At 68.8% G+C, this 56,723-nt stretch carries 55 protein-coding genes (2 of these 55 running past the window's edge); 22 read left to right on the top strand and 33 right to left on the bottom strand.

The annotated features are described in order from the left end of the window. A protein-coding gene (locus ACGFIF_RS34745; protein WP_393160339.1) for a DUF3152 domain-containing protein crosses the window boundary here: on the bottom strand, nucleotides 1-616 show its 5' portion. Its footprint begins 188 nt before the window's first position; the window shows 616 of its 804 coding nt (coding positions 1-616); it begins with the start codon at nucleotides 614-616; the stop codon falls past the left edge of the window. A gap of 119 nt (nucleotides 617-735) precedes the next feature. Continuing rightward, a complete protein-coding gene (locus ACGFIF_RS34750; protein ID WP_393160340.1) occupies nucleotides 736-1,215 on the bottom strand; it encodes a GNAT family N-acetyltransferase in 480 nt (159 codons plus the stop codon). Nucleotides 1,216-1,334: 119 nt separating this feature from the next. Between ACGFIF_RS34750 and ACGFIF_RS34755 the strand changes: the two genes are divergently transcribed. Beyond that, the gene (locus tag ACGFIF_RS34755; protein WP_393160341.1) at nucleotides 1,335-2,852 is read left to right on the top strand and encodes an LCP family protein; all 1,518 of its coding nucleotides are present in this window, start codon (nucleotides 1,335-1,337) and stop codon (nucleotides 2,850-2,852) included. A 9-nt stretch (nucleotides 2,853-2,861) separates the two neighbouring features. On the opposite strand, the gene ACGFIF_RS34760 is transcribed toward ACGFIF_RS34755, so the two are convergent. Then, nucleotides 2,862-3,629, bottom strand: a complete 768-nt coding sequence (locus ACGFIF_RS34760) for an SDR family NAD(P)-dependent oxidoreductase (protein WP_393160342.1) — start codon at nucleotides 3,627-3,629, stop codon at nucleotides 2,862-2,864. A gap of 15 nt (nucleotides 3,630-3,644) precedes the next feature. Next, nucleotides 3,645-4,247: a TetR/AcrR family transcriptional regulator gene (locus tag ACGFIF_RS34765; protein ID WP_393160343.1), complete on the bottom strand. Its 603-nt coding sequence runs from the start codon at nucleotides 4,245-4,247 to the stop codon at nucleotides 3,645-3,647. Between the two features lie 103 nt (nucleotides 4,248-4,350). Between ACGFIF_RS34765 and ACGFIF_RS34770 the strand changes: the two genes are divergently transcribed. The 5 genes from ACGFIF_RS34770 (at nucleotide 4,351) to ACGFIF_RS34790 (ending at nucleotide 9,575) form a co-directional block, all read left to right on the top strand. Next, complete coding sequence (locus ACGFIF_RS34770) at nucleotides 4,351-5,913, top strand: ABC-F family ATP-binding cassette domain-containing protein (protein WP_393160344.1); 1,563 nt, start codon at nucleotides 4,351-4,353, stop codon at nucleotides 5,911-5,913. Next, nucleotides 5,900-6,730 (top strand): virginiamycin B lyase, encoded by an 831-nt coding sequence (locus ACGFIF_RS34775; RefSeq protein WP_393160345.1) that lies wholly within the window; start codon nucleotides 5,900-5,902, stop codon nucleotides 6,728-6,730. The genes ACGFIF_RS34770 and ACGFIF_RS34775 overlap by 14 nt, the downstream gene beginning before the upstream one ends. 63 nt (nucleotides 6,731-6,793) lie before the next feature. Continuing rightward, a complete protein-coding gene (locus ACGFIF_RS34780) occupies nucleotides 6,794-7,702 on the top strand; it encodes a UbiA prenyltransferase family protein (RefSeq protein WP_393160346.1) in 909 nt (302 codons plus the stop codon). Between the two features lie 57 nt (nucleotides 7,703-7,759). After that, nucleotides 7,760-8,719 carry a prolyl aminopeptidase gene (pip, locus tag ACGFIF_RS34785; RefSeq protein WP_393160347.1) on the top strand — a complete coding sequence of 320 codons (960 nt, stop codon included), beginning with the start codon at nucleotides 7,760-7,762 and terminating at the stop codon, nucleotides 8,717-8,719. 46 nt (nucleotides 8,720-8,765) lie between these two features. Next, the gene (locus ACGFIF_RS34790; protein ID WP_393160348.1) at nucleotides 8,766-9,575 is read left to right on the top strand and encodes a phytanoyl-CoA dioxygenase family protein; all 810 of its coding nucleotides are present in this window, start codon (nucleotides 8,766-8,768) and stop codon (nucleotides 9,573-9,575) included. Here ACGFIF_RS34790 and ACGFIF_RS34795 read toward each other — a convergent pair whose 3' ends face one another. Then, a complete protein-coding gene (locus ACGFIF_RS34795; RefSeq protein ID WP_393160349.1) occupies nucleotides 9,576-10,160 on the bottom strand; it encodes a YdeI family protein in 585 nt (194 codons plus the stop codon). Continuing rightward, on the bottom strand, nucleotides 10,157-11,125 hold the full coding sequence (locus ACGFIF_RS34800) for a helix-turn-helix transcriptional regulator (RefSeq protein WP_393160350.1): 969 nt from the start codon (nucleotides 11,123-11,125) through the stop codon (nucleotides 10,157-10,159). Before ACGFIF_RS34800 ends, ACGFIF_RS34795 begins: the two co-directional genes overlap by 4 nt. Before the next feature lie 88 nt (nucleotides 11,126-11,213). Here ACGFIF_RS34800 and ACGFIF_RS34805 point away from each other — a divergent pair, with 88 nt between their 5' ends. From ACGFIF_RS34805 to ACGFIF_RS34815, 3 genes are all read left to right on the top strand, one after another. Continuing rightward, nucleotides 11,214-12,185, top strand: a complete 972-nt coding sequence (locus ACGFIF_RS34805) for an ATP-binding cassette domain-containing protein (RefSeq protein ID WP_393160351.1) — start codon at nucleotides 11,214-11,216, stop codon at nucleotides 12,183-12,185. Next, nucleotides 12,185-13,003, top strand: coding sequence for an ABC transporter permease (locus ACGFIF_RS34810; RefSeq protein ID WP_393160352.1), 819 nt, complete (start codon nucleotides 12,185-12,187; stop codon nucleotides 13,001-13,003). Before ACGFIF_RS34805 ends, ACGFIF_RS34810 begins: the two co-directional genes overlap by 1 nt. Nucleotides 13,004-13,096: 93 nt before the next feature. Next, a complete protein-coding gene (locus tag ACGFIF_RS34815) occupies nucleotides 13,097-14,272 on the top strand; it encodes a hypothetical protein (RefSeq protein WP_393160353.1) in 1,176 nt (391 codons plus the stop codon). A gap of 53 nt (nucleotides 14,273-14,325) precedes the next feature. On the opposite strand, the gene ACGFIF_RS34820 is transcribed toward ACGFIF_RS34815, so the two are convergent. Together ACGFIF_RS34820 and ACGFIF_RS34825 are read right to left on the bottom strand one after the other, a co-directional pair. Continuing rightward, complete coding sequence (locus ACGFIF_RS34820; protein ID WP_393160354.1) at nucleotides 14,326-15,612, bottom strand: erythromycin esterase family protein; 1,287 nt, start codon at nucleotides 15,610-15,612, stop codon at nucleotides 14,326-14,328. Nucleotides 15,613-15,701: 89 nt separating this feature from the next. Then, nucleotides 15,702-16,553: an NAD(P)H-binding protein gene (locus ACGFIF_RS34825; protein ID WP_393160355.1), complete on the bottom strand. Its 852-nt coding sequence runs from the start codon at nucleotides 16,551-16,553 to the stop codon at nucleotides 15,702-15,704. An 89-nt stretch (nucleotides 16,554-16,642) separates the two neighbouring features. Between ACGFIF_RS34825 and ACGFIF_RS34830 the strand changes: the two genes are divergently transcribed. After that, entirely contained in the window at nucleotides 16,643-17,584 is a 942-nt protein-coding gene (locus ACGFIF_RS34830) for a cupin domain-containing protein (RefSeq protein ID WP_393160356.1), read from the top strand. Here ACGFIF_RS34830 and ACGFIF_RS34835 read toward each other — a convergent pair. From ACGFIF_RS34835 to ACGFIF_RS34905, 15 genes are read right to left on the bottom strand one after another with little or no spacing between them, the layout of a single operon-like run. Further along, entirely contained in the window at nucleotides 17,581-18,270 is a 690-nt protein-coding gene (locus ACGFIF_RS34835) for a dienelactone hydrolase family protein (RefSeq protein ID WP_393160357.1), read from the bottom strand. The two genes, ACGFIF_RS34830 and ACGFIF_RS34835, sit on opposite strands and share 4 nt — an antisense overlap. Before the next feature lie 21 nt (nucleotides 18,271-18,291). Further along, on the bottom strand, nucleotides 18,292-19,758 hold the full coding sequence (locus ACGFIF_RS34840; protein WP_393160358.1) for an NAD-dependent succinate-semialdehyde dehydrogenase: 1,467 nt from the start codon (nucleotides 19,756-19,758) through the stop codon (nucleotides 18,292-18,294). After that, on the bottom strand, nucleotides 19,755-20,681 hold the full coding sequence (locus tag ACGFIF_RS34845) for a 2-oxo acid dehydrogenase subunit E2 (RefSeq protein ID WP_393160359.1): 927 nt from the start codon (nucleotides 20,679-20,681) through the stop codon (nucleotides 19,755-19,757). The genes ACGFIF_RS34840 and ACGFIF_RS34845 overlap by 4 nt, the downstream gene beginning before the upstream one ends. Next, nucleotides 20,678-21,655 (bottom strand): alpha-ketoacid dehydrogenase subunit beta, encoded by a 978-nt coding sequence (locus ACGFIF_RS34850; RefSeq protein WP_393160360.1) that lies wholly within the window; start codon nucleotides 21,653-21,655, stop codon nucleotides 20,678-20,680. Before ACGFIF_RS34850 ends, ACGFIF_RS34845 begins: the two co-directional genes overlap by 4 nt. Next, nucleotides 21,643-22,707 (bottom strand): thiamine pyrophosphate-dependent dehydrogenase E1 component subunit alpha, encoded by a 1,065-nt coding sequence (locus ACGFIF_RS34855; protein WP_393160361.1) that lies wholly within the window; start codon nucleotides 22,705-22,707, stop codon nucleotides 21,643-21,645. Before ACGFIF_RS34855 ends, ACGFIF_RS34850 begins: the two co-directional genes overlap by 13 nt. Then, nucleotides 22,704-24,080, bottom strand: a complete 1,377-nt coding sequence (locus ACGFIF_RS34860; protein ID WP_393160362.1) for a M24 family metallopeptidase — start codon at nucleotides 24,078-24,080, stop codon at nucleotides 22,704-22,706. The genes ACGFIF_RS34855 and ACGFIF_RS34860 overlap by 4 nt, the downstream gene beginning before the upstream one ends. Nucleotide 24,081: 1 nt before the next feature. Next, complete coding sequence (locus tag ACGFIF_RS34865; protein ID WP_393160363.1) at nucleotides 24,082-24,984, bottom strand: NAD(P)-dependent oxidoreductase; 903 nt, start codon at nucleotides 24,982-24,984, stop codon at nucleotides 24,082-24,084. Then, on the bottom strand, nucleotides 24,981-26,039 hold the full coding sequence (locus ACGFIF_RS34870) for a zinc-binding dehydrogenase (RefSeq protein WP_393160364.1): 1,059 nt from the start codon (nucleotides 26,037-26,039) through the stop codon (nucleotides 24,981-24,983). The genes ACGFIF_RS34865 and ACGFIF_RS34870 overlap by 4 nt, the downstream gene beginning before the upstream one ends. After that, nucleotides 26,036-27,016, bottom strand: a complete 981-nt coding sequence (locus ACGFIF_RS34875; RefSeq protein WP_393160365.1) for a zinc-binding dehydrogenase — start codon at nucleotides 27,014-27,016, stop codon at nucleotides 26,036-26,038. Before ACGFIF_RS34875 ends, ACGFIF_RS34870 begins: the two co-directional genes overlap by 4 nt. Next, nucleotides 27,013-28,095, bottom strand: coding sequence for an SDR family oxidoreductase (locus ACGFIF_RS34880; protein ID WP_393160366.1), 1,083 nt, complete (start codon nucleotides 28,093-28,095; stop codon nucleotides 27,013-27,015). Before ACGFIF_RS34880 ends, ACGFIF_RS34875 begins: the two co-directional genes overlap by 4 nt. A gap of 13 nt (nucleotides 28,096-28,108) precedes the next feature. Next, nucleotides 28,109-28,555 (bottom strand): VOC family protein, encoded by a 447-nt coding sequence (locus ACGFIF_RS34885; protein WP_393160367.1) that lies wholly within the window; start codon nucleotides 28,553-28,555, stop codon nucleotides 28,109-28,111. A 22-nt stretch (nucleotides 28,556-28,577) separates the two neighbouring features. After that, nucleotides 28,578-29,636 (bottom strand): 2,3-butanediol dehydrogenase, encoded by a 1,059-nt coding sequence (locus ACGFIF_RS34890; RefSeq protein ID WP_393160368.1) that lies wholly within the window; start codon nucleotides 29,634-29,636, stop codon nucleotides 28,578-28,580. Between the two features lie 54 nt (nucleotides 29,637-29,690). Continuing rightward, complete coding sequence (locus ACGFIF_RS34895) at nucleotides 29,691-32,282, bottom strand: ATP-binding cassette domain-containing protein (protein ID WP_393160369.1); 2,592 nt, start codon at nucleotides 32,280-32,282, stop codon at nucleotides 29,691-29,693. Beyond that, entirely contained in the window at nucleotides 32,279-33,388 is a 1,110-nt protein-coding gene (locus ACGFIF_RS34900) for a substrate-binding domain-containing protein (RefSeq protein WP_393160370.1), read from the bottom strand. Before ACGFIF_RS34900 ends, ACGFIF_RS34895 begins: the two co-directional genes overlap by 4 nt. Beyond that, nucleotides 33,385-34,380, bottom strand: coding sequence for an ABC transporter permease (locus tag ACGFIF_RS34905; RefSeq protein ID WP_393160371.1), 996 nt, complete (start codon nucleotides 34,378-34,380; stop codon nucleotides 33,385-33,387). Before ACGFIF_RS34905 ends, ACGFIF_RS34900 begins: the two co-directional genes overlap by 4 nt. Before the next feature lie 199 nt (nucleotides 34,381-34,579). Between ACGFIF_RS34905 and eboE the strand changes: the two genes are divergently transcribed. From eboE to ACGFIF_RS34920, 3 genes are read left to right on the top strand one after another with little or no spacing between them, the layout of a single operon-like run. Beyond that, the gene (gene eboE / locus ACGFIF_RS34910; RefSeq protein ID WP_393160372.1) at nucleotides 34,580-35,803 is read left to right on the top strand and encodes a metabolite traffic protein EboE; all 1,224 of its coding nucleotides are present in this window, start codon (nucleotides 34,580-34,582) and stop codon (nucleotides 35,801-35,803) included. Between the two features lie 26 nt (nucleotides 35,804-35,829). Then, entirely contained in the window at nucleotides 35,830-36,615 is a 786-nt protein-coding gene (locus ACGFIF_RS34915; protein WP_393160373.1) for an SDR family NAD(P)-dependent oxidoreductase, read from the top strand. Nucleotides 36,616-36,659: 44 nt separating this feature from the next. Then, nucleotides 36,660-37,391, top strand: coding sequence for a helix-turn-helix domain-containing protein (locus ACGFIF_RS34920; protein WP_393160374.1), 732 nt, complete (start codon nucleotides 36,660-36,662; stop codon nucleotides 37,389-37,391). Nucleotides 37,392-37,395: 4 nt separating this feature from the next. Here the strand turns inward: ACGFIF_RS34920 and ACGFIF_RS34925 are convergent, their stop codons facing one another. Then, entirely contained in the window at nucleotides 37,396-38,622 is a 1,227-nt protein-coding gene (locus ACGFIF_RS34925) for an MFS transporter (RefSeq protein ID WP_393160375.1), read from the bottom strand. 82 nt (nucleotides 38,623-38,704) lie between these two features. Here ACGFIF_RS34925 and ACGFIF_RS34930 point away from each other — a divergent pair, with 82 nt between their 5' ends. After that, complete coding sequence (locus ACGFIF_RS34930; protein ID WP_393160376.1) at nucleotides 38,705-39,607, top strand: LysR family transcriptional regulator; 903 nt, start codon at nucleotides 38,705-38,707, stop codon at nucleotides 39,605-39,607. Nucleotides 39,608-39,656: 49 nt separating this feature from the next. On the opposite strand, the gene ACGFIF_RS34935 is transcribed toward ACGFIF_RS34930, so the two are convergent. Together ACGFIF_RS34935 and ACGFIF_RS34940 are read right to left on the bottom strand one after the other, a co-directional pair. Further along, complete coding sequence (locus ACGFIF_RS34935; RefSeq protein ID WP_393160377.1) at nucleotides 39,657-40,487, bottom strand: SRPBCC family protein; 831 nt, start codon at nucleotides 40,485-40,487, stop codon at nucleotides 39,657-39,659. Continuing rightward, a complete protein-coding gene (locus tag ACGFIF_RS34940) occupies nucleotides 40,480-41,043 on the bottom strand; it encodes a helix-turn-helix domain-containing protein (RefSeq protein ID WP_393160748.1) in 564 nt (187 codons plus the stop codon). Before ACGFIF_RS34940 ends, ACGFIF_RS34935 begins: the two co-directional genes overlap by 8 nt. Nucleotides 41,044-41,230: 187 nt before the next feature. Here ACGFIF_RS34940 and ACGFIF_RS34945 point away from each other — a divergent pair, with 187 nt between their 5' ends. Continuing rightward, a complete protein-coding gene (locus ACGFIF_RS34945; RefSeq protein WP_393160378.1) occupies nucleotides 41,231-42,307 on the top strand; it encodes an ABC transporter ATP-binding protein in 1,077 nt (358 codons plus the stop codon). A gap of 87 nt (nucleotides 42,308-42,394) precedes the next feature. Then, the gene (locus ACGFIF_RS34950) at nucleotides 42,395-42,790 is read left to right on the top strand and encodes a RidA family protein (RefSeq protein WP_393160379.1); all 396 of its coding nucleotides are present in this window, start codon (nucleotides 42,395-42,397) and stop codon (nucleotides 42,788-42,790) included. Here the strand turns inward: ACGFIF_RS34950 and ACGFIF_RS34955 are convergent. Next, on the bottom strand, nucleotides 42,774-44,066 hold the full coding sequence (locus ACGFIF_RS34955; RefSeq protein WP_393160380.1) for an FAD-binding oxidoreductase: 1,293 nt from the start codon (nucleotides 44,064-44,066) through the stop codon (nucleotides 42,774-42,776). The two genes, ACGFIF_RS34950 and ACGFIF_RS34955, sit on opposite strands and share 17 nt — an antisense overlap. Before the next feature lie 58 nt (nucleotides 44,067-44,124). Between ACGFIF_RS34955 and ACGFIF_RS34960 the strand changes: the two genes are divergently transcribed. Beyond that, nucleotides 44,125-45,117, top strand: coding sequence for a helix-turn-helix transcriptional regulator (locus ACGFIF_RS34960; RefSeq protein WP_393160381.1), 993 nt, complete (start codon nucleotides 44,125-44,127; stop codon nucleotides 45,115-45,117). On the opposite strand, the gene ACGFIF_RS34965 is transcribed toward ACGFIF_RS34960, so the two are convergent. Beyond that, entirely contained in the window at nucleotides 45,114-45,515 is a 402-nt protein-coding gene (locus ACGFIF_RS34965; RefSeq protein ID WP_393160382.1) for a hypothetical protein, read from the bottom strand. The genes ACGFIF_RS34960 and ACGFIF_RS34965 overlap by 4 nt on opposite strands. Before the next feature lie 108 nt (nucleotides 45,516-45,623). On the opposite strand from ACGFIF_RS34965, the gene ACGFIF_RS34970 reads away from it, so the two are divergent. The 3 genes from ACGFIF_RS34970 to ACGFIF_RS34980 all read left to right on the top strand — a co-directional run bounded on the left by ACGFIF_RS34970 (nucleotide 45,624) and on the right by ACGFIF_RS34980 (nucleotide 47,408). Beyond that, entirely contained in the window at nucleotides 45,624-45,686 is a 63-nt protein-coding gene (locus ACGFIF_RS34970) for a hypothetical protein (RefSeq protein ID WP_393160750.1), read from the top strand. Nucleotides 45,687-46,112: 426 nt separating this feature from the next. Continuing rightward, on the top strand, nucleotides 46,113-46,742 hold the full coding sequence (locus ACGFIF_RS34975; RefSeq protein ID WP_393160383.1) for a MerR family transcriptional regulator: 630 nt from the start codon (nucleotides 46,113-46,115) through the stop codon (nucleotides 46,740-46,742). Nucleotides 46,743-46,835: 93 nt separating this feature from the next. Then, nucleotides 46,836-47,408, top strand: a complete 573-nt coding sequence (locus ACGFIF_RS34980; RefSeq protein WP_393160384.1) for a carboxymuconolactone decarboxylase family protein — start codon at nucleotides 46,836-46,838, stop codon at nucleotides 47,406-47,408. 1 nt (nucleotide 47,409) lies between these two features. On the opposite strand, the gene dnaB is transcribed toward ACGFIF_RS34980, so the two are convergent. Then, nucleotides 47,410-49,203, bottom strand: a complete 1,794-nt coding sequence (gene dnaB, locus ACGFIF_RS34985) for a replicative DNA helicase (protein WP_393160752.1) — start codon at nucleotides 49,201-49,203, stop codon at nucleotides 47,410-47,412. Nucleotides 49,204-49,742: 539 nt separating this feature from the next. On the opposite strand from dnaB, the gene ACGFIF_RS34990 reads away from it, so the two are divergent. Beyond that, nucleotides 49,743-51,071 (top strand): MATE family efflux transporter, encoded by a 1,329-nt coding sequence (locus tag ACGFIF_RS34990; RefSeq protein WP_393160385.1) that lies wholly within the window; start codon nucleotides 49,743-49,745, stop codon nucleotides 51,069-51,071. A 41-nt stretch (nucleotides 51,072-51,112) separates the two neighbouring features. Beyond that, nucleotides 51,113-51,817, top strand: coding sequence for a hypothetical protein (locus tag ACGFIF_RS34995; RefSeq protein WP_393160386.1), 705 nt, complete (start codon nucleotides 51,113-51,115; stop codon nucleotides 51,815-51,817). Here ACGFIF_RS34995 and ACGFIF_RS35000 read toward each other — a convergent pair. The 4 genes in view from ACGFIF_RS35000 to ACGFIF_RS35015 are tightly spaced (at most 8 nt apart) and all read right to left on the bottom strand, a layout consistent with a single transcriptional unit that may run on beyond the window. Then, a complete protein-coding gene (locus ACGFIF_RS35000; protein WP_393160387.1) occupies nucleotides 51,814-52,164 on the bottom strand; it encodes a YrdB family protein in 351 nt (116 codons plus the stop codon). The genes ACGFIF_RS34995 and ACGFIF_RS35000 overlap by 4 nt on opposite strands. A gap of 8 nt (nucleotides 52,165-52,172) precedes the next feature. After that, nucleotides 52,173-52,550 carry a DUF4913 domain-containing protein gene (locus ACGFIF_RS35005; RefSeq protein ID WP_393160388.1) on the bottom strand — a complete coding sequence of 126 codons (378 nt, stop codon included), beginning with the start codon at nucleotides 52,548-52,550 and terminating at the stop codon, nucleotides 52,173-52,175. After that, entirely contained in the window at nucleotides 52,540-54,384 is a 1,845-nt protein-coding gene (locus ACGFIF_RS35010) for a type IV secretory system conjugative DNA transfer family protein (RefSeq protein ID WP_393160389.1), read from the bottom strand. Before ACGFIF_RS35010 ends, ACGFIF_RS35005 begins: the two co-directional genes overlap by 11 nt. Continuing rightward, on the bottom strand, nucleotides 54,384-56,723 hold the 3' portion of the coding sequence (locus tag ACGFIF_RS35015; RefSeq protein WP_393160390.1) for an LAGLIDADG family homing endonuclease. It continues 579 nt past the right edge of the window; the window shows 2,340 of its 2,919 coding nt (coding positions 580-2,919); its start codon lies beyond the right edge, outside the window — the gene reads right to left on this strand; the stop codon is at nucleotides 54,384-54,386. Before ACGFIF_RS35015 ends, ACGFIF_RS35010 begins: the two co-directional genes overlap by 1 nt.

The raw sequence follows: 56,723 nt of genomic DNA on the forward strand, positions 1-56,723 counted from the left end.
TCATGTACTGCCGGTACGCCGCCAGCGACGCGCCGTACTTCGGGACGCCGTGCACCCAGCGCGCGATGTTGAGCACGACGCGATCGCCGATCCGGCAACTGGTGTAGCGATCGTATCCGCCGCCGCAGATGGTGTCGCGCGTCGCGGGAGTCACCAGCATCAGAGTGAAGTCCGGGTTCTCCCCCGGACCGACCTGCCGGAAGCGCCACTGCCCGCCGGACGCCCAGCCCTGCGGTGCGCCGTACGTCGCCCGGACGAACTGCGCCAGCGCGATCCGGTCGATGCCGTTGATACCGCCCTCGATCGCGATCTGGAACGTGAGCAGCCGGCCGGACCGGCCGATAACCGCCGGATTCTCCGGCAGAACGGCGTACGAGACGGTGCCGCGGGCCGGGTAGGTGATCACCGGCTGGGGGCGCACCGGCGTCGACGAGGATCGATCGCCGGGATCAACGGGTTTGACCGGCTGCTGGACGGCTTGCCCATCAGTCTCGGCGGCGGCTGCTTTGGTCGAAGGGGCGGGGCGTTCGGGGTAGCCGGTGCGCGCGAACGGACTGGCCGGTAGCTGGTACAACGCACCGATCGCGACCACGACGGCGACCGCCAACCCGGTCATCCTGACAACACTCCAACGGCGCATCTGGCGAGCTCCTCACAGCGCCCCTCTGAGCGCATTCTCACTCCGTTCTTGCCCGAGTGCCCACTAACCCTTCTCCGCCAACCGGTGGAGAAGGATCAGCCCAAGCGCAGACGGAGCGTCGGGTAGCTCGCCTCGATGAACCCGAGCGCGCGGTAGAGGTCGATACCGTCCGGCGTGGCGTGCAGTTCGATCTGGCCGACGGCGGTCTCGTCGCGGAACCAGTCCATCAGCGCGACCACGCAGGCCCGGGCCAGACCACGGCGGCGGAAGCCGGGCTCGGTGCTGACGTTGTACAGGTGGCCGCGGAGCGTGGTGATGTCCTTCGGGCCCGGCGGGTGGACGTAGACGTTGCCCGCCGCGCCCGCGACCACACCGACGGCCGGGTCGTCGACGACGTACGCCGCGAACGTTTCGGGGGAGCTGAGTTGCTCGGCGAACCACTGCCGCGCGATCTCACGCCACGGCGCGTCCGGGCCGCCGATATCGGTGCCCATCGCCGCCAGCATGAGCCCGCGGAGCCGGACCAAGGCGTCCGCATCGTCCGGCTTGGCCCGCCGTACCTGAATGTCGGTCACCACCACATCCTGCCAGGCCGGAAATCCCTGCCGAACTTTTTGTCCGGTCAGTGAATCGAACGAAGGGGACGCGCACCGGGGACGCGTCCACCTGTCTTGCCGCCGACCGATGGAGCGCCGTGTCCCCGAGCAGCAGAGCCCGTCGCGCCGCCCGGCCCGGTCGAGCCCGGCCGTCGAAGTCGCGGCAACGGTCCTCCCTCGGCGCGCTCGCGCTCGCGGTCGTCGGTGTGCTCCTTCCCGGTACGGCGTACCTGCTCGCGCGGCGGTTCCGGCTCGGTGTCCTGGTGACGACGATCAGCCTCGCGCTGTACGGCGCGGCGGCGTACGTCGGTCTGAAGCGCCGGGACGACGTGATCGCGTGGGCACTGGATCCGGACCTGCTGCTGTGGATGGTCGGCGGGCTGAGTGCGGTCGCACTCTGCTGGGTCGTCGTACTCGTCACGTCGTACAAGATGCTGCGGCCGCTGGCGGCGCGGCCGGCGTCGCGGCTGTTCGGGGCGGTGGTGGTCGGGCTGGTGTGCTTCGGTCTGGCCTCGAGTACTGCGCTCGGCGCGCAGACGTTGATGGCGCAGCGCAGTCTGGTGCGGAAGGTGTTCGGGAACGAGAAATCCAAGAGCCAGACCCGGCCGACGATCACCAACACGAAGGACGTGTGGGCGCAGTTCCCGCGGCTGAACCTGCTGCTGCTCGGCGCGGACGACGGCGAAGGCCGGGACGGAACGCGGACCGACACGGTGATGGTCGCGAGTATCGACACCAAGACCGGGGACACCGCGCTGATCTCGCTGACCCGGAACTGGATGCGGATGCCGTTCCCGAAGAACTCGCCGCTGTACAAGATCTACCCGACCGGTTTCTGGGATCCGAACGGTCCGAAGGAGCAGTCGAACTTCTATCTGGACGCGATGTACCGGAAGGTGCCGGAGTTGCATCACGGGATCCTCGGGCCGTCGGACAACGAGGGCGCCGATGTACTGAAGCTGTCGGTCGGGGAGGCGCTCGGGCTGCAGCTGCACTACTACGTGCAGATCAACCTGGCCGGGTTCGAGCAGGTGGTCGAGGCGCTGGGCGGGATCACGGTGAACATCAACTACCCCGTCCCGGTCGGGGGGAACGACGACAAGCAGATCCCGCCGAGCCGCTACCTCGAGCCGGGCCCGAACCGGAAGCTGAACGGCACCGACGCCCTCTGGTTCGCCCGCGGCCGGTACCGGGTCCCGGGTGCCGACGTGGCCCGCCAGGCGCGGCAGCGCTGCACGATCAAGGCGATCGTCGAACGCGCCACCCCGCAGAACGTGCTCGCCAACTACCAGTCCATCGCCAAGGCCGGCGAGCAACTCATCCGCACCGACATCCCGCAGGACCTCCTTCGCCACTTCATCACCCTCGGGGAGAAGGTCAAGTCCGCCAAGATCACCAACATCGACCTGGACAAGGAACGCAACTACCCCAACGGCCGCAACCCCAACTACGCCGCCATGCGCTCCCTCGTCCAGACCGCCCTCAACCCACCCGCCACCAAACCCCGCCCGACCACAACTCCCACCCGCCGCCCCACCACCAAACCCACCAGACCCACAACCACCCCCACCCACCCGGCCGACCTCACCACCGACTGCGCCTACAACCCCAACTGAGCGGGCTGACTACGCGTAGCGGACGCCGAGGCCGCCGTCGACGGACCAGTTGGCGCCGGTGACGAAGGCGGCGGCGGGGGAGGCGAGGAAGCAGACGACTTCGGCGACGTCCTCGGGGGTGCCGATGCGGCCGAGGGGGTGGACGCTGAGGGCCTTCTCGCGTTCGCCGGGGATGGTGTCGAAGAACTCCTCGAGCAGGTCGGTGCCGATGTAACCGGGGCTGACGGCGTTGACGCGGACCTGGTGCGGGGCGACGTCGAGGGCAAGGCTGCGGGTCATCCCGACCAGTCCGGACTTGGCCGCGGCGTAGGGGAACATGCCGGCCGTGGTCAGGCTGGAGTGGATCGAGGCGATGTTGACGATCGAGCCGTGCCGGTTCTCGATCATGGCCGGCAGCACCTGCCGCGCCATCAGCCAGGCGCCCTTCAGGTCCACGTCGAAGACGCTGTCCCACTCCTGCACGGTCATCTTGGTCGCGTCGGCGTACGCGTTCTTGCCGGCGTTGTTGACCAGCACCGTGATCGGCCGGCCGAGGTCGTCGGTCAGCTTCTCGACGGCCTGCCGGACGGAGGTCTCGTCGGTGATGTCGCCGACCGCGGCCGCGACCTTGGCACCGGTCTCCTGGAGTTCGGCGGTCGTCGCGGTGAGCTGATCGGCCAGTACGTCGACCAGCGCGACCGCGGCACCTTCCTCAGCGGCCTTCGCCGCCACCGCCCGCCCGATGCCGCGCGCGGCCCCGGTCACCAGCACGACCTCGTTCGTCAGACGTCCAGTCAAAGCTCTCTCCTCAACTTAGGCGTGACTGGAGCCTATGCCCGCGAGAGCTACCGCGGCGGCCGCTCTCGCGTAGCGGTCAGCCGCGGCCCGGGACAGCGGCTGCCGGAGCAGGACGAGCTGGTGGTAGAGCGGCGCGGTCGCCGCCATCACCACTTGATGCGGATCGGTCGCCGGCTCCACGTCACCCCGTACGACGGCCCGCCGTACGACGACCGCACTCCGGCGATACCGGTCGGCCCAGAACGCGGTCAGCGCCTCCGCGGCCTCCGGTGTACGGAACGACGCCGCGATCACCGCCTGCGTGATCGACGGACGCTCGGTGAGCGCGATGTGCACCTCGCGGTTGAGTTCGACCAGATCCCCTTCGAGCGACCCGGTGTCGGCCGGCTCCCACGAGTCGTCGAGCCCGGCCTGGAGCAGGTCGACGAGCAGCCCGGCGACGGTCTTCCACCGCCGGTACACCGTGGTCCGATGGACACCGGACCGGGCCGCGACCCCGTCGATCGTCAGCCCGTCGTACCCGTGCTCGGCGAGCTCGGCCTCGACCGCCGCCAGGACGTCGGCCCGCACCCGAGCGGTCCGCCCGCCCGGTCTGCTTGCGCGCTCACCCGTCGTCATGGCATCATCTTAACGCAACTGTCGTCGCATTAGTGGAGGTAGCAGTGATCTTCTGACCCCCGGCCGTTCCGCAACGAACCCCGCGCGCGTCAGGAGGATCCCTGTGTCTACCCAGCTGTCCCTGCACGACCTCACCAAGTCCTACGACCACCGTCCGGTCCTCGACCAGATCACCTGCGCCTTCCCACCGGGACAGGTCAGCGGGCTGATCGGTGAGAACGGCTCCGGCAAGTCGACCCTGCTGCGGATCGCGGCCGGCTTCGAGCCGCCCACCGACGGTTCGGTCGTCGCAGCCGGAAGCATCGGCTTCCTTGCCCAGGACAACCCGCTGCAACGCCACCACGACGTGGCCGCACTCGCCGACCACGCCCTGGCCGACCTCCGCCGGATCGAGTCCCGGCTGCGCGAACTCGAGCAACTCCTTGCCGCCGGCAACCTGGGCGTCCTCGACGAGTACGGCGACCTGCAGACCGCCTTCGAAGTCCGTGAGGGGTACGACGCGGACGCCCGGTTCGCCCGAGCCACTCATGGCCTGGGCCTGAGCGACCTCCCCGGCGACCGAGTGCTGTCCACACTCTCCGGCGGCGAACTCGCCCGCCTGCACCTGGCCGCCGTACTGGCGTCCTCCCCCGAGATCCTGCTGCTCGACGAGCCGACGAATCATCTCGACATCTCCGCCGCCATCTGGCTGGAGGATCACCTCCGATCCAGGCGAGGCACGACCGTCGTGGTCTCGCACGACCGGGCGTTCCTGGAGCGGGTGGCATCGACACTGTTCGAGGTCGACGGCGACACACACCGGATCAGCCGCTACGGCAACGGCTACCAGGGCTACCTGACCGAGAAGGCGGCCGAACGCGCCCGGCTCGAGCAGGCCCGCCAACTCTGGGAGGACGAGGTCGCCGCGATGCGCGTCACCGTCCGGACCACTGCCGACCGGGTCTCGCACCGGGGCGCGATGAAGGACAACAACAAGGTCGCGTACGACCGCGCCACCGGTCGCGTCAACGAGGCCGAGCGCAGCAAGATCCGCAACGCGAAGGAACGCCTCCGCCGACTGGAGGATGATCCCCCACCGGTGCCGGCCAAGCCGCTGAAGTTCACCGCATCCCTGCGCACGACGGGATCGCCGGCCGGCCTGGACGCGGTCGGAGTCTCGGTCGCCGACCGGCTGCAGCCGATCTCGTTCGAGGTAAACGGCCGACTCCTGCTCACCGGACCGAACGGTGTCGGCAAGTCCACCCTGCTCGACGTACTCGCCGGCCGGCTCGACCCGGACTCCGGGTACGTCGAACGCCGCGGCCGCATCGGCTACCTCCCACAGGAGAGCACCGAGGCACGACCTGACCACACCCTCCGCGAGGCGCTCAACGGCGCCGCCGACCTGGGCCTCTTCCGGGCGGACCAACTGCAGACCCGGGTCCGCGCACTGTCCACCGGCCAACGCCGCCGACTCGCCTTGGCCCGCCTGCTGTCCACGCCGTACGACGTCCTGCTACTCGACGAACCCACGAACCACCTGTCGCTCGCGCTGGTGGAGGAACTGGAGGCAGCGCTCGACGGGTACGCCGGTGCGCTCGTCGTGGTCAGCCATGACCGCCGGTTCAACTCAGGCTGGCGTGGCGCGGTGCTCGATCTGAAGGAGGCCAGCCTTGTCTGTCACTGAGTTCACTGTCGCCGGACCGAACGAGGGTCCGTACGGCGTTGCCGTCGCCAACGGCGAGGTATGGACGACGCTCGTCCACGCCGGCGTGGTCGCTCGACTGTCCGGGGATCGCTTCGACCTGGGTGCGCCAGATTCTCGGCCGAGTGTGATCGTGCCGGGTCCGGACGATGCCCTGTGGTTCACCCGCAGCGGTGACAACCGGATCGGGCGCTCAGACGGAGCGAGCTTCGATGTGCCCGGGTCGCCGTTTGGGATCTGCGTCGGACCCGATGACGCGTTGTGGTTCACGTTGATGGACACGGATCAGGTCGGACGCGTGACTCTCGACGGCGACGTGTCGACGTACCCGATCGGGACGAGTGGGGCGTTCCCGGCGATGATCACCGCGGCTGACCACCTGTGGTTCACGCTCAACCAGGGCAACGCGATCGGGCGGATGACCACGACCGGCGATGTGACGGCATACCCACTGCCGACCGAGGCGGTCGGGGCGGTCGGGATCAGTGCCGGTGCCGGCGCGGTGTGGTTCGTGGAGATCCTTGCCGCGCAGGCGGGCCGGATCACACCCGACGGCACGATCGAGGAGTTCCCGCTACCGGCCGACTCGAAGCCGCATGCGGTGGTGGCGACGGACGACGGCGGGTGCTGGATCACCTTGTGGGGCGCGGCCGCGGTCGCCCGGTTGGATGCCGCGGGCAACCTGATCGAACAGATCGACCTGGGCGCAGGTTCGGAGCCGCACGGGTTGGTGCTGGACGCCGACGGATCGGTCTGGGTCGCGTTGGAGAAGGGTTCCGTTGCTCACATTCAACCGTGAGAGTGAGGGGGTTCACTCTCCGGAAGGAGGACCGGTCCCGGCCGTCGGGAGCAGAGTGGTGATGTGACCACGACGGTGGGACTTCGGACAGCGACACCACGAGTTCGGGACGTGCTGGCGGTCGGACGGCCCGCCTTCTGGGTCGTGTCGATCGTGCCGTACTACGTCGGCATCCTGCTCGCGACGCGGCAGCTCGTTCCGCCGCTCGAGGAGTGGCCGCGACTGATCGTCGGCGCCGTCGTGATGGGTCCGCTGGTCTGGCTCGCGGTGCTGGCGATCAACGACGCGTACGACCTTCCGAGTGACCGGCTGAATCCCCGCAAGTCGAAGTCCCCACTGCTCGACGGCCGCATCACGCTGCGGGCCGTGAAGCGGCTTGCTTTCGCCGCCGCGGTCGCAGCGGTCGGAATCAGCCTGCACGTCGGGATCGTGTTCGCCTTCGGGGTGCTGCTCGCCGTTCTTCTCGGCTACGCCTACAGCGTGCCGCCGGTGCGGTTGAAGACGCGGGCCGGTTTCGACGTCGCGGTGAACGCGCTGGCGCTCGGCGCGTTCGGACCGCTCGCCGGATGGGCGGCGGTGAATCCCGATCTCAGCGACTTCCCGTGGTTGATGGGCCTGCAGGGCACGCTGGCCGCGGTCGGTCTGTATCTGCCGACGACACTCGCCGATCTCGAGGCCGATCGGGCCGCCGGCTACCAGACCATCGCGGTCCGGTTCGGCGCGCGGACGACGTACCTGATCGGGTTCGGTGCCTGGATCGCGGCGGCGGCGTTGTCAGTGGTCCTGGCCGCGACGGACACGATCATCCCGCGCAGCATGCTGGTGCTCGAGGTGGTGATGGTGCCGGTGCTGATCGCGGCGTACCGGCGGCTGATCGGGCCGGGGCAGACGTTCAAAGGTGTGATCGTGCTGGCCTCGCTGTTCCTCTTCCCCTGCGGCACTTTCGCGCTGACCTATACCGGGGTGCTGTAGACCTAACAGTGCTGTTACTTTGGATATAACAGCACTGTTAGATCAGAGGAGTCGCCCATGTATCCCGAGATCGAGCCGTACGACCACGGCCTGCTCGACGTCGGTGACGGCCACCGCGTCTACTGGGAGGTCTGCGGCACCCCGGACGGCAAGCCGGCCGTGGTGGTCCACGGCGGACCGGGATCCGGGGCCGGTGCCTCGTGGCGGCGGTACTTCGATCCGTCGGTGTACAAGGTGGTGCTGGTCGACCAGCGGAACTGCGGCCGCAGTACGCCGGACGCCGCCGAGCCGGACGTGGACCTGAGCACCAACACCACCGCCCACCTGATCGCGGACTTCGAGCAGATCCGCACCCTGCTCGGTATCGAGAAGTGGCTGCTGCTGGGCGCGTCCCACGGCGCGACCCTCGGACTCGCGTACGCCGAGCAGCATCCGGAGGCGATCTCGGAGATCGTTCTGTTCAGCGTCACCAACACGACCCGGCGTGAGGTCGAGTGGATCACCCGGGACATGGGCCGCATCTTCCCGGAGGAGTGGGCCCGCTTCCGCGACGGCGTACCGGAAGACCAGCGGGAAGGGAATCTGCCGCTCGCCTACAGCCGGCTCCTGCACGACCCGGATCCGGCCGTCCGCGCGAAGGCGGCGCAGGACTGGTGCGATTGGGAGGACACCCATGTCCGGACACATCCGGGCTGGAAGCCGGACTCCCGGTACGACGATCCGGTCTTCCGGCTGCGCTTCGCCCGGCTCGTCACGCACTACTGGGGTCACGCGGCCTGGCTGGACGAAGGTGTCCTGGAACGCGAGGCGCACAAACTGGCGGGGATTCCGGGGGTGCTGATCCACGGCAAGCTGGACATCAGCGGCCCGCCGGACATCGCTTGGCGGATGGCTCAGGTCTGGCCGGATGCGGAGCTGCACCTCGTCGAGCAGGAGGGCCACGGGGCCGGTGGGCGCCGGACGAACGAACTGATCCTGGCGGCACTGAACCGGTTCGCACAAACCGCAAAGATTTGATCACTGATCTTTACATCGATTGGAGGCACCGGAACCCTTGGGAGGCATGACTCTGACCCGCCCGGAGCTCGTGACCGACTACACCCTCAGCCGGTCCGCCGTCGCCCACTTCGCCGAGCACGGATTCGTGAAGCTGAAGAACGTGCTCAGCCCGGAGACCATCGCGGCATACGAGCCCGAGATCACCGGCAAGGTGATCGAGCTGAACACCCAGGACCTGCCGCTGGAGGAGCGCGACACGTACGGGAAGGCGTTCCTGCAGGTGATGAACCTGTGGCAGGACAGTGAGCAGGTGCTCGAGTTCGTGTCGTCGCCGCGACTGGCCCGGATCGCGGCGCAACTGCTGGGTGTGCAGTCGGTGCGGCTGTACCACGACCAGGCGCTCTACAAGGAGTCCGGCGGCGGCGTCACGCCGTGGCACGCGGACCAGTACTACTGGCCGTTCGCGACCGACCGGTGTGTGACGGTGTGGGTGCCGTTGCAGGAGACGCCGATGGAGATGGGTCCGCTGTCGTTCGCCGCGGGCAGCCACGTCTTCGAACACGGACGGGACCTGCCGATCAGCGACGAGTCCGAGCGCGTGCTGCAGGAGGCGCTGGCCGAGCAGGACTTCCCCGAGGTCTCCGAGCCGTACGAACTCGGCGAGGTCAGCTACCACCTCGGCTGGACCTTCCACCACGCACCGCCGAACCAGACCGACGTACCGCGGCGGGTGATGACGATCATCTACGTCGACGCCGCGATGGAGATCTCCCCACCGGCCAACAAGTTCCAGGAAGCCGACCTCGCCACCTGGATGCCCGGGAACCAGCCCGGCGACCAGGTCTCCTCCCCGATGAACCCAGTCCTGTACTGATCAGAGCGTCCGCTTCTGCGGATAGATCGTCTCCCCCCGAGCGAGCTGCTCGACGGCCTGCGCGATCCGCCGCGCCCTGGTCTCTACTCGTTTCGGCGACGTCACCCGGTACAGGACCGCGAACCGGTTCGCGCTGGTCAGGATGTCGAACATCGCCTGCGCCCGCGGTTCGGCGGCGAGTGCCTCGGCCAGGTCGGCCGGAACCTCGATGTCACTGGAGCCGCCGTACGCCGCCTCCCACCGGCCGTCCGCCTTGGCGCGTTCGACCTGTTCGCGGCCGGCGGCCACCATGCGGCCCTCGCGCTCCAGCCGGGCGACGATTCCGACGTTCCGTTTCGACCACAGACTGCGGGCGCGCCGCGGCGTGAACCGCTGCACGAAAGTGCTGTCGTCGCGTCCCTTCCGCTGACCGTCGATCCAGCCGTGACAGAGCGCTTCGTCGAGGGCCTGGTCGTAGGAGAGACTCGTCGGCGTCGTCACGTTCTTCTTGGCGAGCACCAGCCAGATCCCGTCGTTGGCCTGATGATGCTCGCTGAGCCACGTGTGCCAGGCGTGCGCGTCGGCCACGATGACCTCGGAGCTCATGAGGCGGCCGCGGTGTAGCGGTTGGCGAGGTGGGTTGCGGCGTCTTTCAGTTCCTGGGGACCGACGAACTCGAGGTCGCACTCGAACATGCCGAAGTTCGCGGCCAGGCCGGTCCAGGACCAGCCGGACAGGATCAGCCGGCAACTGGTCGGGGTGATCTCTTCGACGATGGCGTCGCGACCGGCCCATTGGGCGATGTCGGAGGCCTTCGCCTGCAGGATCGCCTCGCCCTGGCACGGCCACTGACTCTGGCGGCTGAACTGGTTGGAGATGTACGACGCCACGTCGGGCGCGGGCAGTTCGCGCGGCGTGAAGCGCGGACCGGTGGGTGTCTTCGGCGTCATCCGGTCCACCCGGAATGTGCGCCAATCCTTCCGGTCGAGATCCCAGCCGACCAGGTACCACCGGCCGCCCCATGTCACCAGGTGATGCGGCTCGACCTTCCGCGGCGGCAACCACTCCTCCTCCGACGCCCGCGGTGACGCGTAGTCGAACCGCAGTACCTCCCGGGCCCGGACCGCCATCCCGATCGCGATCAGCTGCTCCGAGTCCACCGTCGTACGACGCCTGTCGGCGTACCGGTCGACCGTCGTCACCTGGAGTGCGTCGACCCGTTGCCGCAGCCGGGCCGGCATCACCTGGCGGACCGTCGCGAGCGCCCGGAGTGCGCCCTCCTCGATGCCGGTGACCGTGGTGGTCGCGGTCTGCAGAGCGACCGCGACCGCGATCGCCTGGTCGTCGTCGAACAGCAGCGGAGGCAGGTCGGCGCCCGCATCGAGGCGGTAGCCGCCGTCCGGTCCCTTGGTCGCGCGCACGGGGTAGCCGAGGTCGCGCAACCGGTCGACGTCACGGCGGACCGTGCGCGGGCTGACCTCGAGGCGTTCGGCCAGCAGCGCACCCGGCCAGTCGCGGCGGGCCTGGAGCAGGGACAGCAGCGAGAGAAGTCGAGCCGAGGTTTCGGACATGAGTTCAGATTGCCACGAGTAACGGCCAGAACCTGTCCTCTACTGCTGGAAATGTCGTCCCCAACGGAACAAGACCGAAGGAGACATCGTGATCAGCACCCGAGAGCTCACCAGGGACTTCGTGGTGAGCCGCACCGAGACCGTGCACGCAGTCCGCGGCATCAGCCTCGACGTCGAACCCGGCGAGCTGGTCGCCGTCCTCGGCCCGAACGGCGCCGGCAAGACCACCACGCTGCGGATGCTCACCACGCTCATCGCGCCCACGTCGGGTACGGCGACGGTCGCCGGGTACGACGTGACCGCGCACCCCAGCCAGGTACGGCGCCGGATCGGGTACGTCGGCCAGGGCAACGGCGCGGGCCACAACCAGCGGGCCGGCGACGAACTGATCGGCCAGGGCGTCATCTACGGACTCGACCGGCGCGCGGCCAAGCGTCGTACCGGCGAACTGATGGAAGCGCTCGAGCTGACCGAGCTCGCCGGTCGCAAGGTGTCCGAGCTGTCCGGCGGTCAGCGTCGCCGGCTGGATGTCGCGATGGGGCTCGTGCACGCGCCGAAACTGCTGTTCCTGGACGAGCCCTCGACCGGACTCGACCCGCAGAACCGGGCGAACCTCTGGGACCACATCCTGCGGATGCGCGAGCAGTACGCGATGACGATCGTGCTGACCACGCACTATCTGGACGAGGCCGACTCTATGGCCGAGCGGGTGGTCGTGGTGGACCACGGCGAGGTGATCGCGGATGACACCGCCGACGCGCTGAAGACCAAGCTGGCCGGCGACCGGCTCGCCGTGACCGTTGCTCCTGGCAACCTGCCGGGGCTCGCCGAGCTGGCCGAGAAGTTGCCCGGGGCCCGCGAGGTGGTTGCCGTCGGCGACGAGCTCAGCGTCCGGGTCGCGGACGGACCGGCGGCCCTTCCTGCCTTGATCACCGCCGCGCAGCAGGGCGGCATTCCGGTCGCGGCGGCGCAGGTGCACCGCCCGACCCTCGACGACGTGTTCCTCAACCTGACCGGCCGCAGCCTGCGCGAGGCCGAGACCAACGGAAAGGCAGCCTGATGACCACCCTCACCGCTTCCGCGTTCGACCTCACCGCCGCGGACGAGTCGCAGGCCCGGCGGAGCCTGGTCCGCGACATCCGGATCGTGATGACGCGGGAACTGAAGCCGGTGCTGCGCGATCCGTTCTCGCTGCTGTTCGGGATGATCCAGCCGCTGGTGTTCCTCGCCCTGTTCGGGCCGTTGCTGTCCGGGTCGATGGGCGGCACCTTCGGCGACGGCGTGTGGCAGTGGTTCGTGCCGTCGATCCTGGTGATGACGACGCTGTTCGGTACGTCGACCACGGGCGCGAACCTGTTGTTCGAGTTCCAGACCGGTGCGCACGAGCGGATGCTGGTGACGCCGTTGTCGCGGTCGTCGCTGCTGGTCGGCCGGGCCCTGAAGGAGATGGTGCCGCTGTTCGGCCAGGCGGTGATCGTGATCGCAGTGATGACGCCGTTCGCGTTCGACCTGCACCTCGGCGGCGCGCTGGTCGGGCTGGCGCTGCTGGCAGTGTTCGGGATCGGGCTCGGTGCGTTCAGTTACGCGCTGGCGATCGCGGTCCGCAAGCAGGACTGGATGTTCTGGGTGGTGCAGCAGACGTTCCTGTTCCCGCTGATGATCCTGTCCGGGATGCTGCTGCCGCTGGAGACCGGCCCGGGCTGGATGAGGGTCGCGGCGAAGTTCAACCCGCTGTCGTACGTCGTCGACGCCGAGCGGACGTTGTTCTCCGGTGACGTGTTCTCCAGCGCCGCGCTGTGGGGCTGGGTCGCCGCGATCGTGACCGCGATCCTCGGCCTGACCGTCGGCATCCGGGCGATGCTGCGCTCGGCCAACTGACCCAATTGGGCCATTGGCTCTGCTGAGCCGCGCAAAGTGAACCAGATCACCTACGGTGGCGGACAGATCACCCACCGCCCACAAGGAGATCTGATGAGGCCCCGCCCTGCCCTGCTCACCATGCTCGGTTCCCTGGCCGCCACCGCGCTCGCCGCCACGAGCGCGGTGGCTGCCGTCCCTCCGTCGGCCGACGAACCGCGAGCCGCAGCCGTCGCCGCCGCACCCCTGGCCACCGATACCGACGGCGACTCGCTGCCCGACACCTGGGAGACCCACGGGTACGACGCCAACGGTGACGGCACCATCGACGTCAACCTGCCCGCGATGGGTGCGTCGCCGACCAAGAAGGACCTGTTCGTCGAGATGGACTACATGTCCGGCCGGCTCACCAGCACCGCCGGGCTGGACCGGATCGTCCAGGTCTTCGCCACCGCACCCGTCAGCAACCCGGACGGCACCACCGGGATCAAGATCCACCTCGACGCCGGCGCGGCGGCCGGCTCGGCGTACAACCTCGGCGGCGGCAACCAGGTCGCGTACGACAACAACCTGCAGCCGTCCGGCACACAGACCACGGCGATCAAGAACGCGAACTTCGCCAGCGCCCGCAAGGCTGTCTTCCACTACATGCTCTGGGCCGACAGCTACGACGGCGGCTGCAGCAGCGGTCAGGCGTTCGCGATCCCGAACGACACGTTCATCGTGACCGTCGGCCCCAAGTGCGGCTGGGCCGGCACCGACGACCAGGAAGTCGGCACCTTCATCCACGAGCTCGGCCACAACCTGGGCCTGCGGCACGGCGGCACCGACCACGGGAACTACAAGCCCAACTACCTGAGCGTGATGAACTACTTCTTCCAGCTCGGCGGTGTGCTGAAGTCGAACGGCACGCTGTACTGGGGCTACTCGAACGTCGCACCGGCGGCCCTGAACGAGACGAGCCTGAAGGAGTCGGTCGGTCTCGGCAGCTCGGCCTCGGCGTTCAAGACCAAATGGAAGTGCCCGAACGGCACCACCCGGACGACCGCCGGTGCGGCCAGCTCGCCGATCGACTGGAACTGCGACGGTGACGCCACCGACACGACCGCGGCGGACATCAACGACGACAACACCAACACGACGCTGACCGCACAGAACAACTGGGCGAACATCGTCTTCGGCGGCGGCGCCGTCGGCCAGGGCGCGAACATCCAGGCCAAGACCGCAGCCTCCGAGCTGCAGGAGATGACGCACTCCGAGTACGTCGAGTTGCAGCACAGCCACCGCTGATCGCTTGCAAGGCCCCCGCACCTTCAGGTGGGTGCGGGGGCCTCTGCGTTCGTTCAGAGCAGGTTCGCCGCGGTGACGCGGTGCAGATGGATCAGGACGTCGTACGACGTGGCGAGGTTCACCGGCGAGTCGGGCCATGGGTAGGCGGTGCCGATGTCACGGGTCGGGCGGGCGACGTTCAGCCAGTCCTTCGTGGACCGGGGCAGCGTGCGGAGGTCGACCAGGTAGTCGCGGTACGGCACCCGGGCGAGGGTGTGCTCGTTGTTGCCGGGCGGTGCCGACGGGACGGTGAACGTGCGCAGCCGCCCCTGCGGGTCTTCGGTGTCGTTCGCGTTGAACGAGCCGCTGTCGAAGCTGAACCCGAGGTTGACGTAGTCCTTGCCGAGCTGGTCACGCAGGAACGCGCCCTGGATCTTGGGGTACTGCGACGGCATCGAGGAGTCGTATCCGATGTGCCCGTTGTGCGCCGACAACAGCGCCTTGTCACCGGTCGTCCGGGTCCACCACGCCGTGTTGTCCGCCATCGCCTGGTCGCGGAACAACATTGCCTTGGGCAACTCCTTGGGATCCTCGACGTCGAAGGAGTACAGCTTGGCGGTCTGCCAGATCGCACGCGCGTGCTGCACCGTCCAGCGATCCTTCGTCGTCTTCTGCACCAGCTCGAGGGCCTGACGCGTCGCCGCCTCGATGGCCTGGCGTTCGCTCAGTGGCTTGGCGAAGTACGTCGTACTCCACTTGCTGTACTCGGCGTCCGATCGGATGCCGGCGTACAGGCGGGTTAGCCTTGGATCCGCCTTGGCGACCCGGTCGACGAGGGCCGGGCCGGCGTAGCCGACGTCGTCGCCGACGAAGCGGAGTTTGCGGGCGTGGGTGCGGTTGTAGTCGCGCATCCACTCGATCAGGTCGAGGTACTCCTGGGCGTTCCAGAACTTGTACGCGTCCTGGAACTCGCGGCGCATGATCTCGCGCGGGTCGCCGACGCCGGTGACGACGTACCGGTCGAGCTCGAGACCGGTGCTCCAGCTCGCCTCCAGGACGAACGCACTGAAACCCTTCTGCTCGACCAGGGTCTGGAAGATCCGGTGCTTGAGGGTGAAGAACTCGTGCGAGCTGTGCGTGGCTTCGCCGACGCCGACGATCTTCGCCGTACCGACCATCCTGGTCAGCGGCTGCAGGTCCCGGGCGTTGCCCGATGGTTCGGTGCTCACGAGTGGGTGGGCGGCGCGGGTCAGTGCGGGGATGGGGCTGACCTGCAGTTGGCTGGGCGGCGCCGCGATCGCCGTGGACGCAGGCAGGGCGACTGCCGCGAGCAGAGCGACAGCGGCCGGGATTCTCGTCATCGAAGCCTCCTTGGTGGTTGCTTCAACCCTGTCCCGGCCGGCTGCCGCTCCCCATCCTGCCGACGCCCTACTTGGGGGTGGAGCCTGCTCTACTGTTCCGTCGACCAGAGGCCGGTTGCGGCGGTTTCGCGGGCCCAGTCGGTGAAGTCGCGCGGGGCGCGGCCGAGGACCTGCTGGACTCCGTCCGAGACGTACTCGGACCGGTGGTTGCGGATCACCGCGAACAGGTCGCGGACGGCCTCGGCGTCCTCGCGGTCGAGGCCCTGCTCGACCAGTTCGGTGACGTGCGCCTGCGGCTCGAGGTCGACGTAGTTGATCGGCCGGCCGGTGGCAACCGACAGTTCGGCGGCGATCTCGGTCATGGTCAGGTAGCGCGGTCCGGAGATCGTGTACGTCGCACCGGTGTGCGCCTCGTCGAGCAGTACGGCGGTCATCACGTCGCCGACGTCGTTCGTGTCGATCCAGGCCTCGCCACCGTCGCCGGCCGAGACGCGGATCTCACCGTCGAGCACGTGGTAGCGCAGAAAGTCCTCGCTGAAGCCCTGCGCGAACCAGGCCGGCTGAACGATCGTCCAGTCGGCGCCGCTGGCCTTGACCGCGTCCTCGAGCGCGAGCTGCTCGTCGTACACGGCGAAGTCGCGCCCCGGGCTGCCGACGCCACGGCCGGAGAGCAGGACGACCCGGCGGAGACCCTCGGAGGCCGCCTGCTTGATGAACCGGCAGGCCTGGGCCAGCCCGGTCGGGCCGACCGGCGGTGCCAGGTACGCCGTGTCGGCGCCGGCGATGGTGGGTGACCAGGTGCTGTCGTCGTACCAGTCGAAGGGCTGCGCACTCGACCGCGAGGCCAGCCGGTACGGCACTCCGCGGGCCTCGAGCTGCTCGACGACGCGGCGGCCGGTCTTGCCTTTACCACTCAGGATCAGAATCGGTGTCGTTGTCATGGCTCAAGTTCATCGTGGTTCGGTGAGACAAACCATGGTTGTTCGGCGCAATTCGATGTTCGAGAAGCTCAATGGCGTACTGTGGCGGTATGGATGTGCTCGACGACTTGCTGGCCGGGACCCGGGCGCGCGGCGGCGTGTTCAACTTGACGATCATGGATCCGCCCTGGGCCCTGGACATCCGCGACGAGGCCGCGCTCTCCCTCGCCACCCTGGTCCGCGGTGCGGCCTGGGTACGACGGGACGGCATCGAGCCGGTGCGGATGGAGCAGGGCGACGTCGCGGTGTTCGTCGGCACGACGCCGTACATCGTGGGTGACGCACTGGAGACCGCGCCGCAGCTCCGCATCCATCCGGGCGGGGTGTGCGAGCCGTTGCCTGGGGCACCTGTCGACTACAGCGCCCGGCTCGGGGTCCGGACGTACGGCGGTCGCGCCGAGGGCGAGGCGATGGTTGTCAGTGGCACCTATCAGTTGGCCGGCGATGTGAGTCAGCGGCTGCTCTCGGCCCTTCCCTCGGTGCTCGTCGTACCGGCCGCCGACGTCGCCGGCTCGGTGATGGACATCGTGCTCGGCGAGATCCAGCGCGACGAACCCGGTCAGCAGAGCGTGCTGGACCGATGGCTGGACCTGGCGCTCATCACCACGCTGCGGGCGTGGTTCGCCCGGCCGGAGTCCCATGCGCCGGGCTGGTATCAAGCGCAAAGCGATCCCGTTGCCGGGCTGGCCTTGCGACTGATCCACGAGAACCCGTCCCATCCGTGGAGCGTCACCGAACTGGCCGCTCGCGTCGGCGTCTCCCGGGCCAGCCTGGCCCGCCGCTTCACCGCCCTGGTCGGCGAGGCCCCGATGACCTACCTGACCGGCTGGCGCATCGCCCTCGCCGCCGACCTCCTCCGAGGTACCCGCGACACCGTGGAAACCATCGCCCGCCGCGTCGGCTACGCCAACGCCTTCGCCCTCAGCGTCGCCTTCAAACGAGTCCGAGGCACCACCCCGACAGCCCACCGCCGCGCGGTGACCGCGGCTTAGTGCGTGGTGGAGCGCATGAACGCGAGTGCTTGCGGCCAGGCGAGGTGGTAGGCCTCGGCGTTGACTGCCGTCTCCTGCCGGGTGCGTTCGGTGAACCCGTGCTCGGCGCCGGGGAAGTACTGCGCGAAGGTCGCACCACTCGGCCGGGCCTGTAACGCGGCCTGCAGAGCCTCGAAGTCGGCGTTGGGGACGAGGGTGTCCGCGCTGGGGTAGCTCACCAGCACCGGCGCCGTGATCGCACCGGCCTCCGCGATCGCGTCGTACGTGTGGTGCGAAGACAGCTCCGACGGCACGGTCGGATGGAACGCGACGACGTTCGCCAGCCGTCGATCGCGCGCCGCCAGCAAGAACGCGAACCGTCCGCCGAGGCACCACCCGATCACGCCGACCTTGGTGCAGCCGAGGTCGTCGGTCAGGTGGTCCAGCAACTCGGCCTGCTCGGCCAGCGCGGCGTCGTCGTCCATCTCCTTCAACAGCGCGCCGAGCTCGGCCCGCGTCGAGTTGTCGATGTTCCGCCCCTTGAACGGATCCCACACCAGCGCGGTGATCCCCTCCCCCGCCAACTCGTCCGCCCAGTCCCGGACCTGCGCCCCGATCCCGGTGATCATCGGCAACAACAACATCCCGGCCCGCCCCACCCGAGCCAGATAGGCCTCCTGCTCCCCAACCCGCACACTCACACCCATACGCGAATCCTAGACAGCCGGTCAGGTGTCGAGGCCCACGTACTTGGTGTGCAGGAACTCCTGGATGCCTTCGGGCCCTCCTTCGCGGCCGAAGCCGGAGTGTTTGACACCACCGAAGGGGGCGGCGGCGTTCGAGATGACGCCCCGGTTGAGGCCGACCATGCCGGTGTCCAGTTCCTCGGCGAGACGGAGGGCAGTGGACAGGTCGCGCGTGTAGGCGTAGGCGATCAAGCCGTACTCCGTGTCGTTGGCCAGGCTGATCGCCTCGTCGATGGTGGCGAAGCGGGTGACGGGAGCGACCGGACCGAAGATCTCCTCGCGGAGACAGGCCGCGTCCGGCGCGACGTTAGTGAGGACGGTCGGCCGGTAGAACCAGCCCGGCAGGGCAGCCGGCCGTCCCCCGGTGACGATCTTCGCGCCGCCGTCGACGGCCTCTTGGACGAGTTCGCTGACCTTGTCCCGGGCAGGTTCGTCGATCAGGGGCCCGACCTGGACACCCGGCTCGGTACCGCGACCGACGCGGAGCGCGGCCATCCGGCTCGCCAGCCGGGCGGCGAACTCGTCGGCCACGGACTCGTGCACGAGGAACCGGTTGGCGGCGGTGCAGGCCTCACCCATGTTGCGCATCTTCGCCACCATCGCTCCCTCGACGGCGGCGTCGAGGTCGGCGTCGGCGAGGACCAGGAAGGGGGCATTGCCGCCTAGCTCCATCGAGACCCGTAGCAACTGGGTGGCCGACTGCTCGACGAGGCGGCGGCCGACACCGGTGGATCCGGTAAAGGTGAGCTTGCGCAGCCGCGCGTCCCGGATCAGCGGTTCCATCACCTCGCCGCTGCGGGACGCGGTGACCACATTCAATACGCCGTCCGGGAGTCCGGCCTCCTGCATCAGCGCGGCGAGGGCGAACATGGACAGCGGGGTCTGCGCGGCCGGTTTGACCACCATCGTGCAGCCGGCCGCGACCGCGGGCCCGACCTTGCGGGTGCCCATGGCCAGCGGGAAGTTCCACGGCGTGATCATCAGGCTCGGCCCGACCGGCTGCTTCATGGTCAGCAGTCGGCTGCTCCCATCGGGTGCCACCGACCAGCGACCGGAGATCCGGACCGCCTCCTCGCCGTACCAGCGGAGGAACTCGGCCGCGTACGCGACCTCGGCCCGGGCGTCGGCCAGTGGTTTGCCCATCTCCAGGGTCATCAGCAGGGCGAGGGACTCGGCCCGTGCGGTCATCAACTCGTAGGCCCGCCGCAGGATCTCGCCGCGTTCCCGAGGAGCGGTCCGGGCCCAGTCGATCCGCACGGCGACCGCGGCGTCGAGCGCTGCCCGGGCATCGCCGGCGTCCGCGTCGGCGACCTCGGTGAGTACGGCGCCGGTCGCCGGATCGTGGACCTCGAGCGTGCCGCGTGATCCCGGGACGACGGCTCCGCCGATCCACAGTCCGGTCGGTACGGCGGAGACGACGGTCCGCTCGTCGGTCGTCAGCGCGTTCATCGGGCCACCTCCTGAACACCCACGCTGTCCGCCCACGAGCGGCCGGGGGTCTCGAGTCGTGTCTTGACCGACGTCAGGTAGCGGGCGGCATCTGCGCCGTCCACCAATCGGTGGTCGTAGGTGAGGGACAAGTAGGCCATCGAACGGATCGCGATCAGCTCCTCTCCGGTCTCACTGGCGAGGACGACGGGACGGCGTACGACGGCGCCGAGGCCGAGGATCGCCGATTCGGGCGTGTTGAGGATCGGGGTGTCGAACAGCGCACCGCGGCTGCCGGTGTTGGTGATCGTGAACGATCCCCCGGCGAAGTCGTCGGCCGTCGCCGAACCTTCCCGGGCCCGGGCCGCGAGCCCGGCGATCCGGCGGGCCAGCGCGCCGACGGTGAGATCGCCGGCGTCCCGGATCACCGGGACGACGAGCCCGTCCTCGGTGTCCACCGCGATGCCGAGGCCGACCGACGACGGGTAGCTGACCGTCCCGGCGCCGAGATCCAGCTCGGCGTTGATCACCGGGTGGTCGGCCAGCGCCCGTACTGCGGCCTCGGCAACGAACGCCAGGACGGACAGCGAAACGCCGTACCGGCTGCGGAACTCGTTCTTCACCGCCTCGCGAACGGTGACCACGTGGGTGAGATCGACCTCGATGACCGTGGTGAGCTGCGCGGACTCCTGGAGCGACCGATGCATCCGTTCGGCGATCACCCGGCGCCGCCGCGACAGCCGCTCGACCCTCACCGATGTTGCGGCGGTGGTTGGAGCCGGCGACGGTGGCTGAGCTGATGCCGCTGCGAAGGTGAGTACGTCGGTGGACGTGGCCCGACCGTGGCGACCGGACGGCCGGATCCCGGCGAGGTCGACGCCGTGGTCCCGGGCCAGGCGTCGTACCCGGGGACTGTCCCGGTGCCGCTGCACAGTGGCGCTCACGCCTGCATCGCCTTCTCGATCTCGGTGACGATCCGGTCCACCGACGGGATGACGAGGTCCTCCAACGAGTCCGCCGACGGCAGCGGGACGTGCGGCGTGGTGATCCGGACGACCGGGCCGTCGAGGTCCCAGAACGCCTCGTCACTGACGATCGAGGCGATCTCGGCACCCCAGCCGAGCGCGCGCGGGTTCTCCTCGACGGTGAACAACCGCCCGGTCCGGCCGACCGAGTCCAGGATGGTCCGGGCGTCGAGCGGGATCAGCGACCGTACGTCGATGACCTCGCAGTTGATCCCGCGCTCCGCGAGTCGCTCGGCGGCCTCGAGCGCCCGGGGCACCATCAGGCCGAGCGCGGCGATGGTGGCGTCAGTGCCGGGGCGGCGAATCTTGGCCTCGCCGAGGACGTCCTCGATGATCCCGTCCGGCACCTCGCCCTTGCTGGCGTAGAGGCCCTTGTGCTCGAAGAACAGCACCGGATCGTCGCTGCGCACCGCGGCCGCCATCAGCCCGACGACGTCCTCCGGGCACGACGGGGTGACGACCTTGATCCCCGGCACCGCCATCGCCCAGTTCTCGATCGACTGCGAGTGCTGCGCGCCGAACCGGAGCGCGCCGCCGTTGCCGCTCTTCACCACCAGCGGGATGGTCACCTGCCCGTTGGTCATGTAGCGGGTCTTCGCCATCTGGTTGACCACCAGGTCCCAGCAGACCGCGAAGAAGTCGGAGAACATGATCTCCGCGATCGGCCGCAGCCCGGTCATCGCGGCACCCATCGCCGCACCGAGGATGGCCTGCTCGGAGATCGGGGTGTCGATCACCCGGCGCGGCCCGAACTGGTCGAGCAGCCCGGCGGTCGTCTTGAAGACGCCGCCGGAGCCGGCCACGTCCTCACCGACCAGGACCACGCGCTCGTCGCGTCGCATCTCCTGGGCGATGCCGCGGGCCACCGCCTCGCGATAGGTCAGTTGCGCCACGAGTGTCCTCCGTCTGCCCATACCTCGGTGTACGCCGATGCCGGATCCGGCACCGATCCGTTCTTGGCCGCCTCGGTCGCCGCGTTCACGGCCTCGTCGACCTGGCGCTCGATCTCGTCCAGTTCCGCGGCGGCGAAGCCGAGCCGGTCGAGCCGGCCGCGGTAGAGCTTCAGCGGATCGTGCTCGAGCCACGCCTCGAGCTCCCCGGACGGCTTGTACTTGCCGGGATCGGCCCGCGAGTGGCCGCCGTGCCGGTAGGTGAGTGCCTCGACCAGCGCCGGCCCCCGACCGGACCGGGCCTGCGCGAGCGCGTCCCGGGCGACGAGCAGGCACCCGTCCGCATCGTTGCCGTCGACAACGATCGGCTCCAGGCCGTAGGCACCGGCCCGGTCCGCCGCCGGGCGACGTACGGCGGTGATGTCGGCGATCGCGGTGTACTCCATGTACTGGTTGTTCTCGCAGACGAAGACGACCGGGAGCTTGAAGACCGCCGCGTAGTTGAGGGCCTCGTGGAAGGCGCCGATGTTGGTGGTGCCGTCACCGAAGAAGCAGACCGCGACCTGCCCGCTGTCCCGGTACTGCGCGGACCAGGCGGCTCCGTTCGCGATGGTGAGGTGTGCGCCGATGATCGCGTACGAACCCATCACGCCGTGCTCGACGCTGGTGAGGTGCATCGAGCCGCCCTTGCCGCCGAGCAACCCGTTGGAGCGGCCGAGGAGCTCGGCCAGCACGCCCTCCATCGGGACTCCGCGGGCGAGGGTGTGCGCATGGCCGCGGTACGTCGCGAACGTGTAGTCGTCCGCGCGCATCGCCGTACCGAATCCGGTCGCCACGGCCTCCATGCCGAGGGACAGGTGCGTGGTGCCCTTGACGAGGTTCTGCATGAACAGGTCGTAGGCCCGCTTCTCGAACCGGCGCATCTCCTGCAACCGCCGGTACATCAGCAGCCGGGTGTCCCGGTCGACGTCGGCGTCGTCGTACCTGGTCTGGCTTCCCGACGGGAGCACGATGTCGTGCTCGCCGTACGCATGGCGTTCGAGTGGCAGCGTCATACCAGTTCTCCGTTGAAGACGGGCGTGTTGAGGTGCGACTGCGACTCACGCCGGGTCGGCAGCGGCCCGCCGGTCGTGTAGTAGCGCTGCCCGGCGACGAGCAGTTCCTCGGCGGGGAACTTGGTGATCACCTCGCAGCCGTCGGCGGTGACGACGAGCTCCTCCTCGATCCGGGCCGCGGACCAGCCGTCCTTCGCCGGCCAGTAGGTCTCGAGGGCGAAGACCATCCCCTCCTCGAGGACCTCGGGGTGGTCGAGTGAGACCAGCCGGCTGAAGATCGGCTTCTCCCAGATCGACAGTCCGACACCGTGGCCGTACTGGAGGGCGAAGGCGGCCTCCTCGTCGGCGAAGCCGAACTCCTGCGCGGTGGGCCAGATGGAGACGATGTCGGCGGTGGTCGAACCGGGTTTCACCAGGGCGATGGACTGATCCATGTACTCCCGGCAGATCTTGTATGCGTCGTTCTGGGCCGCGGAGGCGCTGCCGACCGCGAAGGTGCGGTAGTAGCAGGTCCGGTAGCCGAGGTAACTGTGCAGGATGTCGAAGAACGCCGGGTCGCCCGGCCGGATGATCCGGTCGGAATACACGTGCGGATGCGGTGCGCACCGCTCGCCACTGATCGCGTTCACACCCTCGACGAACTCCGAACCCATGTCGTAGAGCGCCTTGCTGACCAGCCCGACCGTCTCGTTCTCCCGGACCCCGGGCCGGAGGAACTCGTAGAGCCGGTCGTAGGCGGCGTCGACCATCGAGGCCGCCTGGGTGAGCAGCCCGATCTCGTCCGGCGTCTTGATCCGCCGCGCCTCGAGGAAGACCTGCTGGCCGTCGACGACCTGGATGCCGGTCTGCTGGAGGGCGGCGAGGATCGGCAACTCGATGACGTCGACGCCGAGCGGTTCACCGAGCAGACCGTGCTGCTCCAGCTCGGCCTTGATCTTGCGCGCCACCTCCTCGGCGATCCCCGCTCCCGGGTGGAAGGCACCGCGCAGGGTGGAGATCCCGGCCCGCGCACCACCCTCCGGTCGGGTCGCGCCATGGTGCGGACCGTGGACCGCGTCAGCCGATTCGGGTCCGGCGTGGTCGAGCCACGGGTTGTAGAGCTGGTGGTGCCGGGCCGCCGATCCGAAGTCCCAGATGATCGGCTCGGCACCGCGCACCAGGAGTGCGAACCGGATCAGCTTGTCGTTCGCCCAGGTGCCGATATGGGTGGCGGTCATGTAGCGGATGTTGGGGAAGTCGAACGCCAGGATCGCGCCGAGCGAGGAGCGGTCCAGCTCGGCCCGGAGCTTGGCCAGCCGCTCGGTGCGCAGCCGGTCGAGATCCAGCCGCTGCTCCCAGTCGACCGCGTTCGTCCCATAGGTGTGGATACCCACGTCAGTTCCTTTCTGTTCGGCCGGGCGGATCGGCCGTTGCCGCGAACCAGGCCGTCATCGCGGCCATGTCCCGGTCGCCGAGTCCGTCGTCCAGCGCATGCCGGTGCAGTTCCAGGGCCCGCCGTACGACGGACTCGCGCAGGCCGGCGTCATCGGCGGCGCGGGCTGCGAGTCCGAGGTCCTTGGTGGCGGTGCGGAGGTCGAAGGCGACCGCCGTACCGTCGGGGTCGGTGAAGGCGGCCCTCTTGTAGTCGAGGAAGCGGTTCCAGAGGACGCCCACCGAGAGGACGTCGAAGAGCGCGGGAGTCGAGACACCGGCGGCGCGAGCGGTGACCAGGCACTCGGCCAGGGCGGTGCTGAAGGTGTGCAGCAGTGCGTTGATCGACACCTTGGCGGCAGCGCCGGCGCCGGTCGGCCCGACCTGGACGACCGTGCCGAGGGCATCGAGCACCGGGCGGACCCGGTCGATCGCGGCGGCATCCCCGCCGGCCATCAGTCCGAGCTTGCCTTCGCGGGCAACGAGGGTGCTGCCGCTCACGGGGCAGTCGATGAAGCTCACGCCTGCCGCAGCACACCGGTCCGCGGCCGCTCGAGCCGCGTGTGCCCCGGTCGTCGAGCAGTCCACGACGACCATGCCCTCCCGGGCTCCGGCGAGTACGCCGTCGTCACCGGCCAGAGTCCGGAGTACGGCCTCGCCGTCGGTGAGCATGGTGATCACGACGTCGGCATTCTTGGCTGCCAGCGCGGGAGTGTCGGCTACCTCGGCACCGGTCTGTTCGGCGGTCGCCAGGGCACGTGCCGCGGTCCGGTTCCAGACGGTCACCACGAACCCTTGCCGGGTGAGAGCGGTGACCATCTCGGTGCCCATCCGGCCGGCGCCGCAGAATCCGACCCGGAGCGTCATGACAGCTCCCGAGGGTTCACAAGGAACTTGCCCCGCGCCGTACCGCCGGCCAACGGCATGAAGGCGTCCTCGACGACCCGGTCGAGCGGTACGACGCGTTCGACGAGCAGCGACGCCAGGTCGCGCTCGGCCAGCAGTGCGAGCGCGGCCGGCAGGTTCTGGTCGCAGACATGGGCCACGGTGGTCATGACGTCGATCTCGCGGAGGATGAGGTCGTTCGCGGTGAACGACACCTCGCCCTTGGGCAGGCCGACCAGGAGGACGGTGCCGCCGCGCCGGGTGAGCCGCTGGACGCGCGACAATCCGTCGGGTACGCCGCTGGCCTCGACGGTGACATCGGCCAACGCGGAACCGGTCAGTTCGCGCACGACCTCCAACGGGTCCGTCGAGGACGCGTCGACCGTCACGTCGGCGCCGAGCTTGGCCGCCGTCTCGAGCCGGCCGTCATCGATGTCCACGGCAATGATCACTCCGGCACCGGCGGCCTTGAGACCGGCGATGACGAACGATCCGATCGCGCCGGCGCCGTGCACGACCACCACGTCGCCGGGGCGGACCCGGCTGCGATCGACTGCGTGCAGTCCGACCGCCACGGGCTGGGCGAGTGCGGCGTTGTCGTCGGCGACGTGCGGCGCGATCGGGTGCAGCATCGCCTCGGGCACGGTGATCTGCTGGGTGAGCCCGCCGTCGGCGGACAGGCCGTAGGTCCAGTAGGACTCGCACAGGTTGGTCTGGCCGCGCCGGCACCAGGAGCAGTTCTCGCACCAGACGCCGGCTCCGGCCGCGACCCGGTCACCGACGGCGAAGGATTCACCTCCGCTGTCCACCACGCCGATGAACTCGTGCCCGAGCACCACCGGCCCGAGCACTCCGGAGTTGGGGTGCCGCGTCTTCAGCGGAGTCATCATCGGCCCGGCCGTGTATTCGCTGACATCGGTGCCGCACAGTCCGGCCCGGGTGACGCGCAGCCGCACCTCGCCCCGACCGGGAGCCGGCGGTTCGGGACGTTCCTCGATGCGGATGTCCCCGGCGGCATGCAGGACCACGGCTTTCACGCGGCACCGCCGTTCTCGATGTGCACCTTGACGTTCTCACTGGTACGACGGGCCGCGGCGTACGCCTCCGGAGCCTGGGCCAGCGGATACCTGCTGGTGATCATCGGAGTGAGGTCGAGACCCGTCCGGGCCAGGAAGCGCAGGGTCTCCGGCCAGACACCGGGCGACCCGATGGTGCCCCGGATCTGCAACTGCTTGGACTGGATCAGCCCCAGCTTCGCGGTCGCGCTGCGACCGACATCGATGCCGATGTTGACCAGCCGGCCGTTGAACCCGGCAACCTCCAAGGTCGCCGCCATCGCGGCCGGCTGACCGGACGCCTCCATGACCACATCGGCGCCCCGGCCTCCGGTCAGCTCCAGCGCCTGGTCGAGGAAGCGGTCCGACGTCGGGTCGAGCACCTCCTCGGCGCCGAGCTGACGAGCCAGGTCGCCACGGGTCTTGTCCGGCTCGGCCGCGACGACCCGGGCGCCCATCGTGGCGGCGACCGCCATGCAGCTCAGCCCGATCGGGCCCGCACCGAAGACCACGACGGTGTCGCTCGCGTTGACGTTGCCGGCTCGCATCGCCGCGAAGTACGCGCAACTGAACGGCTCCACCAGCGCGGCCTGGCTGTCGGTCAGCTCGTCGGGGACCTTGTGCAGCCACTCCGGGCGGGCGACGAAGTACTCGGCGGCGGCCCCGGAGATCGAGAAGCCGAAGTGCTCCAGGCCGATCACACACTCGCCCAGCACCCGGTCGCCGGGCGCGAACCCGGTCACTTCCCGGCCGACCTCGGCGACCTGGCCGGACCACTCGTGGCCGGGGATGATCGGGTACCCGAACGGGATGATGTAGCGCCCCTCGAGCAGCTCGAAGTCGGAGTGGCAGATCCCCACCGACCGCAGCGCGACCAGGACCTCGTCGGCGCCGATGCGCGGTACGGCGACATCGGTTAACGCCAGCGTGTCGACGCCCTGGAACTGGACCGCCTTCATCCCTGCTTCACCCCCGCCCGAATGATCCGTTCGGCCCGCAGCCGATCGAAGAGCTCGAGGAAGGACCGGCCGCTGTCCTGGGACCGGCTGAATCCGGCGTCCCGGCTCTTGGTCATCGCGGCATGGGTCTCGACGGTCCGGCCGAGATCGCTGTCGGTGTGCCACCAGGACACGAGGCGCTCGATGTCAGGTTCAGCCAGTCGATCCCGATCGGCGATCCGCCGCCAGATCGTGGCAGCCGCGCTCATCCGGTCCTCGAGTGGACTCGGGTGTCCGGGGTACGGCGCCGGCTCGACACCGAGACCGTCGGCCACCACTTCCCACATCTGCCGCCAGTGGAAGGTGTCGCCATTGGTGACGTTGAACGCCTCGTTGGCCGCCGCCGGTGTGGTGGCAGCCCAGGCGAGGTGCTCGGCGAGCAGCCGGGCGTCGGTGATGTCCGTGGTCCCGTCGTACTGTTCGGGTGAACCCGGGAACACGAACGGGATGCCGGTCTCGCGGGCGAGCGTGCCGTAGACGGCCAGGGTCACGCCCATGTTCATCGCGTTGCCGAGGGTGTACCCGATGACCGTGTGCGGCCGGTGCACGGTCCAGCTGAATCCGAACCGCTCGGCGGCCGCCCAGAGGATGTCCTCCTGGGTGTAGTAGAAGTTCTCGTGCGCGAGCCGCGGCTGGCTCTCGTGGAACGGCGGCTTGGCGGGGTTCTGGGCGTACGCCTCGAACGGGCCGAGGTAGTGCTTGAGCCCGGTCACCAGGCAGACGTGCTCGAGCGTGTCGGTGCGGCCGGTGGTCTCGAGGACGTTGCGCAGCATCGCCCCGTTGACCTCGATGTTGCGCGCCTCGGTCTCCTGCCGCGACCACGTGCAGTAGAAGACGTGGGTGGCCCGGACCTCGCGGGCGACCGCGGCGATCGACTCCGGGTCGGAGATGTCGGCGCTGACAGCGCGCACGCCGTCGGTGTCCAGGCCCTGCTTGCGGGACACCCCGGTCACCTCCCAGCCGGACCGGGCCAGGTGCTCGGCGGCGTTCCGGCCGGTGAGGCCGGTGGCACCGACGACCAGCGCTCGGCGTTCAGTCATCCGTGATGCTCCTTCAGTGCTTGCCGCCGACGCTCTGGAACAGCTCGAGCGTCACGCCGTTGGGATCCTTGAAGTAGACGAACCAGCAGCCCTCGAGCGGGCCGTCCTCGATGTGCAGCGGCGGCGCCAGGAACTCGGCGCCCTTGGCCCGCAGGTCCTCGTACGACCGGTGGATGTCGGGTACGTCGATACACACGTGCGCGCTGCCGACATCGGCGTTCGAGCGGTCGAACGTCTCCTCGCGCTCGTTGTCGTAGTGCAGCAACTCCACCACGCAACTGCCGAACCGGAGAAAGGCGAATCGCAGCTTCGCACCCGGCACGCCGACGCCGCGGGACAGCTCGGGCCCGCTGCCTTCAGCAATGAATTCCGGCGTGAGCCCGAACATCTGCTCGTACCAGGCCAGCGACTCCTCCATGTCGCGCACGGTGATGCCGACATGGTGCATGTCTCCGAACATCAGATGTCTCCTTCTCCTCGGGTCAGGATCCGACCAGGACCTTGAGCTGGTCGCCCTGCGGATCGATCAGGGCGTCGAAGCCCCTGGTCACGACGTCGTCGAGCGGGATCTGCGCCGAGATCGCCTTGCCGACCGGATAGGTGCCATTGGCAACCATGCGGATGATCCGCGGCCAGTCGGTCAGCTGCCAGCACCAGCTGCCGTACAGGGTGAGGTCCTTGGCCGACAACGCCATCGCGTCGAGAGTGGCGAGCTGCGTGTGCAACCCGGTCTGGACGATCGCGGCCCGCTTGCGGGTCTGTGTCACACAGGACGCGAGCCCGGGAGTGCTGCCGGAGCACTCGACCGCGAGATCGACGCCGTCGCCGTTCGTGAGCTGACCGACGAGTTCGTCGAGCTCACCGGTGGTCGGATCGACGACCGGTCCGATGCCGAACGTGGCCGCCAGGGCGGAGCGGTTCTTGTTCGGCTCCGAGATGATCACGGTCGACGCGCCGACCGCGGCGGCGTACATGGCGGTGAGAATTCCGATCGGCCCGGCGCCGGTCACGAGGACCACGTCTCCGCCGGTCACACCGGCCCGCTCCACGCCGTACGCGGCCACCGCTGCCGGCTCGATGACGGCTCCCTCGAGATCCGACACCTCGTCGGGAAGCTTGGCGACCTGGTACTCCTTCACCACGGCGTACTCGGCGAAGCCGCCGGTCTCGGCGCTGAGGCCGGTGCAGGCGAACTGCACACACAGGTGGCCCTGACCGCGGCGGCAGTAGCGGCACCGCCCGCACACGATGGCCGGCATGATCGAGACCCGGTCTCCGACGCCGACCGCGCGGACGTCGGCGCCGATCGCGGCCACCCGGGCGGAGAACTCGTGCCCGAGAGTCTGCGGCAGGGTCACGCCGGTGAGTGGATGCGGAGTCGTCGGGGTGACGATCGGCCCCACGGCGTACTCGTGCAGATCCGTCCCGCAGATGCCGCAGTACAAGACCTCGACCAGTACGTCGTCGGCGTCCCGCAGCCGGGGCTCGGCGACCTCCTCCACCCGGATGTCCTGTTTCCCGTAGTAGCGCGCTGCTCGCACGGCGTGTCCTTTCGTTGTCGACGAGGAGGGTCCAATCCCTTTGGCCCCGTGCGGTCAGTGTGCGACGCCCTCGGCCTTGCGGCCGCTACCTCGCACCTGGCTGTAGACAAGGGCCGCGATCACGATCAGGGCACCCTGGAAGAGGTACTGCCAGGTCTGGGTGAGGCCGAGGAAGGTGGTCGCGTTGAGGAGCTGCACGATCAGACCGGCGCCCAGCAGGGTGCCGACGAAGGTGCCGCGGCCACCCAGCAGGCTGGTTCCGCCGAGGACCACGGCGGTGATGCTGGTCAGCGTGTAGCCGACGCCCTGGGCGGGATCGCCGATCCCGAGCTGGGCCAGCAGGACGAGGGCGCCCAGGAAGGTGAACAGGGACACGACGACGTAGCCGGTGACGACCGTCCGGGTGGTCCGTACGCCGAGCCGCCGGGCGGACTCCTCGTCGGAGCCGACCGCCCGGAGGTTCAGGCCCCAACGGCCGGTGCGGAGCACGAACTCCATCACGAACGCGACCAGGATCAGGACGACGAAGGCGACCGGAACCGGACCGATCGTGATGGTGATGAGGTCGGTCGCCGTACGGCTGATCAGCCCGCCGGGCTTGTCCCGCAGCAGGAAGCTGAAGCCCTGCAGGGCGATGTACGTCGCCAGTGTCGCCGCGACCGGGGTGAACCTCCCGAATCTGATCAGCGAACCGTTGACCGCTCCGGCGAGTGCGGCCAGTGCGGCCATCAGGGCCAGTCCGAGGATCACCGCCGTACCGGAATGTCCCTCGGTCAGGAAGAAGGAACCGACCACGACGAGGAAACCCGCGAGCGGGCCGACGGATAGGTCGATGCCGGCGGTCATCAGGGCGACCGTCTGGCCGAGGGCGATGAAACCGAGCGCACTGACCAGCAGCATCACCGAGGTGACGTTGAAGGGCAGCAGGTAGCGCTCGTTGCGGGAGTAGATGTAGGCGCCGAGGCAGAGCATCACGGCGGCCAGAATGAGGACCGGGGCATAGTCGCCCTCGAGCCTGCGGCGCCAGGCCGGACTGAGGCTGAACCGAGCGGCCTGCTTCTCCTCGGTGCGGGTGTGCGTGGTCGACTCGACCGCCGCCCGGACCATCCGCTCCTCGGTCACCTCGGCACCGGCCAGCGACGCCACCACCTGACCACGCGACACCACAATGACCCGGTCGCAGAGTCCCTCCAGCTCCTTGGCGTCCGACGAGCTGACGATGACCGGAACCCCGCTGGCGGAGACCTCGCGCAGGATGCGGTAGATCTCGGCGCGGGCGCCGACGTCGACACCCTGGGTGGGCTCGTCGGCGAGCAGGATCGCCGGCTTGGCGAGCAGGGACCGGGCCAGCACGACCTTCTGCTGGTTGCCACCGGACAGGCTGGTGACCGGCGACTCGAGACTCGCCGTCTTCACCGCGAGCCCGGCCACCTCGGCACCGACCAGCTCTACCTCGCGCCGGCGGCTGACGAACCGGGACGGACCGAGCCGCTCGAGCGCGCTGAGCGCCGCGTTCTCCCGCACCGACAGCGACATCATCAGTCCTTCGTGATGCCGGTCGGCCGGCAGGTACGCCGACGAGCGCAGCAGCTGGCGATGCGTACGCCGGACGCCGTCGATGGCCACGGAACCGGTGTGTCCGTCGAGGCCGGCGAGGGCACGGAGGAGCTCGCTCTGACCGTTTCCGACGACCCCGGCGACACCGATGATCTCGCCTCGCCGTGCGGTGAAGGAGACGTTGGAGAACCGCTCCCCTGACAACGCTTCGACGGCCAGCACCGGCTGCTCGTCGTCGGCACCCGGATGCTTGGCGGGGAAGGTGTACTCCAGCTGCCGGCCGACGATCATCGCCAGCAATTCGTCGTCGGTGACCTCGGCGACCACCGCGGTCCCTCGATGGTGCCCGTCCCGCAGCACGGTGACCCGGTCCGCGAGCTCGCGCACCTCGGCGAGCCGATGCGTGATGTAGACGACGGCCGTTCCCTGGGCGGCGGCGGAGCGAACCAGGTCGAACAGCAGCCCGACGGACTCCTTGCCCAGCGGGGCGGTCGGTTCGTCGAGGATGAGCAACCGGGGCTTCATCGCCATCGCCTTGGCCAGCTCGAGCAGGTGTTTCTGAGCGATGCTGAGGTGGCCGACCCGGTCCTCCAGGTGCGCGGTGCACCCGACACGTTGCAGCAAGGCCCGCATCGCCGCCCGCCGGTCGGTTCCGCCGTCGAGAAAGCGCCCGGGGACCGCGACCGCGATGTTCTCCGCGACGGTGAGGTCGGGGAGGACGGCGGGATGCTGGTGCACGATGGCGATTCCCAGCTCGGTCGCCCGTCCGGGACTGACCTCGTCGACGGTCTCGCCGAGGACCGCGATGCTGCCCCGGTCGGGGGAGGTGGTGCCGGAGGCCACTCCCATCAGAGTGGACTTGCCGGCACCGTTCTCGCCGAGCAGCGCGTGGACCTCGCCGGGCCGGACCTCGAGGGACACGTCGGTCAGCGCGGCGACCGCGGCGTACGACTTCGAGATGTCGTGCAGTGCCAGCGTGGGCGTCGCGGTTGCCGTGTCCCCGGCGCCCACTGCCTGGGCAGGTTTCGTCTCCTGCGTCTGGTTGATCACCACAGCGTCCTTCGGGTCAGGTGTTCGGTCGGGTCTCACTTGAGGAGCTTCGCCTGCTCCTCGCCGGTCATCTCCGCGGACAGATAGACGTCGTCGGGCAGGTTGGGCTTGCACTGCACCGGCTTGTCCGTGGAGGTGGAGTCCTCGAAGACCACCGACGGGAAGGTCGAGGAGGAGGGGACCTCACCGCCGGTGGCCCGCGCGACCGCGTGCTGGACGGCCAGCCGCGAGTGGTCGTTCTGGGTCGAGACCGTGAAGAGCTTGAAGTCGGGGTTCTTCGCCTTGTGGTCCTGCCAGAAGCAGGACAGGACGTTGCCGTCGGAGGCGGCGATGGCAGGGATCGAGCGGCCACTCTGCTCGAACACCGGCATCGCGCCCACCAGGGACGGGCCGAAGTCGGAGACGATGACGTCGATGTCCGCGTTCTGCGAGATCGCGGCGGTGAGCACCTTCTGCGTCTCGGCGGGATCCCAGTTGGTCACCTCGAACGGCTGCTCACCGATGAACTTGTACTTGCCGCCGGCATCGAGCACCGCGTGCAGACCCTCGGCTTCCTTGCGGCCCTGGCTGTTGCCGGGCGGGCCGCTGAGGAAGAGCACGTTGCCACCGTCCGGCAGGATCTTCTTGATCCACTCGCCCCAGTTCTTGCCGGCGTCGGCGAAGTCGGTGTCGACGAACACGTCGTAGTCCTCGCCGGACTTACCGCCCGGGTCGACCCGGTAGGGCACCGTCACGACGCCGGCCTTGTAGGCGCTGCGGATCGCCGGCAACACCGCCTCACCCGCGTCGGGGAAGACGACCAGCGCGTTCACGCCCTTGGCGACCATCCCCTGGATGTCGGCGATGGCCTTCTGCGTGTCGCCCTGGCCGTCGGCGTACTCGAAGCTGGTGATGCTGGGGCACTTGGCGGCCTCCGCCTTGGCGGCCGCCGTGGTGACGAGTCGCCAGCTGTTGCCGCCGAAGCCGTCGGTCATCCCGAGGACGGCCTCCTTGTCCCCACACCAGGAGGGGACGTCGCCGGCGGCGGCTGCGTTGTTGGAGGTTTCTGCGGCGGAGCCGGAGCCGCCGCAGCCCGCGAGAGCGAGACCGACGGCACCGGCACCGAGCAACGCGACGAGGCGCGCGCGGCGAGCGGATCGGATCATGACGAGGTTCCCTTCCTGGAACTTGCCGTGCTGAGGGGCAGCTGAGGGGCGGACGTGAACCGGCGACGTACGGCGGCCCAGTCGACGCTGTACAGGGCGACACCCACGGTGAGGGCGGCCGCCTCGACCAGAGTTCGGGTGGCGAACGAGACACCGAGCGCGAGCACGAACTGCTCGAGCTGGGAGAGGAAGACCGCGGCGACGGCGGTGGAGACCAGGAAGCCCCGGCCACCGAGGAGCGACGTACCGCCGAGCACCACCGCGGCGACCGACGGCAGCAGATACGAGTCGCCCTGGAACGCGGTGGGCTGGGCGATGATCCCGGCCAGCAGCACGCCGGCGAGCCAATAGAGGATCTGCGCCCACACGTAGGCGCCGGCCCGGTACCACGTGACCGGCAGCCCGGTCGCGGCCGCGGCGATCGGGTTGGCTCCGATCGCCTCGAAGCGACGACCTCCGACAGTGGTCTTCATGACCACCGCCGCGACGGCGACCACGACGAGCGCGAAGTAGACGGAGTTCGGGATCCCGAAGGTGACGCCGCCGGCGACCGAACGCAACAGCGCCGTGGTGCGGCGGGGCGAACCGCCCGAGATGCTGAGCACCGCGGCGTACGCCAGCGCGTTGACGCCGAGGGTCGCGACGATGGGATTGAGCCGGCGCCAGCCGACCAGCACCCCGTTGAGGATGCCGAACCCGATGGCGACGACCAGTCCGAAGAGCAGCGCGCCGAGCAGTTTGTCATCGTCACCGGCCGGCCGGTGGGTGGTGATGACCACCGCCAGCGAAACCGCACCGGGAACCGACAGATCGATCCCGCCCTGCTGCACCACCAGTGTCTGCCCGATACCGACGATGGCCAAGACCGCCGCGAACGGCAGCATGCCGAGCAGCGCGCTGTGGTCCACACTCGTGGGCGCCAGTACGGCGCTGGCCACGACCAGCAGGACGAGCGCCGCGCTGACGGTCAGCAGTCCCCGGGAGACGCGCATGCTTCCCACCTCACAGTCGACCGGCGAATGTTTGGCAGGACTGTACATATCCACTCTGGTGTTCACAAGATCTCGTCATCGCTTCGCCGAAATCCTTCAGGTCGGCGACTGTGAGTGAACTTATGCAGGATCTTGACTTCATTACCTGCCCGGCTGTTCAGTAGGACTGATCACTCACCTGCTCGAAGGCGAACACCACATGCTGCTCAGCAACGGACTCGGTCACCTCACCTACTCGACGCTCGTCCATCCCGGCGACACCTGGGCCGAGATGCGCGACAGCGTCGTACGGCACGTTCCGGCGGTGAAGCGGAAGGTGTCCCCGGACGCGCCGATGGGACTGTCCCTGCGACTGTCCGGCGCTTCCGTGGCGACGCTGCTGGCCGACCCGGCCGAGCGGGCCGACTTCCTCGGCCTTCTTCGCGAGCAGGATCTCTACGTCTATACGGTGAACGCGTTCCCGCACGGGCCCTTCAAGGGCCGGTCGGTGATGGAGCAGGTGTACGAGCCGGACTGGGCGACCGAGGATCGCACCCGCTACACGATGGGCGTCGCTGACGTACTGGTCGACATCACCGAGGCCGACGTCGAGCCGTCCATCCAGACCGCTCCGCTGGCGTTCCGCCCGAACGTCGACGGACCCGCGTTCGTCGATCGCTTCACCACGAACCTGCTCCGCACCGTCGCCCATCTGGTCGACGTGGAACGCCGTACCGGTCGCCGGGTGAAGCTGGCCCTCGAGCCGGAGCCGTTCTGCTTCCTGGAGACGACCGAGGAAACGGTGCGCTACTTCGAGGAGCGGATCTTCTCCCGGGCCGGCACCGAGGAGTTCGCGAAGCTGGCCTCGGTCCCGATGTCGACCGCGGTCGGACTGGTCCGGCGGCATCTCGGCGTGGTGTTCGACATCGGGCACCAGTCGGTCGAGTTCGAGGACATTCCGGCCGCGCTGGAGGCATTGGTCGCGGCCGGCATCCCGATCTTCAAACTGCAGCAGGCCGCGGCGTTGTGGGTGCCCGAGGTCACCGCCGACGCGGTGCAGGCGCTGAAGCAGTTCACCGACACGATCTACCTGAGCCAGACCACCGAGCGCCGCGACGGGCAGCTCACCCGCTACCTCAACCTCGGCGATGCGATCGAGGCGTGGCACGCGGCCCCGGGTGGCCGGCGGGAGTGGCGGACCCACTTCCACGTTCCGGTGTTCCTGGACGAGATCGGTGGGTTCCGGACCACCCGGTCGTCGATCGAGGCCGCCCTGGACCTGCACCGGCGCACGCCGCTCTCGGACCACCTGGAGATCGAGACCTACACCTGGGACGTGCTCCCGGAGCACCTCAAGACCGGGGACATCGACGAGTACGTCAGCCGCGAACTCGACTGGGTCCGGGACACCCTCGGCGTCCGCGGCGCCGTCGGTACGCACTGATCAGGCCAACAGGGAGGGAGCATCGCATGTCCGGACGAGTGGCCGGCAAGAACATCATCATCACCGGTGCCGGTAGCGGCATGGGCCGGGTCTTCGCCCTGGGCCTGGCCCAGGAGGGCGCCACGGTCGGAGTCCTCGACCGGCGCCAGGAGGCAGCCGAGGCGGTCTGCGACGAACTATCGGCGGCCGGGCTGACGGGTGTCCCGCTCACTGCCGACGTCAGCAGCCGCGACCAGGTGGGCGCGGCGTTCGACGCGTTCGTCGAGCAGACCGGGCGGTTGGACGTGCTCTTCAACAACGCCGGTTTCAACGAGCCCATGCACCTGCTCGATGTGACCGAGAAGAACTGGCACGCCATCATGGACGTCAACGCGCTCGGTACGCTGATCGGCATCCAGGAAGGGGCCCGCAGGATGGTGCCCCTCGGGCAGGGCAAAATCGTCAACACGTCCTCCATCGCGGGTCGGCAGGGATTCCCTTCCTTCGCCCCGTACTGCGCGAGCAAGTTCGCGGTGAACGCGTTGACCCAGGCGGCGGCGCGGGCACTGGCGGAGCACAACATCACCTGCAACGCCTTCGCCCCCGGCGTGGTGGACACCCCGCTGTGGACGAAGCTGGACGAGGATCTGATGAACATCGGCGACGCGGACCGCCCCGGTCAGGCGATGGCCGACTTCGCCGCGGACATCCTGCGCGGCCGGGTCGCCACCGGCGAGGACATCCTCGGCACCGCGTTGTACCTGGCCTCGGCCGACTCCGACTACCTGACCGGCCAGGTGATCATGATCGACGGAGGAATGGTGCTGGTGTGAGTACTTCCGAGAACGCTTCCGCCACCAGCACCCAAGGAGTCGCTGTGACCTCACCTGTCTCACCGCAGAACGCGGGCGACGCGACGGCGGTCAACCTCGGGCTCCAGCTCCGGACCGCCCGGCAGAAGTCGGGGATGACCCTGCGCGAACTGGCGCGGCAGCTCGGCGTCTCCCCGTCGTTCCTTTCCCAGATCGAGAACGGCAAGTCGCAGCCGTCGGTAGCGACGCTGTACTCGATGGCGCAGACCCTCGATGTCTCCATCGACCACCTCTTCGAAGGCGAAGAGCCGGCTGGGACCGAGGACTCGGCCGAACCGCAGCCGGACGCCGAGGTCCCGGCGGCACCGCACCGAGCGGCCGGAGACGCATCAGGCCCGGTACGGCGCTCGGACCTGGGGTCGCTGGAGCGGGTCTGGGACGACAGCGGCAGCACGGGCCGGCTGTCGGTCACCTCACCGGGCAACCGGACCCGTCTGGTGATGGACACCGGTGTGGTCTGGGAGCAGCTGGCGACGAACACGGCACATCAGCTGGACTTCATCGAGATCGTCTATCCGCCGGGATCCAGCTCGACCAACGACGAACGCATGCTGCGTCACGACGGTTTCGAGTACGGCTATCTGCTCGAGGGTGAGCTGGAGGTGACCTTCGGCTTCGAGACGTTCACGCTGCATGCCGGCGAGGCGCTGGGGCTGAACTCCAGCGTCCCCCATCTGTTCCGCAATCTCGGCACCGTCCCGGCCCGCGGCATCTGGTTCGTCCACCACGATCACTGACGCTTCACCGGTGCGCGGCCAGCATCCGCAGTACGGCGGCGTTGACCAGGATCAGGATGATCGCGGCGAAGAGGAGCAGGGCGACCTCAGCCGGTAGGAAAGCGATGCCGACACCGATGGCGAGCACCGGGACGGCCAGTCCGGCATACGCGATCAGGAAGAGCGCGGCGAGCACCTCGCCACGGGAACCGGAGTCGGCCAGCGACGCGGCGGTGGCGACGGCAGCCCGGAAGACGATCCCCACGCCGGCACCCGCGACGACGCCACCGGCGACGAAGAGCCACAGGCTCGGGATCAGACCGCCGACCGCAACGCCGACCAAGCCGAACGACATCAGGACGAGACCGAGCCGGAGCTGGTGCGGGCGCGTCATCCGGACGAAGACCACCTGACTCGTCGCACCGGCGAGGAACACCACGAACGTCACCACGCCCGCGAGCAGCCGCGACGTGTGGTGCAGCGTGCCGGCCAAGAACGTCGGCGCCAGTGACGTGAAGAGCCCGAAGATCGCGAAGGCCGCGAAGGCTCCGATCGCGGTGGCGAAGAACAACGGCTTTGCCGCCGACGGCAGCGCGACGCGCTGTGGTCGATAGGCCGGCCGCTCCTCCAGCCGTTCCACCGTCTCCGGCACCAGCGCGATCCCCACCGCGCTGAGCAGCAGCAACACCAGGAAGATCTCGTATGGGCGCTCGAGCGGTGACGACACGTACTGCGCGAGCAGACCGCCGACCAGCGGACCGAACGCGAGGCCGCCGAGGTTCACCATGCTCGAGATCAGCGCCGAGCGACTCGGGTCCTCGTCCGGCCGGGCGACCTGGCGCAGCTCGGACAGGTGCGCCGTCGCCGTAGCGGTCAGGACCCCGACACCGACACCACAGATGAACCGGGCGACGAGGAGGCCCGGGACGTCCTGCCAGACCAGGAAGATGACGGCCGACAACACCTCGGCGAGTACAGCGAGCAGCGCGACCCGGCGACGGCCGAGCCAGTCGCTGACGTGGCCGGCGAGATACAAGCTGGCCATCACGCCGACCGCGTAGCTGGCGAAGATGACGGTGATGACGTACGTCGGGAAGCCGTCGCGGTGCTGGTAGATCGCATAGAGCGGCGTCGGGACGGTGGAGAACGCCATCGTGGTCAGGAACGCCGCGGCGATCACCCAGAACCCCGGGCCGTGCGCGAACCGCACCCGCCTCGATTCGAGCGTGTGCAGACCGGTCAGAGTGGACATGCCTCTAGAGTCGCTCGCCGGATCTATCGAGTCCAACGAAAGTTCTTGCATGCTCTTATCGGAGTCGCCGATAATTGAGCCTGTGGACAGCCGTCAGCTCGAGTATTTCGTCGCGGTCGCGGAGGAACTGAGCTTCACCCGCGCGGCCCAGCGACTGTTCACCGTGCAGTCCACCGTGTCGGCCGCCGTACGGGCGTTGGAGACCGATCTGAAGACGACGCTGTTCGACCGTTCGACCCGGCGGGTGTCGTTGTCCACGGCCGGGCAGGCCTTGTTGCCTGAGGCAAAGGCTGCGCTGGAGGCACTGGACCGGGCCCGGGCCGCGGTCGAGGAGGTGTCGACCGGCCTGCGCGGCAACATCCGGATCGGGACCATGACCCGGATCGGGTTGGTCGATCTCGCCGGGCTGCTCGGCGCGTTCTACCGGACGCACCCCCTGGTCGAGGTACAGGTGACCACGTCACCGAGCGGCTCGAGCGGTCTCGCGGACGACGTCCGGCACGGACGGCTCGACCTCGCTCTGGTCGGCCTGGCCAAGTCGGACCTGGTCGGACTGGAGACCCGGGAGATCGGCGCCGTGCCGTTCGTCGTCCTGCTGCCCTCGTCGCATCCGCTGGCCGGCCGCTCCGAGATCAGGATCGAGGAGTTGGCCGACGAACGGTTCGTGGACATGCTGCGCGGGTTCGGCAACCGACGGACGGTGGATCGGGTGTTCGACAACGCCGGCATCCAGCGCCGGGTCCAGGTGGAGGTCCCCGACGTGACCGCGGTCCCGGACTACGTGCGCGCCGGGCTCGGCGTCGCCGTCGTACCGGATCTCGAGGCAGCGGAGCTGCCGGGGGTGGCCCGGCTGCCGATCGCCGGGACGGACCTGAGTTGGACGTTGTCCGCGATCACGATGGGCGGCAGGCGACCGAGCAGAGCGGTGACCGCTCTGCTCGATCTGATGGCCGACTCGATCCGGCCGGGTGGGCCGTACTTCTAGGTCGTGTCTGATGGTCCCGCGCAGTAGGCGGGGGACCATCAGACACGGCCTAGGCGACCCAGATGGACTCCCAGTCCTTCTGCTCGTTGTAGCGGCGGAGCGAGGCGACGCCACTGAGCCAGCCGAGCCACGCCCCGTACGGCGGGGTGCCGTCGAACCCGCTCATCACGAACGTGAGCCGGGTCTTCCCGCCGGACTCGGCCAGCTCCCAGGTGCTGATTCCGGCCGGACCCCAGTCGATGGACATCTTCTGTCCCTCGACCAGGTCGATGATCTCCATCCCGGGCCCGGCCTCGAACCCACCCATCGCGAACCGGCCGCCGACCCGCGCGTCGATGTCCACCGGGTACCCGAACCACGCGGTCGCCTTCGCGGACTCGGTGAGCGACGCGTAGACCTGAGCCGCCGGCGCGTCGATCAGCGCCTCGCCGGACAGCTCCGTCGAGGTGAAGTCCGGCCGGGTGGTGAGCTCCCGGCCTTCCAGGTGGTCGACCAGGTTGGCGAGCGCGAGCGACCAGAACGTCTGCAGTACGCCGCGAATGTTCGAATTGGTGACCGCCTCCGCCCACTTGAAGTGGCTCTGCGACAGCTTGATGACGGTGGAGTCGGCGCTCTCCTCGATCAGCGTGATCTCGGTGGTGGTCTCCTCGCCGCCGAGCAACCAGGCCAGCTTCAGCGTCTGGTCGTCGTACTGGAGGACGCGCTGGTGCGGTGCGTCGCCCTCGGGGATGTAGCGGCCCCAGAACTCGAAGGTCCCGGGCAGGTCGACGGTCGAGTGCTCGCCGAGCCAGAGGTTGAGGGTCTTGGGGTCGGTCAGAGCCTGGCGGACGTCGTCGACACCGGCCCGGGCGCGAGCTTGCAGGATCATCGGTTCAGTCATGGTCTTGGTCTCCCTTGGGATAGCAGGCCACGGCCAGCTTGAAGGCGTCGCCCTCGGAGCCGCCGTAGCGCTCGAAGAGGTCTTGCAGCGTGCTCTGCAGGTCTTGGAAGAACTCCCGCCGCCGCTCCGGTGGGACCCGGATCTCACCGGACACCCCGATGGACGGCAGCTCCGGAGCTGCCCGGTCCAGCGCGGCGATATCTGTCTGGACCTCTTCCATCAGGTCCAGCAGGTAGCCGAGGCTCAGCTCGTCCTGAGTCCGGCGCAGGCCGCCGATCCGGCCGACGAGCCGCGGCGACAGCCAGTACGAGCGGGCCGTCGCCTGGTAGATGCCCTCGTGGACGCCGCGCACCTTGCGCTCCTCCACCAGGGTCACCAGACCGGCCTCGACGAGGCGCTTGACGTGGTAGTAGACGCGCTGCGGGGTCTGCCCGAGCTGCTCGGCCACCTCACCACAGGTGTGCGGCTCGGCCAGCCGGCGCAGCACCTCGATGCGCTGCGGCTTGAACAGTGCCTCGGCCTGCTCGAGCTGCTCCAGGTGCATCACGTCTCTCATCACACAAAAAAGTTTGTACGTAAAAAATCTGTTTGTCAATGAATGCATTCGTGGGGAATGAAAATCACGGCCCGGTCGTTGGAACAAGTGCTTTGGTGATGCATCACCAAGCCAGACACCCAAGACCTGGGCGCCTTTGCTACGGATCGTCCGGCACGTTCCTGCCGGCGAAGGAAGGAAGCGCGACATGGCAACTGTCTCGTTCAAGGGATCGACCCGGGTCTACCCGGGCACCGACGCACCCGCCGTGGACAAGCTCGATCTGGACATCCAGGACGGCGAGTTCATGGTGCTGGTGGGACCGTCGGGCTCCGGCAAGTCGACCGCACTGCGGATGCTCGCCGGCCTGGAAGAGGTGAACGAGGGCTCCATCTACATCGGCGATCGCGACGTGACCAACAGCCCGCCGAAGGAGCGCGACATCGCGATGGTGTTCCAGAACTACGCGCTCTACCCACATATGACGGTCGCGGACAACATGGGCTTCGCGCTCAAGATGCAGGGCATCCACAAGGACGAGCGGGCCAAGCGCGTCCTCGAGGCCGCCAAGCTGCTCGGCCTCGAGGAGTACCTGGACCGCAAGCCGAAGGCTCTGTCCGGTGGTCAGCGCCAGCGCGTCGCGATGGGTCGCGCGATCGTCCGGAACCCGCAGGTGTTCCTGATGGACGAGCCGTTGTCGAACCTCGACGCCAAGTTGCGCGTCCAGACCCGCACCCAGATCGCCGAACTCCAGCACCGGCTCGGCGTGACCACGGTGTACGTCACCCACGACCAGGTCGAGGCGATGACGATGGGCGACCGGGTCGCCGTACTGCGCGACGGCCTGTTGCAGCAGGTGGACACTCCGCTGAACCTGTACGACCGGCCGAAGAACAAGTTCGTGGCCGGCTTCATCGGTTCGCCGGCGATGAACCTGATCGAGGCCGAGATCACCGATGGCGGCGCGAAGATCGGCGACTACGTGGTCCCGATCGAGCGCAAACTGCTGGCCAAGGCCGGTGACGACAAGACGCTGACGCTGGGCATCCGGCCGGAGGCGTTCGAGCTCGCCGACGAGGGGCTGCCGGTGAAGGTCGCTGTGATCGAGGAGCTCGGCTCGGACGCGTTCCTGTACGGCACCGCCGAGCACACCACGAACCAGCAGATCATCGCCCGCATCGGCACCCGCCTGCACAACGAGAAGGGCGCGATCGTCCATCTCGCCCCGAACCCGGACAAGCTGCACCTCTTCTCCACCTCGACCGAGGAGCGCCTGACCGCCTGATCGGTACTTCGAAGCAGCCTCCCGCAGTCCGCGGGAGGCTGCTTAATACTTTGACCCGGGACCACACCGTCGCGTTTGCTCGGCTGCGTGACGATCGAGCGCACCAACCCCGATGGCCTGCACCCGACGCCTGGCTACCACCACGTGACGCGGGTCCAGGCCGACACCCTGATCTACCTCGCCGGCCAATGCCCGCTCCAGCCGTCCGGTGACCTGGCCGACGGCGGACTCGAGGGTCAGACCGAGCAGGTGATCCGGAACATCCTCGTCGCGCTCGACGCCGCGGGTGCCACGCCGGAGGACGTCGTACGCACGGTGATCTACGTCGCCAGCCCGGACCGCGATGAGCTCGCCGCGGTCTGGACGCTACTCAACGCATCACCACTCGCCTCCGCCTTCACCTCGGCCAGCACCCTTCTCGGCGTCGCCCAACTCGGCTTTCCCGGTCAGCTGGTCGAGATCGACGTCACCGCAGCCCTGTGATCTCGTGATTCGGCGCCAGTAGGTGATTGGCGTCGTAACGGTCCCTGAGCTCGGTGAGCCGACGGTAGTCGGCCGGGGCGAAGGCCTCACGGACCTCGTCAGGAGTCAGTGGGGCGAAGCTGAAGTTGAGGGATCGGCCGATCGTTGCTGCGGACCACGGTTCGAGGATCGCGCGGTGCAGTTCGGTCACGTCGCCCTCGCCGGGTGAGAGGACAGTCAGCGAGTACGACGCATCGCGGTGGCCGACCGCGTTCGGGATCGACGGCCGGCGGCTGAGTGCACCGCCGAGGTGGCGGATCAGGATGACGCACATCGCCGGACCCGATGCCTGCTTGGGCAGCGCCGCGAGTGCGTCGGGGTCGAGGTCGCTGAGCAGGGCATTGCGCGAGCGATAGCTGTCCGGGCGGTCCGGTTCGGCGAAGATCCGGTGGGACTCGGAGTACGGCAGTTCGCCGACCGTGTCGAGCGCGGGATCGCCGATCGCCCGCAGCGGTTTGATCAAGTCCGCGCCATTGTCGCCGAGGATCGCGAACTGGACCTGCGCGATGTGTTTGCCGCGCAAGGGCGCCGGCACCGGTGGGATGTCGGGGAACGGCACCAACGCAATCGCCGACGTCACCTCGTCGGGCACTGTCCGAGTCCAGTCGCGCCAGACCTCCAGTGCCGTCGGGTTCTCCACGAGGTCGAAGTACAGGCTGCCGCCGTACAGCGTCGGCACCTCGAAGAGGTCGACCTCGATCCCGGTGACCACGCCGAAGTTGCCGCCACCGCCGCGGAGCGCCCAGAACAGCTCCGGGTCGTCCTCGGCGTTCCGTCGTACGCCGTCCGCGGTGACGACCTCGATCCGTCGGACGTGATCTGCCGCGAAACCGTGGCGCCGAGCCATCAGACCGGTCCCGCCGCCGAGCGTGTAGGAGATCGCGCCGACGCCGGGAACGCTTCCGGACAGCGGCGCGAGCCCGTGCGGCGCGGTCGCGTCGATCACCTGTTGCCAGGTCGCGCCGGCCTCGATCCAGGCTGTCTTCGCGTCGGCGTCGACCCGCACGGCGTTGAAATTGCCGGTCGCGATCAGCACGCCACCGTTGTTACCGCGAGTAAGTCCGTGTCCGGTCGCTTGGACGGCTACGCGTTCGCCCTGCTCAGCCGCGTACTTGACGGCTTCCTGGACCTCGGCCGCGCTGGTGACCGCGAAGATCACCTCCGGCCGGTGCGGATCGAGTCGCTGGAAACCGAGCCGCGCCTCGTCGTATCCGTTCGATTCCTTCGTCAACATCATGCGACCACGCTAGGGACCCTTGCGGACACATTGTGTCCGCAAGGGCATGCTGGGTGGCATGAGTTCCCGGAAAGAGCTGCCCGGTCGCCTGCTGCGTTTGCTGTCCTTGCTGCAGAGCCGGCGCGAGTGGTCCGGTCGTGAACTGGCCGAGCGTCTCGGCGTCACCGAGCGGACCGTACGGCGCGACGTCGACCGGCTCCGGTCGCTGGACTACCCGGTCACCGGGACCACCGGGACCGCGGGCGGCTACCGGCTCGGTTCCGGGACGAACCTGCCACCGCTGCTGCTCGACGACGATGAGGCGATCGCGGTCGCACTCGGTCTGGTCGGCGCCGCCGGCGGTGGGGTGACCGGGATCGCGGAGAGCTCGACGAGCGCGCTCGCGAAGCTGGAGCAGGTGCTGCCGGCCCGGCTACGGCCGCAGTTGGCCGCGGTTTCGTCGGCTGAGGCGATCCCTCGGGAAGGCGTTCCGCAGGTCGATCCGGGAGTTCTGGCGACCCTGGCCCGGTGCTGCCGGAACCACGAGATCGTTGCCTTCGACTACCACAGCCGCCGTGGTGTGCAGACGCGTCGCCGGGTGGAGCCGTACCAGCTGCTCACGGTCGCCTGGCACTGGTACCTGCTGGCGTTCGATCCGTCCCGCGACGACTGGCGGATCTTCCGGGTGGACCGGATCGACGATGTCAGTCCGGCGCTGCATCGGTTCGTTCCGCGTGAACTGCCGGCGGCTGACGCGGCGTCGTACCTGGTCGACTCGTTCACGAGTGCGCCGTACCGGCACTCTGTCCGGCTCACGATCCAACTGCCGGCCGAGGTGGTCACGAACAACTTCTACGGGTTCATCCCGGGGAGTATCGAACCGGCGGGTGCGGATGCGTGCGTCGCGCGGTTCACCGCGGAGACGGCGTCCCTGGTGCTGCAGTACGTCGCCGGAGTCGTTGCCCTGGGCGCCGACTTCACCGTGGACGAGGCGACACCGGAGACCGCCGCGCTGATCGCCCAGGTGGGCGATCGGCTCAAGCAGTCCGTGTCCGGCGCGCCTGCGCACTAGGCGACGATCAGGCCGATGCCCAGGGTCAGGACGCCGAGCGCGAGGGACGCGGCGCCGAGCCAGAGGACCCAGAGGAACTGGTTCGGCTGGGTCCGGTCCTTGCCGGCGGACGAGGCGAAGAAGCCGCCGGACATCAGGATCGCCGCGACCGGGATCGCCAGTCGTGCGACCCAGAGCATGACACCGGTCAGCCCGGTCTGGTCGACGTACAGGAGCCCGACCAGACTCAGGATGACCAGCACACCGGCGTGCGCGTGACCGGCCCTGGCGAACGACTTCTGGAAGTCCGTCATCGGGACCTGGCCGCGGACGATCTTGGTCATGAAGTAGCCACCGAACTGGATCGTCACGATGGTGAGCAGGATCGTCCCGGCGATGGTCCGAGAAGCCTCCGTCATGCGTGCACCTTCTCCTTGCTGATGGGGTTGAGCAGCCGACGCGTCGGCGTACTGTCGGACGTCCGGGCGATCCACAGCACGACGGCAATGTAGAGGACCTGCTCGGGGATGCGCTGCCACAGCGGCGTCGCCGGCTCGCCGTTGAACGCGACGTCCGCGGTGGCGGCGTAGATGTTTGCCGGAAGCAACGTCACGAACAGCGCGGCCAGTCCGAGCGCGGCCGGCCACCGGGTCGCGGTCAGGACCAGCCCGGCCGCGGCGAGGAACTCCAGTACGCCGGTCACGTACACCAGCGCGTCCGCGAACGGCAGGAACGGCGGCACCATCCGGGCCAGGTCGGCGTGGTTCGGCATCGCCGTCACACCCGCCGGGACGAAGTGCGCGGTCGCGGTGAACAACAGCATCACCGCCATCCCGTGCGCCGCACTGACCGGCCAACTCGCGAACCGCCGGACTCCGAGCGCACCCAGCGCCCGGAACGCCAGCGTCGCCAGCACCAGTACGAGGGGGATCATCATGCCTCCTTCTATGGATAGTTGCACTATCCGTTAATGGATACTGCTACTATCCATCAGGACCGCGAGGAAGGCAAGTGACATGCGAATCGGGGAACTGAGCCGGGCCACCGGCGTACCGGTGCCGACGATCAAGTACTACCTGCGTGAGGGTCTGCTACCGCAGGGTGAACTGAGCAGCCCGAACCAGGCGTCGTACGGCGAACCACACGTCCGCCGGCTGCGGTTGATCCGCGCCCTGGTCGAATTGGCCCAGGTCCCGGTGGCGCAGGTGAAGGACATCCTGGAGTCGCTCGACTCCGACGACGTACCCCTGCACGACCAGATCGGCCGCGCCCACCGCGCCCTCACCCCGACCCGCAAACCGGCCGCCACCGACGAGGCCCGCGCCGCCGCCACCGCTCAGGTGACCGACCTCATCGCGCGCCGCGGCTGGTCCGTGGAGCCCGAGGCCCCCGCCCTCGCCACCCTCATCGAAACTGTCGCGGCCCTCCGCACCCTCGGCCAGGACAACCTGGTCACCTTCCTGGACGCCTACGCCGAAGCCGTCGAACGCTTCACCGAACTCGAGATCGACGCCGTCTCCACCAACCCCACCCGGGACCAACTCGCCGAATCCGTCGTCATCGGCACCATCCTCGGCGAAACCCTCATCTCCTCCCTCCGCCTCCTGGCCCAAGAATCCATCTCAGCCCACCGCTGGAAGACGTAGTCCGCCGTTCGATTGCAGCTGACAGGTGTCACAGAACCCGGGCGGCCGGCGTCTCATGCCGACGTGTCGAAGCACCGACGCGAGGAGACGACGATGACCAGCACCACCAGGATTCCGCCGGCTGAGATCACCGGCCTCTTCGGCCTGGTCGCGAAGCGGATGAGCAAGAAGATGCTCGGCGAGGTACCCGAACCGCTCGGGGTGATGTGGCACAACCAGCGCGTGCTCAAGGCCTTCTTCGGCTTCAGCGGCAAGGCCCAGAAGTGGAACGCCTGCGATCTCCAACTGAAGTCGTTCGCGCACATGGCCACCGTGGCCATGGTGGGCTGCAGCTTCTGTCTGGACCTGGGCTACTTCCAGGCGAACAACGAGCACCTCGATCTGGCCAAGGCCCGCGAAGTACCGCGGTGGCGAGAGTCCGACCTGTTCACTCCGCTGGAGCGGGACGTGATGGAGTACGCCGAGGCAATGACTCACACACCGCCGACCGTGACCGACGAACTGTCGGCGCGACTACTGGAGCAGCTCCACCCGGACGGACTGGTCGAGCTCACCGCATTCATCGCCGCCGCAAACCTGGCAAGCCGCACCAACGTCGCACTCGGCATCACTTCACAGGAGTTCTCAACAGCCTGCGGCCTACAGCCCCTCGCCACCCTCGACTGACCTAGCCGTCGTGCGCCATATCCACAAAGCGCGAGTAGTGCCCCTGGAACGCCACAACCACATCAGCCGTAGGCCCGTTACGGTGCTTGGCCACAATGAAGTCGGCCTCACCCGGGCGGGTGGACTCGCGCTCGTACGCGTCCTCCCGGTGCAGCAGGATGACGACGTCGGCGTCCTGTTCTAGTGAGCCCGATTCGCGGAGGTCGGAGGCCATGGGGCGTTTGTCGGAGCGTTGTTCGGAGCCTCGGTTGAGCTGGCAGATGGCTACGACGGGGAGTTCCAGTTCCTTGGCGAGGAGTTTGATGGAGCGGGAGAACTCGGAGACTTCGAGCTGGCGGGACTCGACCTTCTTGCCCGAGGTCATCAGCTGGAGGTAGTCGATCACGATCAGCCGGAGGTCGTGGCGCTGTTTGAGCCGGCGGGCCTTGGCGCGGATCTCCATCATGGTGAGGTTGGGTGAGTCGTCGATGAAGAGCGGGGCCTCGGAGACCTCGCCCATCTTGCGGGCCAGCCGGGCCCAGTCCTCGTCGGTCATCTTGCCGTTGCGCATGTGGTGCAGCGGCACCTTCGCCTCGGCCGAGAGCAGACGCATGGTGATCTCGTTGCGGCTCATCTCCAGCGAGAAGATGCACGAGGTCAGGCCGTGCTTGATCGACGCCGAGCGAGCGAAGTCCAGCCCGAGGGTGGAGTTGTGGGTCGGGATCATCGTCTTGCCGGCCAGGTACAGATGGTCGGGGTTGTCGACCTCGACGCACCGCACCGGCACACTCTCGACCCGCTCGAGCCACTCGAGCCGGCGCTCACCCTCTCCGGCCAGCGCGGCCGGGAAACCGTGCCCGGTGATCTGACGCGGCGCCGACCCGGGGATCGGCGGTGTCAGCCCGGGACTCGCGGACATCGCCGTGTGCAGGTCGGCGGTCGTGCAGACCACCGGGCGGCCGCCGTCCTCGACCCGCCACTGGTGCTCGGCGTCGGCGACGATCGTGCTGCCGTCGGAGAAGAACAGCCGGAAACACGGCCGGTCGACCATCACCTCGGTCGCCGCGACCACCGTGGTCGGCAGGCCGTCGGCGTCGAGGAGCTGATCGCCGACCGCGACCTCGGCCATCGTGGTCCAGCCGGTCGGCGTCGGCAGCGGGGTGTCGAGGGCGAGCGCCTTCCCCATCGCGGGACGCGCGGCGACGATGATCATCTGACCCGGGTGCAGACCGTTGGTCAGCTCGTCGAGGTCGGTGAACCCGGTCGGTACGCCGACCATCGCGTCACCACGGGAGTCGATCGCCTCGATCTCGTCGAGGGCGCCCTCCATGATGTCCTTCAGCGGCGCGTAGTCCTCGGTGGTCCGCTTCTCGGTGACCGAGTAGATCTCGGCCTGCGCCTCGTCGACGACATCGTCGACCTCACCCTCACCGGCGTACCCGAGCTGGACGATCTTCGTGCCGGCCTCGACCAGGCGGCGCAGGATCGCCTTCTCCCGGACGATGTGCGCGTAGTAGCCCGCGTTCGCCGCGAGCGGGACGGAGGCGACCAGGGTGTGCACGTACGGCGCGCCGCCGATCCGGGCCATCTCGCCCCGCCGGTTCAGCTCGGCCGCGACGGTGATCGCGTCGGCCGGCTCACCCCGTGCGTACAGATCGGTGACGGCGTCGAAGACGATCTCGTGCGCCGGGCGGTAGAAGTCGGTGCCGCGCAGGGTCTCGATGACGTCGGCGATGGCGTCCTTGCTCAGCATCATCGCGCCGAGCACGCACTGCTCCGCGGCCAGGTCCTGTGGCGGGGTGCGGTCGAAGCCCATCTCCGGGTTGCGCTCTTCCTGACCGCCGCCCGGTCCCCCGCGGAACTCCGCCACACTCACTTCGTCCGACCTCCTCGTCCGCCCACCGCATCACGCCAGGCCGAAACACTCCGCCCGGCCCAGAATCGAACACCTGATCGAACCGTAACCGAACCCGCCGACAATTTCCTCCCCCACCCGACCACCCGGCCGGACAAGATTCGCCGGCGCCATCCGCAGGCGGACTCGCCCCCGAGACTGCGGGCGGACGGCGTCAGTCACGCGACCGTACGCCGGTCCCGGCGCCGGGTGGTAGCCGGTCGTCCACAGGGGGTGTGGACGAACTGTGGGAAACCCCGTGAGCAGGTGTGCACAGGTTGGGCATATACCTGTGGATATCTGGGGACGACGATCCACAACAGGCCTCTGACCTGCGGATTCACCAATGCACAACTGTGGAGAAGAAAAAGATTCAAACCTTCTTCCGGACTGCCCGGTCCGGTGACCTGTGCACAGCCTGAGTCAGGCACAATGACCCCCATGCTCATGACAGGCCACCCGTGAGGGCCGGGCTGCGACGTCTCCTCGGGGAGCAGGACCGGGAGATCCTGCGACTGGCCGTCCCGGCGTTCTTCGCGCTGGTGTCCGAGCCGCTCATGTTGCTGGCCGATTCGGCGATCGTCGGGCATCTCGGTACGCCGCAACTGGCGGCACTCGGTGTCGCGGGGGTGATCCTGCAGACCCTGGTCGGCGTCTGCATCTTCCTCGCCTACGGCACCACCTCGGCCGTCGCCCGCCGGATCGGCGCCGGAGACCACCGGGGTGCGCTCGCCCAGGGCATCGACGGACTGTGGCTGGCGCTGCTGCTGGGCGTCGTACTGGCGGTGGCCGGACTCGTCCTCGCGCCAGTCGCCATCGGGGCGTTCAACCCGTCGCCGGACGTCGCCGACCACGCGATCGTCTATCTACGGATCTCCTGCTTCGGTATCCCGTCGATGCTCCTCCTACTGGCAGCGACCGGCGTACTGCGCGGTCTGCAGGACACCAAGACGCCGATGATCGTCGCGATCAGCGCCAACCTCATCAACATCGGTCTGAACTTCCTGCTCGTCTACGGCCTCGACCTGGACATCGCAGGCTCCGCACTCGGTACGGCGCTCGCCCAGACCGCAGCCGGCGTCGCACTGGTCGTGGTGGTCGTCAGAGGGGCCAGACGTGACGGAGCCAAGCTGCGACCGGACCGCCCCGGCATCATCGCGTCAGCGCAGATGGGGGTGCCGCTGATCGTCCGCACCCTGACGTTGCGAGTGGCAATCATCCTCCTCACCTTCGTCGCCACCGCCCTCGGTACGACGTCCGTCGCGGCGCATCAGGTCGCCTTCACCCTCTGGTCGTTCCTGGCCCTCGCACTCGACGCGATCGCCATCGCCGGCCAGGCGCTGACAGGTCGCTCTCTGGGTGCCGGTGACGTCGCCGGCACCCGGGCCATCACCCGCCGGATGATGTGGTGGGGTCTGTTCTCCGGTCTGGTCGGCGGACTGGCCCTGTGGGGTCTGCGGGACATCTACGTGCCGTGGTTCACCTCTGATCCGGAGGTACGCAGTACGTTGGCCGCCGTACTGATCGTGGCGGCGCTCTGGCAACCGGTGAACGGCATGGTGTTCGTGCTGGACGGCGTACTGATCGGGGCGGGTGACGGCCCGTACCTGGCGGTGGCAGGTGTCATCGCCCTCGTGCTGTACGTGCCGCTGGCGTTGAGCGTGTTGTGGCTCGACGGTGGCGTCGTCGCCTTGTGGTGGGCGTTCGGTGGGTTCATGCTGTTGCGGCTGCTCACGTTGGTCACCCGTGAGCGCAGCGACGCCTGGCTGGTGACCGGGGCGGTCCGCTGACCCGCCGGTGCGGCATCGTTTGGCAGGACGAAGGGAGCGGCATGGCTGACGACGACGAGCAGACCGTTGCGCTGGAGCCCGACCAGCACGAGCAGGGCGACGACGACAGCCCTGAGGCGCTCAGTGAGCGGCGCGGCGCCGGCAAATGGGTGCGCGACGCCGAGCGCCCGGCCGCGAGTCTGACGCCGGAGGAGGCCCGCCGCGAGGAGGAGGAACTCGAGCAGGTCCACGAGGAGGAGATCGAGCTCGCTGCCAAGGACGAGCGCGAGCTGATCGAGACCCGCCGTCGACGCGAACTCGTCGCCACCAAGGAGACCACCGAGGCGCTACGGCTTGCCGACGTTGCCGAGACGCAGCGCGATCGCCGCCGCGACGACGCCGCCGCCGAACGCCGGCAGGGTCGCAGCGACCGGGCCCACGGCCGCCATCTCCTCGACGAAGCGGCGGCCCGCCCGGACGAGCCCGGTGCGGACGCGACCGCCGCCGCGGGCCGGCGCTACCAGCGGGCCGCGGAACGCGAGGACAGGGCCGCCAGGTACGACGAGCGCGCCGCCGACCGGTACGACGCCGAGGCGCGCGACCGGCGGAGCGAAGCTGCCCAGCAACCCGGGCAGCCACCAGCCGAAGAGGCTGTCCGCAACCCCCCGACCGAAACGCCGACGGCACGCAAGTTCGACCGCAAGCTCGTCAGGAAGCAACGGAAGACCCAGCCCGGCGAACTGAGCGACATCGGCCTGGGCGACTAGCGCTCCGGGGTCAGCTTCTGGACGTGGATGATCAACAGATTCGCCGCGACCAGTACGACGAACGCCACGGCCAGGACCGGATGACCCAGGCTCCAGAGCGCGGCACCGGCCAGACCGAACACCAGGACCTTGACGACGGCCCGTACGACGGGCGTGCCGCGCGTGGCCGTGGGCGCGGCGAACAGTCCCCACATCACCGCGGTCAGCGCGGGCAGGCCGATCGCGAGCAGCAACCGGACGGCCGTCGTACCGTCAACCTCCCAGCCCCACCAGGCGAAGATGCCTAGGGCAACCAACTCCGCGAGGAATGCAAACAGCAGGTTGCCCCACTTCCACAATGGAAACACCGCCACATCTAGATGCCGCGCAGGTTGGGCTGCCGCTGGTCGAAGAACAGGCCGGCCGGCGGCTCCTCCACAGGCAGCGGCGGGATCGGGTAGTCGGTGTGCGCGCCACGGCAGGCCGCGAACGGGCCGTCCGGATCGAGCAGCGCCATCATGTGCGGGTCCGCGTGGTCACGCCACCAGACCGACATGCCGGTGGCCGGATCGAGCCGGAGGTGTTCCCAGGCGCGCCAGATCGAGTCCAGCCGGCTCAGCGCCTCCGCGTGCCGGTACCACTCCGGGCACCAGATGTACTGCTGCCCGATCCGTCGCGTGTAGAGGTAGACCAGCCGGTCCTCGACGAAGGCCGCGACATGCGGATAGAAGAGTTCTTGTTGTTCACCATCCACGGCGCTGCTCCTCACTCTGCTCCCAGACCGGCACACCCGTCGGCCGCGCGGGTGGCTGCGTCGGCTGCGACGTACCGGCCGCGACCCACGGGTTCGCGCTCTGCGGAGCCGTCGAAGCGGTCGCGCCCGGATCGTACTTCGCCAGCGACGCCTTCACCGCACCCGCGTCCGGCCGGGTGAACCAGGGCACCGTCTTGACCATCGTCGCCGGGATACCGGACGGGAACACCACGGCCCGTCCCGGCGGCATCGAGGCGAGGTCGGACACCTCCATGATGTTGTGCCGCTGGGTCTGCCGGCTGGTGCCGCGCTCCCCCTTGTTGTACGACACCGAGCTGGAAATGATGTCGTAGTCGCCGATCAGCTTGCTCAGCCGTTCGAGGAAGTTCGCGTCCGACGCGCCACCGCCGTACACCCGGATGTTGGCGGCCGACCAGAGCTTCTCCATCCCGTGCTCGCCCCAGCATTCCTGGCCCTGCGCCCAGGACTGCAGGATCGTCATCAGCACGATGCCGCGGGAGCCGAAGTGGCTGTACAGGTCGGGCAGGTTCTTCCAGCGGCAGACGTTCGCCGCCTCGTCCAGGACGCCGACCAGCGGGTTCGGCATCCGGCCCATCGGGCAGCCCTTGGCGTACTCTTCGGCCGCCTCCACGACGGCCACCGTTAACGCGGTGACGAGAGGTCCCGCCGTACCGGCGCCTTCCTTGGACAGGCTGTACAGCGTGCCGCCCTGGCGGACGAACTCGTGCGGGTTGAACTGCGGGCGGGTGTCGTTCGGCCCCTGCGGGATGACCCAGCGGGTGACCTTGCGGTTGACCAGGAACTGGGCGCTCTGCTGCGCGGTCCCGTACACACCGGCGCGTTGCTTGTCGGGCGCGTTGATGACCCCGGACAAGGCGTCCGCGGACAGGTGCAGGCCAGGGGTGTTGCGCAGGATCCGCTCGGGCTCGTCGTTGCGCTGGTCCGCGAGCCAGCTGTAGACCTGCGTGATCGGCCGCTTCGCGACTGCGGCCGCGAGCAGCAGGCCGGCCAGCAGGTCGGTGCCGGCCGCGTCGAAGAACGCGTCGGTCTGGGCGTTCACGTTGCGCTGCGAGGCGACGAAGTGCTCGGCCAGCTCGCGCGCCTTCGTCTCGTCGGTGATGTAGGTGAGCGGGTTCCACCACCAGTTCGGCGGCTCCTCGCAGACCTCCTGCGGGTCGAACACCCAGACCGGGCCGCGTTCCGTCCGCGGGCCACGGGTGGCGTCGACGATGTCCCGCTTGTTCGAGGTCGCGACCACCGCGCCGGGCGCGTCCAGGATCGCCGGTACGGCGCGCGACGTGGTCTTACCGGTGCGCGGACCCCAGATGTCGACGTGCATGTCCTCCCAGGACCCGAACACGTCGAGGTTGTCCCGGACCGTCCGGCCGATCATGATGCCGGGACCGGCGTGCCCGGCGCCGAGCCGGTTGGCGATCTCCTGGGCACCCTCGCGGGTGAGCTTGTGGATCTCCGACCGCTTCGACATCAGCTGCGCGGACCGGTCCACCCGGCCGACGCTCTTCTGCTGCTTGCGGAGCAGGAACCACGCGCCACCCGCGATCAGCACCAGGACGACGACCTCGAGGATGAACACACCGGTCGCCGCGGCGGACCAGCGGATCCGGCCGTTGAGCAGGTCGGCGAACGCGGCGATCGGGCCCGGCACGGCGCGGGTGTCGTTGATCGCCGCGGCGACCTTGAGGGCGCCCCAGATCCCGCCGACGATCAGCGTCAGCAGTCCGATCCCGATGAAGACCATCACCGACTCGGCGGACAGCCCGCCGGGTCCGGTGCTCTTTCTCCCCTGGGCCATTACTCGTCAACTCCCGTTCGGGCGACCACCCGGGTGGTCGGGTCGGGCGGCGGCAGCATCGTCGGGTCGTCGAGGGTGTACTCCTCGACCACCTCCTCCGATCCGTCGGCGGCCACCTCGACCTTCAGCGGCCTGCCGTCGGCACCGGTCTTCCACAACTTGTTCGTGTCGTTGATCTCGCGCTCGACCGAGGTGAGCCCGACATGCACCGGGATCCCCGGGCGGCCGCCGACCTTGACCAGGAAGTTGCCCCGGCCGGGTGGCGCGGCCTCCTCGCCGGTGGCCGGGTCCCAGGCCGGCGGGTCCTGCCAGCCGATGAGCATGTTCTGCTCCTCCTCGGACATCGGCACGACCTCGCTCAGGTTCTCCATCTCGGCCCGCGGCAGGCCGCCGCAGATGACCATGCCGGAGCGCTCGACGAAGCCCTTCGCCTTCATCCGGTCCTCGGGGTGCTCGAGCGCCAGCAGGTCGGACATGGTGTGCGAGATCATCGCCATGCCGACACCGCGCTGACGGTTCAGCCGGGTCAGCGCGTCGACGCGGTCGACCAGGCCACGACCGGCGCGCAGCACCCGCCACAGCTCGTCGAGGATGACAAAGTAGTGCCGCCGCGGCTCCAGGCCGGCGTCCGCGAGGGCTTGCGAGACGGCGACCGCGCCGAAGCCGTAGGACCAGCAGGCCAGCAGTACGGCGGCCTGCAGGTTGGTCTCGGAGTCGTCGATGTTGGACACGTCGAACACCACCGGACGGTCCATCTGCATCGGGTTGTCGGTCTGCTCGGAGAAGATCTCACCCAGCCGGCCACCACCGACCAGGCCGATCAGCGAAGCCTCGAGTCCTTCGGTGATCTGCCGGTACCGCTCCAGGCTGCCGCGGTCCAGTGCCACGTTGCGGACCCGGTCCGGCGCGTCCTGGACGACCCGGAGCAGGTCGCGCAGTACCGGCGTACCGTCGTGTCGCTCGTCGAGGACCTTGAGGGCCTCGTCGATGATGGTCTCCTCGCGGTCCGTCGGCGGGGCCGAGCGCATGATCGAGATCAGCGCGGACACCATCGTCTGGCGGCGGCCGTGTGCGTCCGCCTGGATCGCCTGCCGGGCGCTGCCGGTGAGCCGGAGCGCGGCCTGCCGCGACTCGCCGGGATCGAGCACGTTCAGGTGCCCGCGGCCGCGGCCGAGCTGGATGACCTGGCCGCCGAGCGCCTCGATCAGGTCCTTGTAGTCGGGCTTGAGGTCGCCGAGCACCAGCGGCTGGATGCCGTACCCGGCCAGGCCGAGCGCCATCCGCCGGGTGATCGTCGAGTTGTGAGTGGTAATGAACGTCCGCCCAACCAAGTACAAGCCATCAGTGTTCGCCACCTGGATGCACTTCACCGGCCGCGACGGCACCGGACGAGCCGAGACGACATAGCGACGTGAGGTTCGGGCCGGCTGACCCATCGTCCGCTCCGCTTGGACCTCGTGCTTTCTCCGGAGCCCGAACACTTCGTCCGTGGTGGTGAATCCGACGGTCCACTTCGGACCGCAGTCCTTGCCGTTCACCGTCGCCCGGCCCGCACGGAGGGTCGGGCGATAGCCGAGGCTCGCGACGAGCTCGAGAACGTCCTCGGCCAGTCGGCGACTGGTAGACGTGTACTGGACCTGGCCACCGGCAGGCGAAACAGTGCCGTCGGTGTCGAGCAGGCCGGCGAGCAGATCCCGCCGCTGGCGATCCGAGGCACGCAGGTACGACGCCGGGACATGCTTGTCACCCAGCACGCCAAGCCGGCGCAGGATGTCCGTAAGACCTCTGTGCTTTTGTCGATAGGTCCCCGGAATCGTCAACCGATAGACCATCGGACCGTTCGGTTCGCATTCGATGCCTTCGGCCCGGATCCGATCGACGATGCCTTGGTCGATCGTCGTCAGTCGTGGCGCCGCACTGTGCCCGTCACCGAGCCAGGCGCCGAGAACGTATGGTTCGAGGGGCAGACTCGCCTCACGCAGTACCAGACCTGGCATCACCCGGACGGCATGGTTGGCCTTGCCACCCGCAACGAGAGTCGCCGCGATCTGCGCTGTCGTCACTGGTTCTTTCTCCGGCGTCCGATCACGCTGGTCGTTGCTGGTCCTCCGTAGCGCCTCCTCAACCGCGCTGGCCAAGGTCACCGGGTCATACCAACGCCGGCTGCCCTTGCTGCGGACCGGAGTCACGGTGCCTGCCCAGCGATAGACAGCGCTCTCGCGAGTCGTGCCGTTCCAGCCCAGCGTCCGCGTCAGATCTCGGACCGAGACCGGCTCAGTGCCGAGACTCGCCCGTGCGGCACCGACTGCCGCAAGGTCCGCGTCCGTACCGACCGTGAG

The sequence above is a fragment of the Kribbella sp. NPDC049174 genome (assembly GCF_043197365.1).
In the GTDB taxonomy this organism is placed as follows: Bacteria; Actinomycetota; Actinomycetes; order Propionibacteriales; family Kribbellaceae; genus Kribbella.

Coding starts and splice junctions, on each gene's coding strand:
- ACGFIF_RS34765 (WP_393160343.1), bottom strand. CDS start 4,247: ATGACGACGGGTGAGCGCGCAAGCAGACCGGGCGGGCGGACCGCTCGG.
- pip (WP_393160347.1), top strand. CDS start 7,760: ATGTATCCCGAGATCGAGCCGTACGACCACGGCCTGCTCGACGTCGGT.
- ACGFIF_RS34790 (WP_393160348.1), top strand. CDS start 8,766: ATGACTCTGACCCGCCCGGAGCTCGTGACCGACTACACCCTCAGCCGG.
- ACGFIF_RS34795 (WP_393160349.1), bottom strand. CDS start 10,160: ATGAGCTCCGAGGTCATCGTGGCCGACGCGCACGCCTGGCACACGTGG.
- ACGFIF_RS34800 (WP_393160350.1), bottom strand. CDS start 11,125: ATGTCCGAAACCTCGGCTCGACTTCTCTCGCTGCTGTCCCTGCTCCAG.
- ACGFIF_RS34810 (WP_393160352.1), top strand. CDS start 12,185: ATGACCACCCTCACCGCTTCCGCGTTCGACCTCACCGCCGCGGACGAG.
- ACGFIF_RS34815 (WP_393160353.1), top strand. CDS start 13,097: ATGAGGCCCCGCCCTGCCCTGCTCACCATGCTCGGTTCCCTGGCCGCC.
- ACGFIF_RS34820 (WP_393160354.1), bottom strand. CDS start 15,612: ATGACGAGAATCCCGGCCGCTGTCGCTCTGCTCGCGGCAGTCGCCCTG.
- ACGFIF_RS34825 (WP_393160355.1), bottom strand. CDS start 16,553: ATGACAACGACACCGATTCTGATCCTGAGTGGTAAAGGCAAGACCGGC.
- ACGFIF_RS34830 (WP_393160356.1), top strand. CDS start 16,643: ATGGATGTGCTCGACGACTTGCTGGCCGGGACCCGGGCGCGCGGCGGC.
- ACGFIF_RS34835 (WP_393160357.1), bottom strand. CDS start 18,270: ATGGGTGTGAGTGTGCGGGTTGGGGAGCAGGAGGCCTATCTGGCTCGG.
- ACGFIF_RS34840 (WP_393160358.1), bottom strand. CDS start 19,758: ATGAACGCGCTGACGACCGACGAGCGGACCGTCGTCTCCGCCGTACCG.
- ACGFIF_RS34855 (WP_393160361.1), bottom strand. CDS start 22,707: ATGACGCTGCCACTCGAACGCCATGCGTACGGCGAGCACGACATCGTG.
- ACGFIF_RS34865 (WP_393160363.1), bottom strand. CDS start 24,984: ATGACGCTCCGGGTCGGATTCTGCGGCGCCGGCCGGATGGGCACCGAG.
- ACGFIF_RS34875 (WP_393160365.1), bottom strand. CDS start 27,016: ATGAAGGCGGTCCAGTTCCAGGGCGTCGACACGCTGGCGTTAACCGAT.
- ACGFIF_RS34880 (WP_393160366.1), bottom strand. CDS start 28,095: ATGACTGAACGCCGAGCGCTGGTCGTCGGTGCCACCGGCCTCACCGGC.
- ACGFIF_RS34885 (WP_393160367.1), bottom strand. CDS start 28,555: ATGTTCGGAGACATGCACCATGTCGGCATCACCGTGCGCGACATGGAG.
- ACGFIF_RS34900 (WP_393160370.1), bottom strand. CDS start 33,388: ATGATCCGATCCGCTCGCCGCGCGCGCCTCGTCGCGTTGCTCGGTGCC.
- ACGFIF_RS34905 (WP_393160371.1), bottom strand. CDS start 34,380: ATGCGCGTCTCCCGGGGACTGCTGACCGTCAGCGCGGCGCTCGTCCTG.
- eboE (WP_393160372.1), top strand. CDS start 34,580: ATGCTGCTCAGCAACGGACTCGGTCACCTCACCTACTCGACGCTCGTC.
- ACGFIF_RS34915 (WP_393160373.1), top strand. CDS start 35,830: ATGTCCGGACGAGTGGCCGGCAAGAACATCATCATCACCGGTGCCGGT.
- ACGFIF_RS34925 (WP_393160375.1), bottom strand. CDS start 38,622: ATGTCCACTCTGACCGGTCTGCACACGCTCGAATCGAGGCGGGTGCGG.
- ACGFIF_RS34935 (WP_393160377.1), bottom strand. CDS start 40,487: ATGACTGAACCGATGATCCTGCAAGCTCGCGCCCGGGCCGGTGTCGAC.
- ACGFIF_RS34940 (WP_393160748.1), bottom strand. CDS start 41,043: ATGAGAGACGTGATGCACCTGGAGCAGCTCGAGCAGGCCGAGGCACTG.
- ACGFIF_RS34945 (WP_393160378.1), top strand. CDS start 41,231: ATGGCAACTGTCTCGTTCAAGGGATCGACCCGGGTCTACCCGGGCACC.
- ACGFIF_RS34955 (WP_393160380.1), bottom strand. CDS start 44,066: ATGATGTTGACGAAGGAATCGAACGGATACGACGAGGCGCGGCTCGGT.
- ACGFIF_RS34960 (WP_393160381.1), top strand. CDS start 44,125: ATGAGTTCCCGGAAAGAGCTGCCCGGTCGCCTGCTGCGTTTGCTGTCC.
- ACGFIF_RS34965 (WP_393160382.1), bottom strand. CDS start 45,515: ATGACGGAGGCTTCTCGGACCATCGCCGGGACGATCCTGCTCACCATC.
- ACGFIF_RS34975 (WP_393160383.1), top strand. CDS start 46,113: ATGCGAATCGGGGAACTGAGCCGGGCCACCGGCGTACCGGTGCCGACG.
- ACGFIF_RS34980 (WP_393160384.1), top strand. CDS start 46,836: ATGACCAGCACCACCAGGATTCCGCCGGCTGAGATCACCGGCCTCTTC.
- dnaB (WP_393160752.1), bottom strand. CDS start 49,203: ATGGGCTTCGACCGCACCCCGCCACAGGACCTGGCCGCGGAGCAGTGC.
- ACGFIF_RS34995 (WP_393160386.1), top strand. CDS start 51,113: ATGGCTGACGACGACGAGCAGACCGTTGCGCTGGAGCCCGACCAGCAC.
- ACGFIF_RS35010 (WP_393160389.1), bottom strand. CDS start 54,384: ATGGCCCAGGGGAGAAAGAGCACCGGACCCGGCGGGCTGTCCGCCGAG.